General features: G+C 37.6%; 33 protein-coding genes and 1 tRNA gene (2 of these 34 only partly in view). 22 read left to right on the top strand and 12 right to left on the bottom strand.

Annotation, left to right across the window (positions count from 1 at the left end; all coding sequences use genetic code 11):
- A protein-coding gene (locus tag K1I41_RS01235) for a T9SS type B sorting domain-containing protein (RefSeq protein WP_220640875.1) crosses the window boundary here: on the top strand, positions 1-2,520 show its 3' portion. Its footprint begins 753 nt before the window's first position; 2,520 of the gene's 3,273 nt are visible here — the last part of the coding sequence; its start codon lies off the left edge, out of view; it ends in the stop codon at positions 2,518-2,520.
- Positions 2,521-2,597: 77 nt separating this feature from the next.
- Here K1I41_RS01235 and K1I41_RS01230 read toward each other — a convergent pair whose 3' ends face one another.
- The gene (locus K1I41_RS01230; RefSeq protein WP_220640874.1) at positions 2,598-2,936 is read right to left on the bottom strand and encodes a helix-turn-helix domain-containing protein; all 339 of its coding nucleotides are present in this window, start codon (positions 2,934-2,936) and stop codon (positions 2,598-2,600) included.
- Positions 2,937-3,245: 309 nt separating this feature from the next.
- Between K1I41_RS01230 and K1I41_RS01225 the strand changes: the two genes are divergently transcribed.
- Positions 3,246-3,611, top strand: a complete 366-nt coding sequence (locus K1I41_RS01225) for a hypothetical protein (RefSeq protein ID WP_220640873.1) — start codon at positions 3,246-3,248, stop codon at positions 3,609-3,611.
- A 34-nt stretch (positions 3,612-3,645) separates the two neighbouring features.
- Here K1I41_RS01225 and K1I41_RS01220 read toward each other — a convergent pair whose 3' ends face one another.
- Positions 3,646-4,788, bottom strand: a complete 1,143-nt coding sequence (locus K1I41_RS01220) for an acyl-CoA dehydrogenase (RefSeq protein WP_220640872.1) — start codon at positions 4,786-4,788, stop codon at positions 3,646-3,648.
- A gap of 41 nt (positions 4,789-4,829) precedes the next feature.
- On the opposite strand from K1I41_RS01220, the gene K1I41_RS01215 reads away from it, so the two are divergent.
- A complete protein-coding gene (locus tag K1I41_RS01215) occupies positions 4,830-5,972 on the top strand; it encodes an anhydro-N-acetylmuramic acid kinase (protein ID WP_309508874.1) in 1,143 nt (380 codons plus the stop codon).
- Here K1I41_RS01215 and K1I41_RS01210 read toward each other — a convergent pair.
- Positions 5,950-6,630: a response regulator gene (locus K1I41_RS01210; protein WP_220640871.1), complete on the bottom strand. Its 681-nt coding sequence runs from the start codon at positions 6,628-6,630 to the stop codon at positions 5,950-5,952. The two genes, K1I41_RS01215 and K1I41_RS01210, sit on opposite strands and share 23 nt — an antisense overlap.
- A gap of 104 nt (positions 6,631-6,734) precedes the next feature.
- Between K1I41_RS01210 and K1I41_RS01205 the strand changes: the two genes are divergently transcribed.
- The 6 genes from K1I41_RS01205 to K1I41_RS01180 all read left to right on the top strand — a co-directional run bounded on the left by K1I41_RS01205 (position 6,735) and on the right by K1I41_RS01180 (position 12,694).
- Complete coding sequence (locus K1I41_RS01205) at positions 6,735-7,460, top strand: LytR/AlgR family response regulator transcription factor (protein ID WP_255566949.1); 726 nt, start codon at positions 6,735-6,737, stop codon at positions 7,458-7,460.
- Between the two features lie 191 nt (positions 7,461-7,651).
- A complete protein-coding gene (locus K1I41_RS01200; protein ID WP_220640870.1) occupies positions 7,652-7,831 on the top strand; it encodes a hypothetical protein in 180 nt (59 codons plus the stop codon).
- Between the two features lie 96 nt (positions 7,832-7,927).
- Positions 7,928-9,934: a tetratricopeptide repeat-containing sensor histidine kinase gene (locus K1I41_RS01195; protein WP_220640869.1), complete on the top strand. Its 2,007-nt coding sequence runs from the start codon at positions 7,928-7,930 to the stop codon at positions 9,932-9,934.
- 90 nt (positions 9,935-10,024) lie between these two features.
- Positions 10,025-11,251, top strand: a complete 1,227-nt coding sequence (locus K1I41_RS01190; protein WP_220640868.1) for a Glu/Leu/Phe/Val dehydrogenase dimerization domain-containing protein — start codon at positions 10,025-10,027, stop codon at positions 11,249-11,251.
- Positions 11,252-11,311: 60 nt separating this feature from the next.
- Positions 11,312-12,526, top strand: a complete 1,215-nt coding sequence (locus K1I41_RS01185) for a bifunctional folylpolyglutamate synthase/dihydrofolate synthase (protein WP_220640867.1) — start codon at positions 11,312-11,314, stop codon at positions 12,524-12,526.
- Between the two features lie 93 nt (positions 12,527-12,619).
- A tRNA-Val gene (locus K1I41_RS01180) sits at positions 12,620-12,694 on the top strand.
- A 56-nt stretch (positions 12,695-12,750) separates the two neighbouring features.
- Here K1I41_RS01180 and K1I41_RS01175 read toward each other — a convergent pair.
- Together K1I41_RS01175 and gldJ are read right to left on the bottom strand one after the other, a co-directional pair.
- Positions 12,751-14,034, bottom strand: coding sequence for a UDP-N-acetylmuramoyl-tripeptide--D-alanyl-D-alanine ligase (locus K1I41_RS01175; RefSeq protein WP_220640866.1), 1,284 nt, complete (start codon positions 14,032-14,034; stop codon positions 12,751-12,753).
- Positions 14,035-14,098: 64 nt separating this feature from the next.
- A complete protein-coding gene (gene gldJ / locus K1I41_RS01170) occupies positions 14,099-15,772 on the bottom strand; it encodes a gliding motility lipoprotein GldJ (RefSeq protein WP_220640865.1) in 1,674 nt (557 codons plus the stop codon).
- A 211-nt stretch (positions 15,773-15,983) separates the two neighbouring features.
- On the opposite strand from gldJ, the gene porU reads away from it, so the two are divergent.
- The 10 genes from porU (at position 15,984) to K1I41_RS01120 (ending at position 31,835) form a co-directional block, all read left to right on the top strand.
- Positions 15,984-19,817 (top strand): type IX secretion system sortase PorU, encoded by a 3,834-nt coding sequence (gene porU, locus K1I41_RS01165; RefSeq protein WP_220640864.1) that lies wholly within the window; start codon positions 15,984-15,986, stop codon positions 19,815-19,817.
- A gap of 42 nt (positions 19,818-19,859) precedes the next feature.
- Positions 19,860-21,080 carry a type IX secretion system outer membrane channel protein PorV gene (gene porV, locus K1I41_RS01160; protein ID WP_220640863.1) on the top strand — a complete coding sequence of 407 codons (1,221 nt, stop codon included), beginning with the start codon at positions 19,860-19,862 and terminating at the stop codon, positions 21,078-21,080.
- 3 nt (positions 21,081-21,083) lie between these two features.
- Complete coding sequence (cdd, locus tag K1I41_RS01155) at positions 21,084-21,566, top strand: cytidine deaminase (RefSeq protein WP_220640862.1); 483 nt, start codon at positions 21,084-21,086, stop codon at positions 21,564-21,566.
- A gap of 199 nt (positions 21,567-21,765) precedes the next feature.
- Complete coding sequence (gene pdhA, locus K1I41_RS01150; protein WP_220640861.1) at positions 21,766-22,764, top strand: pyruvate dehydrogenase (acetyl-transferring) E1 component subunit alpha; 999 nt, start codon at positions 21,766-21,768, stop codon at positions 22,762-22,764.
- 6 nt (positions 22,765-22,770) lie between these two features.
- Positions 22,771-24,462: a pyruvate dehydrogenase complex dihydrolipoamide acetyltransferase gene (locus K1I41_RS01145; RefSeq protein WP_220640860.1), complete on the top strand. Its 1,692-nt coding sequence runs from the start codon at positions 22,771-22,773 to the stop codon at positions 24,460-24,462.
- 107 nt (positions 24,463-24,569) lie between these two features.
- A complete protein-coding gene (locus K1I41_RS01140; RefSeq protein WP_220640859.1) occupies positions 24,570-25,520 on the top strand; it encodes a M28 family peptidase in 951 nt (316 codons plus the stop codon).
- Complete coding sequence (locus K1I41_RS01135) at positions 25,520-26,197, top strand: SDR family NAD(P)-dependent oxidoreductase (protein WP_220640858.1); 678 nt, start codon at positions 25,520-25,522, stop codon at positions 26,195-26,197. The genes K1I41_RS01140 and K1I41_RS01135 overlap by 1 nt, the downstream gene beginning before the upstream one ends.
- A gap of 14 nt (positions 26,198-26,211) precedes the next feature.
- Positions 26,212-26,808, top strand: coding sequence for a SprT-like domain-containing protein (locus K1I41_RS01130; RefSeq protein WP_220640857.1), 597 nt, complete (start codon positions 26,212-26,214; stop codon positions 26,806-26,808).
- Between the two features lie 73 nt (positions 26,809-26,881).
- The gene (locus K1I41_RS01125) at positions 26,882-27,943 is read left to right on the top strand and encodes a mannose-1-phosphate guanylyltransferase (protein ID WP_220640856.1); all 1,062 of its coding nucleotides are present in this window, start codon (positions 26,882-26,884) and stop codon (positions 27,941-27,943) included.
- Between the two features lie 121 nt (positions 27,944-28,064).
- A complete protein-coding gene (locus K1I41_RS01120; RefSeq protein ID WP_220640855.1) occupies positions 28,065-31,835 on the top strand; it encodes a T9SS type B sorting domain-containing protein in 3,771 nt (1,256 codons plus the stop codon).
- A 16-nt stretch (positions 31,836-31,851) separates the two neighbouring features.
- On the opposite strand, the gene K1I41_RS01115 is transcribed toward K1I41_RS01120, so the two are convergent.
- The 3 genes from K1I41_RS01115 to K1I41_RS01105 form a co-directional block, all read right to left on the bottom strand.
- Complete coding sequence (locus K1I41_RS01115) at positions 31,852-32,622, bottom strand: ABC transporter ATP-binding protein (protein ID WP_220640854.1); 771 nt, start codon at positions 32,620-32,622, stop codon at positions 31,852-31,854.
- A complete protein-coding gene (locus K1I41_RS01110; RefSeq protein WP_220640853.1) occupies positions 32,622-33,362 on the bottom strand; it encodes an MlaE family ABC transporter permease in 741 nt (246 codons plus the stop codon). Before K1I41_RS01110 ends, K1I41_RS01115 begins: the two co-directional genes overlap by 1 nt.
- A gap of 80 nt (positions 33,363-33,442) precedes the next feature.
- Positions 33,443-34,291, bottom strand: coding sequence for a glycosyltransferase family 2 protein (locus K1I41_RS01105; RefSeq protein WP_220640852.1), 849 nt, complete (start codon positions 34,289-34,291; stop codon positions 33,443-33,445).
- A 73-nt stretch (positions 34,292-34,364) separates the two neighbouring features.
- Between K1I41_RS01105 and K1I41_RS01100 the strand changes: the two genes are divergently transcribed.
- Positions 34,365-35,654 (top strand): hypothetical protein, encoded by a 1,290-nt coding sequence (locus K1I41_RS01100; RefSeq protein ID WP_220640851.1) that lies wholly within the window; start codon positions 34,365-34,367, stop codon positions 35,652-35,654.
- On the top strand, positions 35,644-36,285 hold the full coding sequence (locus tag K1I41_RS01095; RefSeq protein ID WP_220640850.1) for a T9SS type B sorting domain-containing protein: 642 nt from the start codon (positions 35,644-35,646) through the stop codon (positions 36,283-36,285). Before K1I41_RS01100 ends, K1I41_RS01095 begins: the two co-directional genes overlap by 11 nt.
- On the opposite strand, the gene K1I41_RS01090 is transcribed toward K1I41_RS01095, so the two are convergent.
- Positions 36,269-36,802, bottom strand: a complete 534-nt coding sequence (locus tag K1I41_RS01090) for a class I SAM-dependent methyltransferase (RefSeq protein WP_220640849.1) — start codon at positions 36,800-36,802, stop codon at positions 36,269-36,271. The two genes, K1I41_RS01095 and K1I41_RS01090, sit on opposite strands and share 17 nt — an antisense overlap.
- A 100-nt stretch (positions 36,803-36,902) precedes the next feature.
- On the opposite strand from K1I41_RS01090, the gene K1I41_RS01085 reads away from it, so the two are divergent.
- Entirely contained in the window at positions 36,903-38,372 is a 1,470-nt protein-coding gene (locus K1I41_RS01085) for an oligosaccharide flippase family protein (RefSeq protein WP_220640848.1), read from the top strand.
- Positions 38,373-38,381: 9 nt separating this feature from the next.
- Here K1I41_RS01085 and K1I41_RS01080 read toward each other — a convergent pair whose 3' ends face one another.
- From K1I41_RS01080 to gcvP, 3 genes are all read right to left on the bottom strand, one after another.
- Positions 38,382-39,440, bottom strand: coding sequence for a 3-oxoacyl-ACP synthase III family protein (locus K1I41_RS01080; protein ID WP_220640847.1), 1,059 nt, complete (start codon positions 39,438-39,440; stop codon positions 38,382-38,384).
- Positions 39,441-39,557: 117 nt separating this feature from the next.
- Positions 39,558-39,935, bottom strand: coding sequence for a group III truncated hemoglobin (locus K1I41_RS01075; RefSeq protein ID WP_220640846.1), 378 nt, complete (start codon positions 39,933-39,935; stop codon positions 39,558-39,560).
- A gap of 45 nt (positions 39,936-39,980) precedes the next feature.
- Positions 39,981-41,814, bottom strand: the 3' portion of a protein-coding gene (gene gcvP, locus K1I41_RS01070) for an aminomethyl-transferring glycine dehydrogenase (protein WP_220640845.1). Its footprint extends 1,016 nt past the window's final position; the window shows 1,834 of its 2,850 coding nt (coding positions 1,017-2,850); its start codon lies beyond the right edge, outside the window; it ends in the stop codon at positions 39,981-39,983.

Genomic DNA, 41,814 nt, shown 5'->3' with positions numbered 1-41,814 from the left:
GGTGCTCCAAACTCCCTAGAGTTAGTTAGAGAGTTTGATTTGTACGATGGAGAACCTTATACCTATGATATTTCTATAACCAATAGTTGTGGTAATGAGTTTGGTAATGCTGGCGTAGTTGTAAACCTGCTCCCAACACTTTCTGATAATGTTGAAGATGTAGAGTGCGGAAATAAAATACTTACTTTAAGCGCTAGCCAGTTTAGTCCTCCATATTTTTTAGAGTTTACAGCTGTGCCCGATGGTTTTAACCCTGATGTTTTTAATACAATCCATCCAGGTCCTTTCAATACCAGTTCTGCAGTCTACGGATCCGAGGAAAATTCTATGCCCGAAGGTAGTTATACTGTAGTTTTAACAGATAATTGCGGACGGACAGCATCAGCAGAGTTTGATATTGTAAACGAAATACCAACACCAGTTTTTTCAGCTCGTAACAACGGTTGCTTTTCAGATTCAGGTAGAATTTCAGTTTCTGTTGGCGATAGACAAATTGCTATTGCAGAAATATTACAAGCCCCTGATGCATATGTTAACACCCTTTCTGTTCCCTTACCCCAAGATGTGTCTTCTTCCATTAATAGTAGCGGCCGGTTACTATTACTAAATATGCCCTTGGGTACCTATTTAATTCGTATTACTGATGATTGTGGTGATATATACGAAGATTTTGTTACTGTACCACCGTTTACAGAGCAAGAATTTACCATAACACCGTCCTCTGATTGTACCATAGGTGTAGGGGCTATTGCAATAACAAGTGGTAACGCTAACCTGAATGATATCGTATTGGTAACGGCACCTGCAGGTTATGAGGGTACCTTGCCTGAGAATTTATCAGCAAGTATAGATAATGTGTCGGGAGATTTCTTTTTGGATAATTTACCAGAAGGGAATTATATTTTTGTAGCTACTGATGTTTGTGGTATACAAGCTCAGGTTACTACAACTGTAGTAGGTTATCAGCCTTCTGAAAATCCGTTTACATTTGTACCCAATTGCGGTTCTTTTGATATAATAATGACGGATAATGCTGTTTCATCCAGCACACCTTCATATTGGTTACAGCGATTAATAAATGCTGAAACGAATGAGTGGGGGCATCCCGATACGGGGGCTGTATATCCAGATGGAACTGTACCTGATGAAGGTAATTCCATAACACTGCAAAACAATACTACCATCTTTAATTTGACTTTTACGGGAGATTTTAGAATCCTGAAATCATTTGAAACTTTTGGTAATGGTACAGAGCAAAAAAATTGCTTTGAAGAGTTGGGGTTTTTTAACTACTTCAATCAACCCCGAATTAATGGTGTTTACAATATTTCGTGCTCTGATAACCCAGATGATATAGTTATAGATGCCGATGGAATACCACCACTTAATTACAGAATAGAAGATCCAGATACGAATGCTGTTATTCTCGATAATGGTACAGATAATACATTTTCGGGTTTGGCAGCAGGTACTTACCGATTTGTGGTAGAGGATGATTGTGGCAACGTATCGCGCTTAAATCAGAATATAAATGTACTTCCAGATTTAGTAGTGGCCACACAACCTGATAATCTTTTTCATTGTATTGATATGGGCGATGAGCCAACTCTCTCTCACGAATTTGATTTATCGGTACTTAACAGTACTATACTGGGCGACCAAAGTGAAGCCCTTTATGAGCTGACGTACCACGCTTCTTTGAATGACGCTAATGCTGGAGAAAATCCATTGCCAGATTTGTATACGGCTACAGGAAATACAACTACTATTTATGCAAAATTAATACAACGCTTTATTCCTATTTGTGATGATATTATTTCGTTTGAATTAGTAATAAATCAAAATCCTGTATTAGATGTGCAAGAACAATACTATTTATGCGACGATGGTACAGTTACATTATCTGCAGGTAACGGTTATGATAGTTACTTATGGTCTACCGAAGAAACTTCTCCATCCATTACCGTTAATGAAACAGGTACGTATACCGTTACAGTTGCTGATGGCGAATGCGAAACTACAACCGAAATATTGGTAAACTTATCATCTGTAGCTACTATAATTGATACTACTACTGTAGACTGGACGTATAATAATAACGCCATTATGGTAACAGTATCTGGTGCGGGCGATTACGAGTTCTCAATTAATGGAATTTTATACCAAGCAGAAAATACATTTACAGGTTTAGAAACAGGAGTGTATACCTTATATATTCGCGATCGTAATGGCTGTGGTGTTATAGAGGAAGAAGTAGTGTTACTAAACTACCCTAAATTTTTTACTCCTAACGGTGATGGTGTAAACGAAACCTGGAGAATACCTTTTTCATCTTACGAGCCTGACTTATTTGTTTATATATATGACAGATACGGGAAGTTAATTACAGGTTTTGATGCTTTAAATCAAGGCTGGGACGGTACTTACAATGGTAACAAACTACCCTCTACAGACTATTGGTTTGTAGTTACACGCCAAGATGGGCGTACGCATAAAGGACATTTTGCTATGGTACGATGATAAGCTACAATAAAAAAATCCTCATATATAAACTATATGAGGATAAATAATTCTACAAATTTCTATATAAAAAATTACTAACTCTTTACAATTACTCTAAGGAAAGATATCTCCTCTTTCAAATGTTGTATTTCCGATCGTAAACTCTCTACAAGTATATCATAAACCTCTTTATTGTTATTAAGCTTGTCAGTATTCTCAGTCGCTACAACAGTATCGGTCTCATTAAATATATGCGATATATTAGTGTTTAGTATGCGTACTATTTTTAGCAACTTTACTACATTAAGTCTGCGGTCGTCTTTCTCAAGTCGTCCATAATTACTTTGGGTAACATCAAGCTGCACTGCCATAGCTTCTTGCGTTATCCCTTTCTCTTCTCTAAGTCTCTTGATTTTTTGTCCAATTACATTCATAATAGCATTAGTTTTAGTTGAATTTTAGTTGAAAAATAACGAATCGTTAGGATTATTATTGAATAAATAATGTTACATTTGAATTAAGAAATTACATAATAGATATTACTGTAATTAATTTATCAATTTGTTTTTTAATTACTTACAAGAAGTAATAGTATAAAAATAGTAAACTACATATAATAGCGGGGGCGCGAATTATTATTTTCGATGTAGTGCTTGTTTTACTCGATGAAAAACAAGTAAATAATAACTAACGTAATTATCTTTTGATAATTATTTTTTGAATTTATTTAAAAAATTAACTTTATGAAAATCTGGATTTATGACAATCAATTTGGATATTTTGATTTGTTAAAAAGTAACGCCCCCCTGAATTTCGACTTGCAGCACCTTACTGCTAGTAATCGTATTACCAATTCCGATGCGGATTGTTTGGTTTTTTTTCTCAACGATGAGTTAGAGCTTATGGATTACATAAAGCTGCAACGCCCATACATGAAAACAATACTTTGTTCTCCATTAGAGAGTGGTGCAATACTACAACGGGATGGCGATTTTATACATATAGATGTTAATTTAGATAAAAACCATCTGGTAGATTCCATACTCCGTTTGGTTGAACTGAATACCCAATACACAGAACAAGAAAGCATAAAAAAAGCCAGCTATTAAAGCTGACCTTTTTTATTTGTAATTGTTGTTATAATTATTGTGAGATAATTGACCTTGAAATTACTATTTTCTGAATTTCAGACGTTCCCTCATATATCTGCGTTATTTTAGCATCACGCATTAATCGTTCTACATGGTACTCTTTAACGTACCCGTTACCGCCATGTATTTGTACAGCCTCTACTGCAATATCCATAGCAGCCTGCGATGCATATAGTTTTGCCATAGCACCACTAATATCGTAGTTATTTCCGTTATCCTTATCCCATGCTGCTTTAAGGCAAAGGTGTCTTGCAGCCTCAATATTAACCGCCATATCGGCAAGTTTAAACGCAATAGCTTGGTGGTTACAAATTTCTGTACCAAAAGCTTTACGCTCTTTAGAGTATTTAAGAGCTAACTCGTACGCTCCAGATGCTATACCTAAAGCTTGCGACGCAATACCTATACGACCTCCAGATAGTGTTTTCATGGCAAATTTAAAACCAAAGCCATCTTCGCCAATGCGGTTTTCTTTTGGTACTTTAACATCTGTAAACATTAGCGAGTGCGTGTCCGATCCTCTAATACCTAACTTTTGCTCTTTAGCACCAATCTCAAAACCAGGCATGCCCTTTTCAATAATAAGGGCGTTAATACCTTTATGTCTTTTCTCAATATCCGTTTGTGCTATTACCAAATAAACATCGGCAGTACTACCGTTGGTAATCCAGTTTTTAGTACCGTTAAGCAAATAATGGTCGCCTTTATCTATAGCTGTAGTTTTTTGCGATGTTGCATCACTACCCGCTTCTGGCTCTGACAGGCAGAATGCGCCTATAATTTCGCCCGTAGCAAGGCGTGTAAGGTATTTTTGTTTTTGTTCTTCTGTACCAAAAGTTTGTAATCCCCAACAAACAAGAGAATTGTTTACAGACATTACTACTGAAGCAGATGCATCTATTTTAGAAATCTCTTCCATAGCCAACACGTACGATACCGTATCAAGCCCGCTACCCCCATATTTAGGGTCAATCATCATACCCATAAAACCAAGCTCGCCCATCTTTTTAATCTGTTCTGTAGGGAAAGTTTGGGTTTCATCTCTTTCTATAACACCCGGAAGTAATTCTGTCTGTGCAAAATCTCTAGCCGCTTGTTGTATCATCAAGTGCTCTTCAGTAAGTTTAAAATCCATAAGTATCTAACAGTTTGTTTTCTTGTTTTTAAAGTGCTCAAATGTACTTAATAATTGCCAATTTTTCAACTAGAATGAGTAATTTTAGCCAGATGGAGAAGCAAAGCTATAACGTTATCGGAGTAATGTCTGGAACATCCCTTGACGGGGTCGACTTGGCTCATATTTCGTTAGTTAAGTACAACGAGCAATGGAGTTACACCATACACCGAGCAACTACCGTTGCGTATACTCCAGAATGGGTAGAACGGCTCAAGTCGGGTATCAATTTTAAGCTTGCTGCGTTGCGTAAACTTAACGAAGATTATACTGTGCTACTGGCAGGTATTATAAACACATTTATTAATAAGTACAATATAACGGTTATAGATGCTGTTTGCTCGCATGGGCACACTATATTACACCAACCACAAAATGGGTTTACATTGCAAATAGGCAATTTGCCTACTATAGCTGATATGGTTAAACAGACTTTTGTTTGCAATTTTAGGGTGCAGGATGTGGTTATGGGTGGGCAAGGCGCACCATTGGTACCTATAGGCGATAGGCTTTTATTTACTGAATATGATTTTTGTTTGAACCTCGGTGGCTTTTCTAACATATCGTTTGAGGAAAATGGCAAGCGTATTGCTTATGATATTTGCCCTGTAAATACCGTATTAAATTACTATGCCAATAGTTTGGGATATGCTTATGACGATGGTGGTGCTATAGCTGCAACTGGGCAAGTACTACCAGAATTACTGAGTGCATTAAATGCTATTGATTATTATGCAATGCCTTATCCAAAATCGTTAGGGTTTGAGTTTGTTAAAGCAATTGTATTACCCGTTATGGAGCAACATAATAGCAGTATAAAAAATAAGCTATGTACATTTATAACCCATTGTGCTATGCAAATTGCTAGGGCAATTGTAAGCAAAAATTCAAAGGGTAGCTTGTTAATAACAGGGGGAGGGGCGTACAACACTTTTTTAATTGCAAAAATAAAAGCACTTTTACCTAATACAAAAGTTACTGTACCCGATGATGATACGGTACAGTACAAAGAGGCGTTGTTATTTGGTTTATTAGGTGTGCTAAAACTACGTAATGAGGTAAATGTTTTGTGCAGTTATACAGGAGCTAAAACCAACCATAGCTCTGGTGTGGTGTTATACCCTAAAGCATCCCCATCTTTTTAATAGTTTCTATAAGTTCGTAATCATCACCACCTTGTTCTTCCAGCAGCATGTTCTTCATACGTGCTTTTCTTTTTTCTATAGCGCTAAGCGATAACGGTACGTAGTTAGGAATATTTTTGGTTAATATTCCCTCAGAAAGGCGCATGAGTATTTGTTTATCGTAGCTATCTAAGTTAAAGTTGTCAAAAACCTTATCCTTCATGGCTTTCCTAATCTTATTACTCAAATAGGTTTCGCCATCCTCAAAAACAATTTTAAAGGCATTTAAAAACTCATCGATATCAATATCGCTTTTGCATAAAATGCCTCTAGGGTTTATTTCCTTTATAAGCCTGTCTACCAATGCAGCTTCGCTATGCATTGTAAGTATAATTATAATACAATCAGGAATTATGGCTTTTATGAGTACACCAAGGTCAAACCCTGAAAATATGTTTTTTTCGGGGTAAGGAGGTAAACTCAAATCGAGGTAAGCAATGTTAAACGGGTTCTCATCCGTTACCGATTGGGTAATAATGTTATAAGCATCTTTACAATTTAATGCTTTAGTAAAATTTAAGTTGCGCCCTTCAAAGTTTTCTTCAGATAATACGTTTACATATCCGTTAACCGTCATAGGGTGATCATCAACGATTAAAATGTTCAAATTCTGTGACATAGAGTTTGTATATCTACAAAATTAACAAATTTTACGGGAAAACCGTAAAATTGTCAACCCCTTTATAGGTAAATTTCTCAAAATTTTCCCTAATTTTTTTTTCAGTGCAATATTCGTACTTAATAATAGATGACAATGAAGCCCACGTTAAAGAGATACTTTCTTTAATGGAAGGCTTTCCTGAGTACTATTGTGCTGGTGTTGCAACTACTAAAGAGGAAGCTGTAAATAAAATACTAGAGCTAGAACCACAAATGGTTTTTACAGAAATAGCTTCCAAGAAAAAAAGTAGCCAGCTCTCACTATCTATAATAACTGAATTGCATCAGTTTTTAGATAGGTTGCCTTACTTTGTGGTAGTAACGAGTACGCCCAAACATGCTTTTGATGCTATGAAAGCAGGAGTATCCGATTATTTGCTTAAACCGCTTATATCTTTTGAGTTACGCAAAACATTGCTGAAATTCCAAAAAACAAATCCTGTAATAGCCAATAATACTATATGCATACGCTCTTACGGCGATTATCAGTTTATATCGTTGCATGATATTGTTTACTTAAAAGCAGATAATAATACTACTGACTTTTATTTGCAAAATGGCAGAAAACTTACTGCTTATAAAACATTAAAGCACTACGAGGCAAATCTGCCCCTGTTCTTTTTCCGTATACATAACAGCTACATAGTTAATAGTAACTATATCTCTCGTATAAACACAGGCAAATCGTTATGCTACCTTAGCCATAGCGATATTTCGATATCATTTTCTAAAACTTTTAAAGAAAATGTGGATGCCATTATTCGTAAAATAGCCCCCGAATATTTGTAATACAATAATCCACCCTTTAAACCAGTCGAGTTACTAGCAGATGAGTATGTTCTACTAAACGTGCTGTAAATCATTATGCTATAAGTATTTCTGCTCGTACATTTGTACCAGAAATAATTGCTAAAACGATTGTTTTTATAGTATAGAAAACGAATAGTTAATCACACACACATCTTTAAAATTTTATTATTATGAAAAAAAATCTTCTAATTTTAGGTCTGGTAGCATTTTTAGGTTTAACAACTGTTTCTTGCTCTACGGACGACAGCGACATGGAAACTCAAGCGGATGGTATTCCTTTTAACGGGGGAACTCAAAACCCTAATGATAACGGAGATAAAGACCTTCCGAAGCCACCTATGAAGCCATAATTGTATAATTAGCATAAAATTAAGTATTTTTGAGGGCAATGGTATAAAACCATTGCCCTCAAAAATTTGTATACACTTCAAAAAATAGTCGCAATTTTGGTTATACTACTGTATGCCACATCTTGCAGTTCTCCTGAGGATAAAGTATTATCTCAGACTAAAGCAGGAAAATACCTAGACGAATCCAATAATACTGGGCTAGAAGTTGGCGAACGTCGTAAATATGTCGATTCGGCCTATATGGAGTTAAAATCCAATAAGCAAAACGATTCTGTTACCCGCTATCTGTACAGCCGTACAATAGCAGCATACTATAATCTGGATTTATACGATAAATCATTAGTGGTTAGTAATGATGCTCTCGAAATGGCAACAGAGGTTGAGGATACGTTAGATATAGCTAAAACGCTGTATAGAATTGGAGATATTTATTACGCAAAATCCAATAACGATACTGCTTTTTATTATTATGATAAAGCCGAAAAACTTTATCTGGATTTAGATGAACCTGGAGGCTTGGGAGAGATTATTCTTTACAAAGCGTACATATACTACAATATTGGGGAGTATGTGCTTTCCGAAGTGCAAGCGTTTAAAGCATTGGAGTTACTCCAAAAAGATAACAGAACAGTACACATTTACAATTGTTATAACTTAATAGCATCGGCACTGGACGGGCAGAACAATACCAAAGAGGCACTTGCTTATTACAACGATGCTTTTCAGTACCTAGACAATTTTAGAAACGAAGGGTATAGCGAAGCTAATATCGAAATTTACAAGGCTTCATGCTACAATAATATAGGAGGTGTTTACATTAAGCAGGGTGATTACCAAAAAGCCATTGATATTTACAATGAAGCTTTACAAATTAACGATTTAAAAAACAGAGCAACCTACCTGTATGCAAAACTCCTGAACAATTTAGCCTACGCCAAGTTTAAGGCAGGAGATGATAAAGACTTGCCCGACCTCTTTTATGAATCGTTAAACATACGCGATAGTATTAACAATACATCGGGTATTGTGGCAAGCAGTATTCATTTAGGAGAGTATTTTGCTTCTGAACAAGATACTGTACAAGCCCTAAAATACCTTAAGAATGCCTATAGTAATGCAAAAAAGATAAAAAGTCATTTTGATATTTTAAATAGCCTAAAGTTACTTGCCGAACTTGATAAGGACAGGAGTATTTACTATTCCAACCGTTATATTACAGTAAACGATAGTTTACAGGATATGGCGCGTGCCAACCGAGAGAAGTATGCACGTATTGAGTACGAAACAAATAAACTCCAAAGTGAAAAAGAAGCACTCGTAAAAAGAAATAGCCTTATAATTGGCGCATCTGCCATAGCGTTATTATTTATAGCGGCTGTTTTTATAATTTACTACTTAAATTCACGCAATAAAGAACTACTCCTAATTCAAGAACAACAAAAAGCAAATGAGGAGATATACCAGTTAATGAATGAGCAACAAACTAAAATAGACCTTGCTCGTAAAGAAGAAAAAGACAGAATAGCCATGGAGTTGCACGACGGTATTTTAAATAATATTTATGCCGTTCGGCTCAACCTAGAATTCATCAATAAAAAAGCAGACGAAGAAGCCATACTAAAACGAAAAGGATTTATAAAAGACTTGCAAAAAGTAGAAACTGAAATACGGGCTGTATCACATGATTTGAGCAAGAACGCAATGCTGCAACAAGAAAAAAGTTTCGAAAATATATTGCAGTACATGATTGCTAGTCAGAAAAATGACTTTAACACGGTGTTCGAGAGTGATATAGATAGTACTGTTAACTGGGATGTGCTCTCCAATATTCTTAAAGTTAATATATACCGAATTGTTCAGGAAGCCCTGCAAAATATAAACAAGTACTCACAGGCTAACTTTGCCAAAGTAACCATAGAGAAAGAATCGGATAGTATAAGCGTTACCATATTGGATGACGGTATTGGGTTTGATACACAAACTTCAAAAGGAGGTATAGGACTCAAAAACCTTAACAAGCGTGCACTCGCATTAAGCGGTAATATCGAAATAACATCACAGGTAGGAAACGGCTCAATAATTAAAGTTACATTCCCAATCTAACACAAAACAAAATCAGAACACCTTATAGCCCCGCAGTTTTTTTGCGGGGTTTATTTCATATATTTGTGTCGATTAATAAAACCACAACAAATGAAAGACTTATTAAGTAAATTCGAGAATAAAGAACCCGAAATAGTATTTAACTGGAAAGATAGTGAAACAGAAGCCGAAGGCTGGACTGTAATAAACTCGTTGCGTGGTGGTGCAGCAGGAGGAGGAACCAGAATGCGAAAAGGGCTTGATATGAACGAAGTACTTTCGTTAGCCAAAACAATGGAGGTAAAGTTTAGCGTTTCGGGACCAGGAATAGGTGGTGCTAAATCGGGAATAAACTTTGACCCCGCCGATCCTCGTAAAAAAGGAGTACTACAAAGATGGTACAAGGCTGTTTCGCCATTGTTAAAAAGTTACTACGGTACAGGGGGCGACCTTAATGTAGATGAAATTCATGAGGTTATCCCGATGACGGAAGAATGTGGTGTATGGCATCCGCAAGAAGGTGTTTTTAACGGACATTTTAAGCCCACTGAGGCAGACAAAATAAACCGAATAGGACAATTGCGCCAAGGTGTAATAAAAGTTATAGAAAACCCTGATTTCTCTCCAAACGTAGATAAAAAATATACCGTTGCCGATATGATTACTGGGTACGGTGTAGCAGAAGCAGTACGCCATTTTTACAGCATATACGGAGGCGATGTAAAAGGCAAAAAAGCTATAGTACAAGGTTTTGGTAATGTAGGCTCGGCAGCAGCATTTTACCTAGCCGAAATGGGTGCAAAAGTAGTAGGTATTATAGATCGTGATGGTGGTGTAATGAACAAGGATGGTTTTACCTTTGAAGCGATAAGAGACTTATTCCTGAATAAAGATGGCAATAAGTTAGTAGCTAACGATATGATTCCGTTTGAGCAGATCAACAAAGAAATTTGGAGTATGGGTGCTGAGATATTTGCCCCTTGTGCGGCGTCTAGGCTTGTAACCAAAAATCAAGTTGATAGTATGATTGATAACGGACTCGAAGTTATCTCATGCGGTGCTAATGTACCTTTTGCAGACAAAGAAATCTTCTTTGGTCCTATTATGGAAGCTACCGATAGCAAAGTAAGTTTAATACCCGATTTTATTTCTAACTGTGGTATGGCAAGAGTTTTTGCCTACTTTATGGAGAAAAAAGTGAGTATGACGGACGAGGCAGTATTTAAAGATACATCCGAAACTATACAACGTGCCATACAAAATGTACACGCACAAAGTAGTGCCAAAACAAACATAAGCCATACCGCTTTTGAGATTGCCCTTAAGCAATTGGTATAAGCATTGTATAAATAAAAATAGTAATTTTAATGGCAGATATTCTGCCATTTTTTTGTTTACATGAACTATAAAGAAACTTTATCTTGGATGTTTAGCAGATTGCCCATGTACCAGCAACAGGGTGCTTCTGCCTATAAAAAAGACCTCAGTAACATAATTTCACTCTCAAAATACTTAGGTAACCCAGAGCAGAAAATAAAAACAATACATGTAGCAGGTACTAACGGCAAGGGTTCGGTATCGCACATGCTGGCAGCCATATTCCAACAAGCAGGCTACAAAACAGGGCTGTATACTTCGCCGCATTTAAAAGATTTTAGAGAGCGCATTAAAATAGATGGTAATAATATTTCCGAAGATTATGTTTGCAACTTTATTAATAGCAACAAACCTTTTTTCGAGGCAAACAACCTTAGCTTTTTTGAAATGACTGTTGGGCTAGCGTTTGATTATTTTGCTTTTGAAAAAGTTGATATAGCCATTATAGAAACTGGAATGGGAGGGAGGCTGGATGCTACCAATATTACAACACCATTAGTTGCCGTTATAACAAATATTGGCTTGGATCATACCCAGTTTTTAGGGACTACAACGGCAGCTATAGCAGGCGAAAAAGCGGGCATTATAAAAAGAGATATTCCTGTAGTTGTTGGCGAATATACTACCCAAACAAAACCTGTTTTTAATGCTGTAGCAAGCAAGCAAAATGCTCCAATTTACTTTGCGCAAGATGTAGAGCACAACACGTATCCATCCGATTTACTGGGTAACTATCAGCAGCAAAATCAAAAAACAGTATTACAAGTATTAAAAGTGGTACAACCACATTTTATTATTACAACAGAAGCCATTAAAAAAGGCTTGTTACATGTAGCGACTACTACACACTTTATGGGCAGATGGCAACAATTGCAACACAACCCTACTGTGGTTTGCGATACGGCACATAATCCGCATGGATTGCAAGTTGTACTACAACAGTTAGCAAAACAAAAGTATGATGTGTTGCGAATTGTTTTTGGAGTAGTTAAGGATAAAGATTTATCGGATATTTTACCTTTGTTGCCCAAAACAGCACAGTATTATTTTTGCAAGCCAAACCTTTTAAGAGGTTTAGATCCTTTAGTATTACAAAGCCAAGCAAGCAAGTTTGGTTTGGTAGGAAAAGTATATAATTCGGTGCCAGAAGCTTACCAAGCAGCCCTAAAAGATTCATCTGAAAACGATTTTATATATGTAGGCGGTAGTACTTTTGTGGTAGCAGAAATTTTATAATTTTTTAAAATTATGTTTGCAAAAACCAAAAACTAAACTATATTTGCACTCGCAATAACAAACAAGGTAATACTTAATGGTTGTTGCAAATACGGGCGATTAGCTCAGTTGGTTCAGAGCATCTCGTTTACACCGAGAGGGTCGGGGGTTCGAATCCCTCATCGCCCACAAAAAAAGCAAGCTATTATAGCTTGCTTTTTTTATTTAATATATTCCGTTTGGATTTACAAACTATCCAAAATACGTTCTAGTGCCATACCGCGTGATCCTTTTATCAGCAGCGTATTATTTTGGGTGTCTACATTTTTAAAGTAATAACTAAAATTCTCGAAACTTTCAAAAAAGTAAATATGCTCTGCCTCAATTTTATTCTCAAAAAATGACTTCCCTATAAAATAGAAGGTTATATAGTTAGTGTTTAAGGCTACGTCAATTATTTTTTTATGTTCTACTTCGCTTTCTCTACCAAGCTCGAACATATCGCCTAATATGGCTATTTTATTTTTGCCATCCAACTGTTCAAGGTTAGTTATGGCAGCCCGCATGCTACTCGGGTTTGCATTGTAGGCATCGAGTATTATTCTGGTATTATCTTTTTGGATAATTTGCGAACGGTTGTTATTAGGAACATAGTTTTCGAGGGCATTTTTAATGTTTGCCTCATTTATTTTAAAATAAGTTCCAATGGCAATAGCTGCACTTATGTTCGTTGCATTATAAATGCCAATTAAATTGGTTTTTATTTTTGTCCCTTTATAAGTAACCTCTACCATTGGGTTTGCTGTTACATACTCAATATTAACATCGCAATTGTAATTGTTTACAGCAAATGTAAAGCGCGATATTGTAGCTGTCTTTTCTTTCTGTATGACATCATCCAGATTTACAAAAACAGTTTTTACAGTATCTTTTAAGTAAGTATAAAGCTCACTTTTACCTTTTATAACCCCTTCATACCCTCCAAAACCTTCTAGGTGTGCTTTCCCAAAATTGGTAATATAGCCAAAATTAGGCTCGGCTATACTACATAAAAATTCTATTTCTTTCTGGTGGTTAGCACCCATCTCTACAATGCCTATTTCTGTTTGTTCTGTAAAGGATAATAGTGTTAGTGGTACACCAATATGGTTGTTGAGGTTACCCACTGTTGCGGTGGTAGTATATTGCGTGGAGAGTACAGCATTAATAAGCTCTTTGGTAGTGGTTTTTCCGTTACTACCTGTTAATGCAATAATGGGTAAGCCAAGTGTTTTCCTGTGAAAGTTAGCGAGTTTTTGTAATGTGGTAAGTGTATTATCTACAAGAAGTATTCTTTCGTCAGTCTGGTATTCAGGTTCATCAACTACAGCATATTTAGCTCCTTTAGCTAATGCTTCTGTTGCAAATGTATTGGCGTTAAAGTTAGCTCCTTTAAGTGCTATAAATAAGGTGTCTTTCTCAATTTTTCGGGTATCGGTAGCTACCGATGCACATTGCTTAAAATAGCTGTAAAGTTCTGCTATGTCCATATACATAAAAAAATAAAGCCCTAATATAGGGCTTTATTAATTATTTTGAATGTAGAAACTATGATTAATTTCTAGCTGTTTTTTTGTTTGATTTTGGTCCTACTTTAGACATTGCACATCTAAACCCAATGTAGTCTGTAGCCATATCTTGTGGGAAGTATCTTCTTTGCGAAGGATCTAACCAGTAGGCTCTATCTCTCCAAGAACCACCTTTAAATATTCTTACATTGTCGTTAACTAATGTAGTTCTGGTTGATGACTCATCCCACTGACGCTCCATGTTACCAATACTATCTGCACCTACGTAGTGTTTTGGAGAATCGTACATTTTTCTGTTGTCATCAAGTCCATCTTCTTCATTGGCATCATAGCTAAAGTAACGAGAAGATTGTACATCACCATCTCTGTAGTTTCTGTTATCACTTCTGGTGTAGTTTTGTCTTAGGAAAACATCGTCAGCAGTAATTTTTTCTTGAGCAATTTGTCCTGGTAAGTTTCTGTATTGTATACGTCCGTTACTTAGTGTGTCGTACTCTATAGTTTCGGCAGTTACAATTTCTGCTCTACCGTCTTCACCAATTTTGTTTTTCATGTAAACATTACCTCTGTAGTAGTTAAAGTCGTTACCCTCATCATCTACTATTGGTCGGTATACATCGGCAACCCACTCTGCTACGTTACCTGCCATATCGTATAAACCAAAGTCGTTTGGTGGGTACGATTTAACGGGTGCGGTAATATCGGCGTTATCGTCAGACCATCCTGCAATTCCTCCGTAGTCACCTTTACCTTGCTTAAAATTAGCAAGCTGGTCACCTTTACTTTGTCTTTTACCATTACGCGTATACTGCCCTTTCCAAGGGTATTTTTTATTACCTCTGTATAGGTTGTATTCACGGTTACCTACAAGTGCAATAGCTGCGTATTCCCATTCTGCTTCAGTTGGTAGTCTGTACTCAGGTAATATTAAACCCGATGTTCTTTGTGCATATACGTTTGTAGCTTCATCGTCTCCTGCAAGTTTATTTCTAACTCCTTTGTAAACAATTTCTTCGTTACCACCGTAGCTTTTGCTAGGGCTCTCTAGGTATGCCTCTGTACTAAATGTACTTTCTGCAGTAACATCTAATATTTTAGCATCTCTTTTTAAATAGCCTTCTCTTTCAAGAACAGACTCATTTACACGGTCGGTTCTCCACTTGCTAAACTCTACCGCCTGAATCCAGTTTACACCCACTACAGGGTAATCGCCGTAAGCAGGGTGTCTTAGGTAGTTGTTAGTCATTGTTTCATTATAACCAAGCGCAGCTCTCCATACCAATGTATCAGGTAGTGCACCTACATAAATGTTTTTATAGTTTTCTTCACTCGGAGGATACACTCTTTTTAACCAATCTAAGTACTCCATGTACATAACATTGGTAACTTCGGTTTCATCCATGTAAAACGACTGTACGTGTTGTTGTGTTGGGCTATTGTTCCAATCGTGCATAACATCGTCAGATACCCTACCCATTGTAAACGTTCCTCCTTCTACCTCAACCAATCCAGGAGCAGTCTCCTGCTGCTTGTATTTAGAGTTGTGTTGGAATCCGCCTTTCTTGTCATTGATTTTCCAACCTGTAGCCGTAGATGTGTTACTGCTACCGCCAGATCCTTTTTTACTACAACCAGTAAAACCAACTGTTATGGCTAATACCATAAACAATTTTAAAGCAGTGTTTTTGTTAATTCTCATCTTTGTGTAGGTAATAATTTTTCGAGCCGCAATATAATAATTAACCATTAAACCGCAACACGATTTTAAAATTTTTAATAAAATTCCAAATTTATGTTAAATGTGTCTTTCTAAAACGCGCTTTTTAAACTAATATTGCATCTTGCGCCTGTTAAAAATAAATTTAATACTTTTTGTAATATATTTTTACTATCAGCGTTCTGTCAAAGTGATGAAATACCGATTACTGTTACACATATTATTATATAGCTTATTTTCAATCCCTTCGTTTGGGCAGCAGAGTGCTGTTTTTACACTAGAATGGAAAGATAACGTGCCGTCGTTTGTGGGCGATGTTGCTATAACATTACCCGAGTTCCAACCGCAATATATGTATTATGATGCAGATAACAAAAAACTATACTTTTCTACCAACATTCCTGTTGCAGCATCAGTAAGCCCAAGTTCACTACGATTATCCAATATTGTTTATGAGAATATTACAGCCGCACAACTAGGCGATATAAGCCCATCGCAACTCGATGCTACTGTTAAAGCGACGCTAACCCCGCAAAAATCTCGAAACCAATGGTACGCCAAACTAAAATTGTGCCCGATTATTAAACAGGGCGGTAGGTACAAACGTGTTAAATCGTTTACATACTCCTATAGTTATGGCGCTCAGTCCCGAAATGTACAGACGCCTAATAACTTTACATCCATATCCAACTCGGTATTATCATCAGGAGCTTGGTACCGTTTTTATGTAAAGAAATCAGGAATTTATAAAGTTACGAGAGGTTTTTTACGACAGTTGGGTTTTGATACAAATACGGATCCCAGAAATATTAAAATATACGGCAATGGCGGGCGCATGCTGCCCTTACTAAATGAAGTGGAGTACCCTGCCGACCTTGCCGAAAATGCCATACAGTTTATAGGTGAAGAAGATGGACAGTTTGATAGTAACGATTACATATTATTTTATGCTGAGGGGGTAGACAATTGGAATACGGATAGTAAAACCCATAATAACTTGTTTGCCGATAGGTCGTACTACTACGTAACATCGTCAGGAGGAGCGGGGAAACGTATTACCACCATGCCAGAACCTGTGGCTGCACCAGACGTTACTACATCTACTTTTGATGAATATGTATACCACGAAGAAGACCTTATTAGTATTGCGCGATTGGGCAGAAAATGGCACGGCGAACAATTTAATATTGAAAACGACCAAGAGTTTGATTTTGAGATACCCGATATAGTACCAACCGAAGCAACAATAATGGTTAGTGCCGCTGCCAATTCCATAAACCCAACAAGTATGTCGGTTACCGTTAACGGGCAGGATTTGGGCAGTTTAAATTTTCAGCCAAAAGGGCAGTACGATTTTGGTTACGATGGCTACCTTAGTGCCACGTTTACACCCAATAACGAAGATATTACGGTAGCGTTAGACTACAACAATAGCGGCGTACCTACATCCAACGCGTGGTTGGACTACATTATAATAAAAGCAAAAAGAAGTTTACGGGGTACTAACGACCAGTTCCGATTTACATACGATGATGCCGCAAACAACATAGGTGTCATACAGTACGATTTTACCAATGCATCGAGTATAGATGCTGTTTGGGATATTACCGATATTTACAATACAACACAGGTAGCCGTAAACAATGCCTCGCAGTTTTCGTTTAAAGCTACTATGGGCGAAGCCCGAAAATACATAGCCGTAGTATCGTCAGATTATTATACCCCCACACGAGAGTCAAACGCTCGGGTGGCCAATCAAAATCTAAAAGGCACCATATTTAATAATGAGCAGGGGCAATTTGAAGATATAGATTATTTAATTGTAACCCCTGAGTTTTTACAGTCGCAAGCAGAATCGTTAGCGAATATTCACAGAGCGCAATCCGATTTAAATGTAAAAGTGATTACGCTAGATAAAATTTATCAAGAATTCTCGTCAGGAAAACAAGATATAGGCGCAATCCGAAACTTTGTAAAATACATTTACAACAACGCCTCGTCCGAAGAAAACAGAATTAAATATGTAAATCTGTTTGGCGATGCCTCTTTTGATTTTAAAGACAGAATACCAAACAATACCAATATAGTACCCATCTATCACGATTTTGATCCGTCAAATGTGGGGCGTAGTAACTACAGTATCGTAACCACATACGTTTCGGACGATTTTTTTGTAATGATGGATGAAGGCGAAGGAGCAGGTACTGGTGCTGCTGATGTAGCTGCTGGGCGTATGCTGGTAAGCACTACCCGCCAAGCAGAAGAGATGGTAAATAAAATTGCCGAGTATTTAAGTGAAGAGTCGTACGGTAGATGGCGTAACGAATACCTCATTATTTCGGACGATGCTGATGAAAGTAGTGATGCCAGTTTTGTACCCGAGCAAGAAGGGTTAGTAGCTGAGATACTCGAAAACCGTCCTTTCATAAACATGCGAAAAGTATACATCGATTCGTACGTGCAACAAGCCTCATCAGGTGGAGAACGTTACCCTGATGCCAAAGAGCAAATTATACGCTCCATAAACTTTGGTACACTCGTAGTAAATTATTTAGGGCATGGTAGCGAAAATGGTATAGCAAGCGAGCGCCTTTTAGAGGCTGCCGATGCACAAGCATTTACAAACAGGTTTAAATACCCATTGTTTATAACCGCTACTTGCGACCTTACTAAATTTGATAACCCTTACCGAACTACAGCAGGAGAAGAAATATATTGGAATCCAAAAGGTGGTGCCATTGCCATGATGACCACTACACGTGCTATTTTTATAACTGCAGCCATAAGTTTTAATACCCAATTAGCATCCCGATTATATGCTTTTAACGGAGGCGAATATCCATCTATGGCAGAAGCATTACGCTTGGCAAAATCAAACCAAGAAACCTATAGGTTAATAGCCTTTGTTGGCGACCCTGCATTAAAACTAGCGGTACCAGGACCAAACGTTGAACTTACTGCCATAAACAATGTACCCGTTGCCGATGTTACCCAGCCCCTACGCTCGTTGGAATATGTAGAGCTTTCAGGTAACGTTACTACCGAAGGCGGTACACCCATAACCAGTTACAATGGTGAGCTGGAAGTAACCGTTTTTGATAAAGACATCCAGCGCGAAACATTAAATAATGATAATATCTTAACCACAACAACCGAGTTTAATACGTTAGGAGAAACTATCTTTAGGGGTAGCGCTACGGTTACCAATGGGCAATTTACATTTGGCTTTGTAGTACCCAGAGATATTCGTATTCCTGTAGGAGCAGGACGTGTAAGTTTTTACACCAAACGGAATAACTTACTGCAAGACCAAACAGGCTACAGTAATGATGTGCAAATTGGTGGGATTAACCCAAACGCAGCCGAAGATAGCACAGCACCAACCGTTAGGTTGTATATGAACGATGAGTCGTTCGTATCAGGAGGCATAACAAACGATTCGCCGATAATGCTCGCTTTCCTAGCCGACGAACACGGTATTAATACAGCAAGTGGTATTGGGCACGATATTATAGGAATATTGGATGGTGATGAAACCAATCCGTTTTTAATGAACGATTATTACGAGGCAAATGCTGACGACCATACCCGTGGACAAGTTCGTTTTCCGTTCGCAGACCTTGAAGAAGGTTTACATACCCTAACCTTTAAAGCTTGGGATGTATATAACAACTTAGTTACTGCCGATATACAATTTGTAGTAGCAGGCAGCGATGCATTGGAGTTGGAACGGGTGTTAAATTACCCCAACCCATTTACAAGTTACACCGAGTTTTGGTTTAACCATAACCGACCGTTTGAACCGCTTGATGTGCAAGTGCAAGTATTTACCGTAACGGGTAAAGTGGTAAAAACAATTAACCGTACCATAATTACAGATGGTTTCCTTTCGAGAGAGATAACATGGGACGGTCGAGATGATTTTGGCGACAAAATTGGCAAGGGTGTTTACATCTATAAACTAACCGTCAGGTCTTCTGCAACCAACAAAACAGCACATAAGTATGAAAAGCTTGTATTGCTATAAAAAACACTATATTTGTTACCTTTAAAATTTGGAAAAATAGAAATGAAAAAGATTATTTTATTTGCTGTGTGCCTATTAGGAGTACAAATGGCAAAAGCACAAAATGAAAGGGCTATTACTACAGGAGTACCTTTTTTATTAATAGCTGCCGACGCAAGAGCTGCAGGTATGGGCGACCAGGGTGTAGCAACCTCTACAGATGCGTATTCTCAGCAATGGAATCCTGCAAAATATGCTTTTGCGCTTGATGGGCAGGGAGTAGGATTTAACTATACGCCTTACCTTACCGAGATAGCAGGCGATATATCGTTGGCACAGCTAAATTATTACAACAGATACAGCGAAAGAAGTGCCTTTGGAGGTAGTTTTCGTTATTTTGGACTAGGAGATATTGAGTTAAGACAAAGCCCCGACGATCCTGGTGTGATACGTTCTCCCAACGAGTTAGCGGTAGACCTTTCGTATTCACTTAAATTAAGCGAGCGTTTCTCTATGGCAGTTGCAGGGCGCTTTATAAGCTCTAACCTACGAATTCCAGAAGCCTCTGGAGGAGGCGATGCTACCGCAGCAAATACATTTGCATTTGATGTGGCAGGTTTCTACCAGTCCGAAGAAGTAGCGTACAACGATTTTAACGGGCGTTGGAGAGCAGGTTTCAATTTCCAAAATATGGGACCAAAAATTAACTACGATAACGACGAAGACCCAAATAGTGCCAACTCTAACTTTTTACCAGCCAACATGCGATTAGGTGGAGGTTTCGATTTTATTTTCGATGAGTTTAACAAAGTTGCAGTAAACGTTGAAATTACTAAACTATTAGTACCAACACCTCCTGCACTAGTAGCAGCAGTTGATGCTGATGGCGATGGCGAAATTAGCGATGACGAGCAAGATAGTGCTGATGCACAGTACGACCGAGATTTATTGGATTATAATAAAACAAGTTGGGTATCGGGTATTTTCGAGTCGTTTGGCGATGCGCCTGATGGTATTAGAGAAGAACTAAAAGAAGTTACCTACTCGTTAGGTGCAGAGTATACCTACCAAGATTCATTTGCTTTCCGTTTGGGTTACTTTAATGAGGACGACTCAAAAGGAGCACGTAAATTCTTTTCACTTGGGGCAGGATTTAAGTACACCATTGTAAAAGTAGATGTATCATACCTGTTCTCGGCATCACGTGTGCGTAACCCACTAGAAAACACACTCCGTTTTTCGCTTACCTTTAACTTTGGCGATAAAACGTACGACGAATATTAATACATGGATAGCATAAAAATAGCCTCAACCTTTACCGTTTACAATTCGGAAAACGAACTTCCTAACGATGTAAAGGCACTAATGCAACAGGCAGTTGCGGTAAGGCAAAAATCATATGCGCCTTACTCAAAATTTCACGTAGGTGCCGCGTTATTGCTAGATAATAAAGAGGTTGTATTAGGCTCCAATCAAGAAAATGCAGCATACCCCTCTGGGCTTTGTGCCGAGCGTGTAGCCGTTTTTTATGCAGGAGCTAAATATCCTGATGCAAAAATTTTAAAAATAGCCATCTCGGCAGCATCAGAAGAAACAGTAGTAAAAGAACCCATCCCGCCCTGTGGTGCATGCAGGCAATCTGTAGCCGAGTACGAGATGAAGCAAAACAGTCCCATAGAAATTTACTTTATGGGCGAAACAGGAAAAATATACAAATCAGATTCGCTCAAAAACCTACTTCCTATGGTTTTTGAAAGCAAATATTTATAACAACAAAAAAAGGATTTCGTTAGGAATCCTTTTTTTAATTTCTTTTTTGTGGTAACCACTATAAAAAGGCAAAATACTTTGGTATATTTTTTCAGTTATAAATCCTAAATGTTATTTTTGCTTTTCGCAAATTTGTGTGAGGAAACTTTTTGCGTAAAAATCACATTTTTAAAATCACATTAGTAACAATTATTCAGGGATGAAAGAAATTACAAAAGAAGTTTATCTGAAGTGGTACGAAGATATGCAGTTTTGGAGGAAGTTTGAAGACAAGCTTGCTGCTTTGTATATTCAGCAGAAAGTTAGAGGTTTCCTTCACTTATATAACGGTCAGGAAGCAGTACTTGCAGGTGCATTACATGCCATGGACTTATCAAAAGATAAAATAATAACAGCTTACCGTAACCACGTACAGCCTATAGGTATGGGTGTAGATCCGCGTAAGGTTATGGCAGAGCTTTTAGGTAAAGCAACAGGAACATCACAAGGTTTAGGAGGCTCCATGCACATATTCTCTAAAGAACACGGTTTTTATGGAGGTCACGGTATTGTAGGAGCACAAATACCCGTAGGTGCTGGTATTGCATTTGCCGATAAGTATTTTGAAACAGGCGGTGTTACCCTAACCTATTTTGGAGATGGTGCTGCAAGGCAAGGTTCGTTACACGAAGCCTTTAACATGGCAATGCTATGGAAATTACCTGTAGTATTTATTGTAGAGAATAACGGTTATGCCATGGGTACATCAGTAGAGCGTACAGCTAACCATACCGATATATGGAAATTAGGGCTGGGCTACGAAATGCCATGTGGTCCTGTTGATGGAATGAACCCTGTAAAAGTAGCTGAGGCAATGCACGAAGCTATTGAAAGAGCCCGAAAAGGCGAAGGTCCTACATTCCTTGAAATGAAAACGTACCGTTATAGAGGGCACTCTATGAGTGATGCACAACATTACCGTACCAAAGAAGAGGTAAAAGAGTACCAGAAAATAGACCCCATTACCCAAGTGTTAGATATAATTAAAGAAAACGATTATGCTACCGAGGAAGAAATTGAGGCAATAGATAAAAGAGTTAAGGATAAGGTAAGCGAATGTGAACAGTTTGCCGAAGAATCTCCCTACCCAGATGCCAACGTAATGTACGATGTTGTTTACGAGCAAGAAGATTATCCATTTTTACCCCATAAACTATAAACTATTATGGCAAAAATTATAAACATGCCCCGTCTTAGTGACACGATGGAGGAAGGTACTGTAGCTACGTGGCTTAAAAATGTTGGCGATAAAATTGAAGAAGGCGATATACTTGCCGAAATAGAAACGGATAAAGCCACGATGGAGTTTGAAGCCTTTGATGCAGGAACACTATTGTACGTTGGTGTAAAGGAAGGCGATACTGCCCCTGTAGATTCGGTACTTGCCATTATAGGAGAAGAAGGAGAAGACTACCAAGCATTGCTTGATGGTAAAGCAACTTCTTCTGATGATGAAGAGGAAAAGAAAGACGAGAATACCGAAACCGAAGATAAAAAAGAAACGAAAGAAGAGGAACAAGAGAAAGAAGAGAAAACTACTGAAGCTAAAAAAGAAGCTCCTGCAAAATTACCTGAGGGTGTTAAGGTAATAACAATGCCCCGCCTTAGCGATACAATGGAAGAAGGTACAGTAGCAACATGGTTAAAAAGCGTAGGCGATAAAATTGAAGAAGGCGATATACTTGCTGAGATTGAAACGGACAAAGCTACTATGGAGTTTGAAGCCTTTGATGCAGGTACACTTTTAAAAATTGGTATTCAGGAAGGCGAATCGGCTCCTGTAGATAGCGTTTTAGCCATTATTGGTCCAGAAGGAACAGACGTTTCTGGTGTAGCCGAAAATTATGGTAAAGATGGCGGTGATGCTCCCAGTAGTGACACATCGGAATCAAAAGAAGAAAAAAAATCAGACGATACTTCAGAAGTTAAAGAAACTACTGATAAAGAAGTAGCTACAACTAATGATGGCGATAGAATATTTGCTTCGCCATTAGCACGCAAAATAGCTGAAGAAAAAGGAATTAACCTTAACGATGTAAAAGGTACGGGCGAAAACGGTCGTATCGTTAAAAAAGACATCGAAAACTATACACCAAAAGCAGCGCAATCTGCTGAAAAAGCACAGCAGCCTGCGGCACAGCAAGCTACAGCTCCTGCTTATGTTCCTACGGGAGAAGAAAGTACTGAGGAGGTTAAAAACTCGCAAATGCGTAAAGCAATAGCGCGTAGTTTAGGGAATTCTAAATTTACCGCTCCAGAATATAGCTTAACTGTAGAGCTCGATATGGATGCAGCTATCGCATCAAGAGGTGTAATAAATGCATTGCCAGAAACCAAAGTATCGTTTAACGATATGGTTATAAAGGCAAGTGCCATGGCATTGCGCAAGCACCCACAAATAAATACCCAGTGGAAAGATGATGTAACCCTATACCACCACCATATTAGTATTGGTGTTGCTGTAGCTGTGGATGAAGGATTGGTAGTACCCGTACTTAAGTTTGCCGATAACATGAGCCTTTCGCAAATAGGGGCAGGCGTTAAAGAGTTGGCAGGTAAAGCAAGAAACAAAAAGCTACAACCTAAAGAGATGGAAGGGAGTACCTTTACGGTATCTAACCTTGGTATGTTTGGTATTACAGAGTTTACCTCTATTATCAATCAGCCTAACTCAGCCATACTATCAGTAGGTACAATCGTACAAAAACCAGTAGTTAAAGATGGACAAATTGTAGTAGGTAACACCATGACGGTTACTTTAACGTGCGACCACCGTACTATAGATGGTGCTACTGGAGCGCAGTTTTTACAAACATTAAAACAATACATAGAGAATCCTGTAACAATGTTAGCATAATTGACTGTTACAGCACTCAAACTATATGCCCGCTCTGTTTTTCAGGGCGGGCATTTTGTATGCCAATGGTTTAATTTTTCTTATTTTAGCTACACAAAATTTATAGTATGAAAATAAAACTCTTTTTATTGTGTATTGCGCTAAGCTTCGTGAGCATATCGCATGCTCAATCACAGGAGCAGAAAGGCTATGTTGTAAACGAAGAACAAGTTGCTGCAACGTTACGATTTCTATCGTCAGATGCGCTAGAAGGGCGTGATAGTGGTACCGAAGGCATAGCAAAAGCAGCTACATTTTTAGAACAACTCTTTAAAGAAAACGGTGTACAACCCTATTTTGCCACTTACAGAGATACACTATCCAATTATAATAAGCCTGCTTACAATATTGTAGGCTATCTTGAGGGCAACGACCCTGAACTAAAAGAGGAATATGTAATTATAGGCGCACATTACGACCATATTGGTATGGCTACCAATATGACTAATGGTGATAAGGTATATAACGGCGCCGACGATAATGCATCGGGTACTACAGCCGTTACCGAGTTAGTCCGTTATTTTGCTACAACAAAAACCAACAAGCGCAGTATACTATTTTGTTTTTTCTCGGCGGAGGAAAAAGGATTGCTTGGGAGCTATCATTTGGCTGCAAAGCTCAAAAAACAAAGCTTTAGCCCGTATGTAATGCTAAATTTCGAGATGGTAGGTGTACCTTTAGGAATGGACATTACGGCATATGTAACAGGCTATAGTCGATCGAACGTTACAGAGAAGATGAATGAATACGCTGGTGAAAAGTTATTTAGTTATACCGATTTTGCAGTACGTTACCAGTTATTTAAGGCATCGGATAATTATCCTTTTTATTTGGAGATGAATATCCCTGCGCATACCGTATCTACCACGAATATGAATACGTTTAAATACTACCATCATTTGGATGATGAGTTTGAAAATATGGATACCAAGCACATGGCATCGTTTATGCAAACCATGCTGCCTGTAATTACACAAATGGTAAATGCATCAACACGCGAAATAGTTTTAAAAAAATAATGAAAAACATCATAATAACAGGCACCAGTAGGGGTATAGGCTACCAAATGGCGTTGCAATTTGCCAATGCAGGGTATCAGGTGCTAGCGCTATCGCGTAAAGTGCCCGAAACCCTAAAGCAGCATAAAAACATTACTTGTATTAGTGCCGATATTTCGGTAACTGATAATTTACAACAAGTAACACAGTTTATAACCACCACTTGGAAACAGGTAGATATAATAATCCATAATGCGGGGGCATTACTGTTAAAACCCTTTGCCGAAATTACCACTAGTGAGTTTGAATATATTTATAAAGTAAATGTATTTGGTGTGGCAGCCCTAAACCAAGCTGTATTGCCTTATATGCTTAAGGGTAGCCATGTAGTAACTATAAGCAGTATGGGCGGAATACAAGGCTCCATGAAGTTTGCAGGGCTATCGGCATACAGTTCTAGTAAAGGTGCTGTAATAACATTATCTGAGCTTTTAGCAGAAGAGTATAAGGAGCAGGGTATTGCTTTTAATGTACTGGCTTTGGGTGCTGTAAATACCGAGATGTTGCAGGAAGCCTTTCCAGGTTACGAAGCGCCCTTATCGGCAAAAGAAATGAGTGATTATATTTGTGATTTTGCCCTTACAGGAAATAAATTTTACAACGGAAAAGTATTGCAAGTGTCATCTAGCACACCGTAGCAAATTAGTTTATAGTGAAGCATATAATTGCACCCTACATACCCGAACATGCTGTTGATGCCGTTTTTGAACTTATAAAAACCTATGGCGTAAACCTAAAAATAGTAAACGAGCGTGTTACTAGGCATGGCGATTATAGGCGAGATGGTAATGGTATGCACCAAATAACGGTAAACGCTAACCTAAATAAATATCGTTTTTTAATTACACTGGTACACGAAATTGCACATTTGGTGGCGTTCCAAAAATACGGACGTGCTATAAAACCACACGGGCAAGAATGGAAGCACACATTTCAGCATCTAATGGTTCCGTTTATCCGTCCCGAAATCTTTCCAAACCAATTATTACCACTATTAGCACGGCATTTTAAAAACCCGAGAGCAAGTAGTGATACCGATGCAACATTGTCTATTGCGTTAAAGCAATTCGATGAAAAGTCGGAAAAGAATTATATCTTTGAGATTCCCTATGGTAGTAATTTCCGTATTCACAACGGTAAAATTTTTAAAAAGGGTGCGCAGCGTGTAAAACGCTTTGAGTGTTTGGAAATAAGTACAGGAAAAATATATTTGTTTAACCCCAATGCAGAGGTAGAGTTACTGCCTTAACCGTATTAAAAAGAAAAATATCTGTTGGTGGCGGCATGGATACTATCTTTATTAATATTTAAACAACAAAACAATGAATAGTAATTACTATGCAGTGATAATGGCAGGTGGTGTAGGGTCTAGGTTTTGGCCTGTTAGTACCGAGCAATTCCCAAAGCAGTTTCATGATATGTTAGGAACGGGCGAAACACTCATCCAAAAAACCTTTAGCAGGCTAACCAAGCTTATTCCATCCGAAAATATATTTATCCTTACTAACGAAAAGTACAACAATCAAGTACTAAAACAACTACCAGCAGTAAAGCAAGAGCAGGTAGTGTTGGAGCCTGCTATGCGCAATACGGCACCGTGTATACTATACGCATCATTAAAAATAAAAAAGAAGAACCCCAATGCTGTTATGGTGGTAGCACCAAGTGACCATTGGATAGAAAACGAGGATGCTTTTATAGCCAACTTAAGCCAATCGTTTGCGTATGCTGAGCAAGAAAATGTACTCATGACGTTGGGCATACAACCAACGTTCCCCAACACAGGTTATGGTTATATAGAGTATAATAAAGAAGATACAAGTGCCATAAAAAAAGTTTCGCATTTTAGAGAAAAGCCTGATTACGAAACGGCTAAATCGTTTTTAGATAGCGGTAACTTTTTATGGAATGCGGGTATTTTTATTTGGAGTATAGCTGCTATAACAGCAGCTTTTGAGAAATTCCAGCCTGCAATGTATCAGCTTTTTTGTAATGGGTACGAAACCTATAATTCTGAAGCAGAAAAAGCATTTATTGAGGAGAACTATGTAAAGTCCGATAACATATCCATAGATTATGCAGTAATGGAAAATGCAAGCAATGTATATGTAGTACCCGCTACCTTTACTTGGAACGATTTGGGTACATGGGGCTCTTTGTACGAAAAACTGGATAAAGATAGCAACAACAACGCTATAGTTAATGCTGAGGTTTTTGTAGAAGATACCAACAATACTATTATCCATACCGATGGTGGTAAAACAGTAGTGGTAAATGGGCTTGATAACTTTATAGTAGTAGATAGAGGCGATGTACTTTTAATTTATCCTAAAGATAAAGAGCAGGAAATTAAAAAATTCATCAATATAGTCCCTCAAAAATAATAACAGAAAACTCATTTTTTGGGTAGGGTATACCCGTTTTTAAATGTTTTACTAAATCAGTATTGTAATATGTAACCGACTAGCAATGTTGATTATACGTGTCGGGTTTAAAAACACATTCATGATTAACTACCCACCTGCCAAAAAAACAATAGCAGTTTTTACACTCCTATTGTGTACGCTATTCTCTTACGCACAATTACCCGATTTTACACTAACCGTAACGCCAACACCACAAACATGCTTGGGCAACGGTGCATTGTCGTTTACCGTTTCGGGAACCGACCCTGATGCCTCATTAGATTATTCTGTATACTTACTGCCCAATACGGCTACACCAATAACAGTTACAACTGATGCTATTGTAAACGGACTTTCTGCGGGCAATTATCTTGTAACTGCTACGCAATCGTTAGGAGCATTATCCAATACCAGTTCAGCAAACGCTACTATTACCAATGAGGTAACAACGCTAACGTACAATCTTATTCCAACAAAAGTACAATGTGGTAACGATGGTGCTATTACTGTTAATGTACTAACAGGTAATGCAGCATCGTACGAAATACTATCAGGACCAGTAACAGTACCCGAGCAAGCCTCTAATGTTTTTAATAATTTACCCGAAGGGCTTTACTCTGTTAGGGTTTTTGATAATTGTGGCGAGGCTGTAGTAGTAACAATACAAGTTGTTCAGGATACTACCGCTATGCTAATAACTAGCCCTGTGTTTTTTGGTGGCGAGTTACCCAATTGTAATACCATAACAGTAGGTAATAACTATGTAGCACTATCTGGTAACAGCATTTTTTTTCCGCTAACATTCCAATATAGTGTTTATCCTCCAGGAGGTGGCGCGCCTACTATAATTACCGAAAATGTACCTACGGGCAGCTTAACCAACCCCAACCTTGTAACCACTACAATTCCTTTTTATAACGACCAAGAATATTATTACGATATTTTGGTTACTGATGTTTGTGGTAATACCTTTACACAAGATAATAACATAGTAAATCAAGGGCTATCATTTGAAAACCTTATTGATAATGAAGGTTGCGATGATAATTCGCTTACGATACAGCCCCGAAACTTTGTGGGACCTATAACAATAAATTTTGATAGTGCACCAGTAGGGTTTAACCCAACAGATTATAATGCCAACCATCCTAATTTTGATGGGGAAGCAGAGTATGATACAGACGACCTTGTTCCGTATGGTAGTTACACCGTAACCATAGCAGATGCATGCGGCAGAAGTTATACTGAGGAATTTGAAATTACTGCGCCAGAGGTGCAACCGCAGGTAACAATACAAACCGATTGCGGATCGGATGATGGTAATGTTATTATTGAAATTAATGCCAGAATTATAACAGATATAGTAATAACCGCAGCACCTGCTGCTTATGGTACTGTACCTGATAATGTAACGGATTTGGTAGACGATGAAGGTATTTTTACTATAGTAGATATACCTTTGGGCGATTATACTTTTGTTATAACCGACTCCTGCGGTGTTGAATACACGGAGGAGGTAGAAGTTGAAGTTGTAGGGAGTAATAATCTTGCTATAAGCTTATTTCAACGCCCAGGTTGCGAAGAAGGTTTTGGCTCAATACGCTTAAACGCATCGGGCGATTTTGAGATAGTAACCTTAACCAATGGTCCTGCAGCATTCAGTACAACCTACCCTATAGATGTATCAGAAAACATAGCCTCTAATGGTGGCTTTTATATGAACTCGTTACCCGAAGGGAGTTACAGCGTTTCAACTATTGATAATTGTGGCGTAGTGCGCGAAAGACAATTTAGCGTTACAGGTTACGAAATTACTATTAACAATGTAACAGTACTACAATATTGCGGTTCGTTTCAGGTAGATGTAGACCATTTTAGTAATGGTAACTACATACAATCATTTTGGCTACAACGCTATGATGAGGTTACCGATACATGGGGCGACCCTGAAACAGGTACTGCTTATGAATCGGGATTACCAAATAGTGATAACTCCGACAGTATTAACATAAATGCCTCTTCAGACGATTTGCCGTTCTACGCTGCAACAGGCGATTTCCGTGTAATAAAAACATTCTTTACGTATGCTAACGGTACCGCATTCAATTCGTTATGTTTTGATGTAATAGATACCTTTACCTTTACAGGAGCACCTGTTATTACCAACGTATACAGTTTTCCTTGTGCTGATGACTTGACTGAGGTAGCCCTAGAAGTAGAGGGTGTAGCACCTTTTGCATACAGTATAACCTCCAAAAACGGAGAACCATTTTTAATAGATAATGGTACATCTAATATATTTTCGGGCATTGAGCCTGCGGATTATAATTTTAGAGTAACCGATGATTGTGGTAACATCCTTAATGCACAATTTAGCATTAATGCTGTAGACCCATTGGTTGTTTCGCCTTCTGGATTTTGCGATGGCGAAGAAAGTACCCTTTCTGTACAACCCTTATCATTCCTAACCTACGAATGGTATGAAGAATCGGATCCTGATACCATATTAAGCAATACCAATATACTTACTTTCCCCGCCTTTAATGCTGTAACAGATGCAGGAACTTACTTTGTAAATATAATGGCAGCTAACGACAGTTCGTGCATGAATCAGTTGCTGGAATACGAAGTAGCACCTACTGCACTGCCCAATGCAGGAGAGGATGTAGATGATATTACATTGTGTAACGCAGGAGCTACAATTAACTTAGCAGATTACTTAACCAACCCACACGATGTTGGCGGTACTTGGGAGGATATCAATGCTACAGGAGCGTTAACAGATAATATGTTTGACACCGATGGTATATTATCAGGAAAATATACCTTTAAGTATACCGTAAACGGTTTATGCGATGCATCTGACGAGGCATTAATAACTGTAACACTAAACGACATACCCGATGTACCTGTTGTAGAGGTTGTACCACCCCTTTGCGAGGGCGGAACAATACAACTTTCCGTTACACCAGTTGCAGGAGCAAGCTACCAATGGGTAGGGCCCAACGGTTTTACTGCCACAACTAATAACTCCGTTATAGCTGATGCTACACTTGCTGCCTCAGGAGAATATAGTGTTACAGCTACTGCAAATGGTTGTACATCTAACCCTGCCACTGTAGCTGTTACAGTAAACAGTATACCAGACTTTGAAATACAGGGTGAAACAGCGTTATGCGAAGGGCAGAGTACAGTAATAAGCGTTAATCCGCAGAACTTTACAGTAGGCGATGTAACTTTTGAGTGGTATTTTGAAGGAGAATTACTTACTGAAGTAACGAGTGATGTTATTGAAATTTTTGATATAGGAAATTATGAAGTACTCGTAAACAACACTACTTGCGAAACTTTACAACCCGTAACTATTACGCAAAATACAGTAGGTTTTGATGTGGTGCTTGAGGATGGTTGTAACGATTTTGAATACGTTATTAGCATAGCTAACATAAACGAAATGGCAGGTTCAGAATTCCAATGGTCTGGACCAGATGGTTATAATTACATAGGCGAACAGGCTGTAATTACCAACCTAGCTACTGGAGAGTATACGGTTACTATAACCAATCCTGATGGTTGTAGTGCAGAAGCTGCAATAATTGTAGATAATACGGCGTGCATTATTCCGAGAGGAATCTCGCCAAATAACGATGGTTACAACCAAAACTTCGATTTATCGAATTTAGATGTACGTGATTTACAGATATTCAACCGATACGGATTGCAGGTATACGAAAAAGTAAATTACAGTAACGAGTGGTATGGGCAAAGCGATAAAGGCGAACTGCCCACAGGCACGTACTTTTATGTAGTAACACTATCGGCAGGTAAAAAAGTTACAGGCTGGGTATATTTACAAAGAGAAGCAAGGTAAAAGGAATAATAGCTGTTTAGTCTTCCGCGTCTTCAAGTAAACTTTCACGTACTTTTTTGAAAAGATCTGAAGAATATACAAACGTAACTACAGATCTTTTTCGTGTTTCGAGTATCTCCTCGTTAGTACCTTCCCATTCTTTAACCCCATGTTGCAGGTACACAATTTTTTCGCCTATCTGCAACACAGAGTTCATATCGTGGGTGTTAATTACCGTAGTTATATCGTATTCTCGTGTAATTTCTTGTATTAACTCATCAATAACTATAGCCGTTTCAGGGTCAAGCCCCGAGTTGGGCTCATCACAAAACAAATACTTAGGGTTGTTTACTATTGCACGTGCAATGGCTACCCTTTTCTGCATACCACCAGAAAGTTCTGCTGGAAATTTTTTATTCGCGTCTTCAAGGTTTACCCTTTCCAATACTTCGTTTACACGTTTTCTAATTTCTGATTTTCTATTTTTGGTAAACATCTTTAACGGAAAAGCTACATTATCTTCCACCGTCATCGAGTCAAACAAGGCACTCCCCTGAAATACCATACCTATTTCGGTACGCAGCGTTCTTTTTTCGTCGTCAGAAAGTTTGGAATAAATTCTACCATCAAAAGATATGGTTCCTTTATCTTGTTTGTGTATACCTAACAGGGTTTTAATCATAACGGTTTTACCCGATCCACTTCGCCCAATAATAAGGTTTGTTTTTCCTGTTTCAAATACAGTTGATATCCCCTTTAGTACCTTCGTGTCGCCAAACGACTTCTCTATGTTTTTTATTTCTATCATTAGCTTAAAAGTAATTGGGTAATAATATAGTTTACAAGAATGATAACTACACTCGTCCACACAAACGATGTGGTACTAGCCTTACCAACTTCTAGCGCGCCACCCTTCATGTAAAAACCATGAAAAGAAGGTATGGTTGCGAGTAGCATACCAAAAATAAATGTCTTTAAAAAGGCATAAAAAACATGAAACGATATAAAATCGGTTTGAATACCCGTTATAAATTCGTCAAAACCGATAAAACCACCGTAAACTCCTGCCATAAGACCACCGAATATACCCAAGAACATTGATATTGCAATAACAAATGGGTATAATGAAAAAGCGACTATTTTAGGGAATACAAGATAGTTAATGGCATTTACTCCCATAACTTCTAATGCATCTATTTGCTCGGTTACACGCATGGTACCGATACTGGATGTGATGTACGAACCTGCACGTCCTGCCATAATTATAGAAATAAAGGTAGGGGCAAACTCAAGTATTACCGACTGTCGGGTAGCAAATGCAATAAGCTGTTTGGGTATAAGCGGATTGGTTAAGTTAAGTGCCGTTTGTATGGCTACAACCCCTCCGATAAAGAAAGATATAAAAGCAACAATACCTAAAGAGCCGATTATTAAATCGTCTATTTCTTTAAATATCAGCGGTTTCATAACCTTCCATTTGGTAGGCTTATTAAATACTTCCTTTAACATTAGGAAATACAATCCTATTTGGTGTAAGGCTCTTATCATTTAATATAAAAATATCGGCTAAAGTACCGAATTGTAAACACTTTTTGATAATTGTTAATAGTTTTTTAATACTATTACTACTAAAATAGTTTAGCTTTCATTTTTTTCCAGCGGTAGTTCCTTATAAATTTAGCTTGCTCATTAGTTACTAATAGGGGTTTGTTTTGTTTTTTTGCCTTTAAATAACCCCCAATATAGTCTGCAAAAAGTAAGGGTTTCTTTTTGCGTATTGCTAGCTTAGCACTTGCTATAGCAGTAATAATAAAGCCATATCCTAAAGTATAAAAGGCTTCGCCTTGCTTGTGGCGTGCTTGTTTGGTATAGCTTGCTCCTGTAGGTTTTAGGTGTTTTACTTTTAGGCTGCTTATGGTTAGTACCTGCCACCCATAGTATTTTGCCAACAATTCGTCTGCAGTATCCCAGCCCATGGCAGGCTTTAGTTTTCCTATTTGCAAAAAGCATTCTTTTCGGTAGGCTTTAAACGCCCCCCTTATGTGGTCTTTATCAGTAAGATTTTCCAATACCCACTCGCCATTTTGTTCTGTGTAGGCAAAACCTCCTACCATACCTACTTTTTCGTTTTGCGCAAACGTTTCTAGTATTTTTTCAAAGTAATTGGGTGGTACTATAAGGTCGGCATCTAGTTTTACAATCACATCGTACGCTTCATCCACAGTATTGTAACCTGCCATAAACGCTTGTATTACTTTACTGCCAGGCATGTGTGCTGCATTGGATGTTGTATTCACTAACGTTAGCCATGAATATTTCTGGCAAAACGATTCGGCAATCTCAGCAGTAGCATCCGTAGAATTATCGTTTACTACAACCGCTTTATCGGGTGGTATGGTTTGCGTTGCCAACGATTGGAGCATACCACCAATATAGGCAGCTTCGTTATAAGCAGGTATGATAACGTAATATTTCATATTAGTGCCGAAGTGGATGCAAATATGGTTATTTTTTGGTAATTTGCAGCCGTAAAAAACATATATATTTATAATGAAAATAACCCTATTTTTTATATTAATATCTGTAAATATTTTTGCTCAAGTTGCAAACCCTCATCAAGCTTCTCCACTAGGAGCAGAACGTGTTTCAAATTTTACGGTATCTGATGCAGGTAACGATAGGTTAGAAATTGCAAACGGTACATTAATTGGAGGAAGGTTTATACCTACCTTTTGGTCATACAGAGATACCGATAATACTTTTTCTATGGTTTTTACCTCATCAATAGCTTCTAATTTTGATACAGGTAATTCACCTTTAATGCTTTTTACCACTACAATAGCTACCCAGCCTGATTTTAATGCCCCAACAACTGGTAATTTTGTTTGGGGACCTTCTGGAACATACCTTCCTATCTCTAACAGACCATTATTTGAATGGAGAAATTCTTCGACTAAACTGATGACTATAGCAGCAAATGGAAATGTAGGTATTGCTACAAACACACCTACTGCACGATTACATAATAACGGTAGTGTACGTTTTGAGAATCTTGGAAATGCTATGACGCCTGTATTTATGTTGGGTACAGACGCTGTCGGCAATGTATTTGAGTATCCTGTACCAACAGGGGGTACAGGAGGTACAAATGATATTGATTGGTTGAAACCAGATAATGTTATATCAACCAATATTGATGATGTAATTTATACAAACGGAAGCGTAGGAGTTAATGTTCAAACTCCTTCTTCAAATTTGCATATAGATGGAACTGTAAGGTTTCAGAACTTGCCTAATAGTACAAGCCCTGTATTTATGCTTGGTACGGATGCCAACGGTAATGTTTCTGAATATGAAGTCCCTACAGGCGGTGATGGCAGTACTAATGATGCTGATTGGTTAAAGCTAGATAATTCAGTTTCTTTTTCGATAAATGATGCTATTTACACTAACGGTAAAGTAGGGGTAAACACTAATAATTTCCCATCAGTTGTTGGAGATGAGGATGTTAGTTTTTATAATCTTTTTGTTACGGGAGGGATACTTACAGAGGAAGTAAGGGTTGCACTGGTTAGCGATTGGGCAGATTATGTTTTTAACGAAGATTATAAATTACCTACATTGCAAGAAGTTGAAAATCATATTAAACAAAAAGGACATTTAATTAATATTCCCTCAGAAGAAAAGGTAAAAGAGAGTGGTATCGAATTAGGTGAGATGAATAAACTGTTGCTTGAAAAAGTGGAAGAGTTGACCTTATATCTGATTCAATTAAACAAAAAGATAGAACAGCAGCAAAAGCAAATTGACAAACTTAAAAGAAAAAGAAATGAAGAGTAGTTTATTATTCTTGTTTTTTATGTATATAGGTTTTTTAAACGCAAAGAATCCATCAATAAGTTTTTTAGAGAAGCCCGAAAGTGATAGTACCTTTGTGTTTACGTCTATTTTGCTAGGCCAATTTACAACAAATTGTGATCTTGAGATAATACTGAATAATCAAGAAAGTAACCTTATTTATTTATACTGGGCTGCAAATGCTATAAGAGTAGGTGATAATTACAGAATTGCTAGTAATTCTGGTTCAAATATCGTTATGAAGGCAGGTAAGGTAATTGTTCTTAAGCCAAGCACTAATATACTGAAGGGAAATCATTGTTTAGCAAGGATAGAGCCATGCATACCTTCATGTAAAGATAATTTTATTATAGATAAAGTATTCACTCCAAATGGTGATGGTATTAATGATTATTGGAATGTACACCATATTGAAAATATAAGCAATATAGAAATATTTATTTTTGATCGTTATGGAAAGCTAATAACAACTGTAAAGCCTAAATCTAGAGGTTGGGACGGTACTTTTAATGGTTATAGGTTACCAGCTACAGATTATTGGTATTTATTTAGATATGACGATTGCTATGGGAATAGGTTAGAATTAAAGTCTCATTTTAGTCTTGTGCGTTAATTTTTTCAGCATAAATAATATAATACCTAGGAATAAACATTCGCAATATAGGGCGTATTCCTATTTTGTCAGATGGATTCGTCCATTTTTGACGATCTTTAATAACCCAGCCAGTTTTTTCGAGTAGCCAGTCCAATTGCCAATCTTCAAATTCATGATAATGTCTGTCCCACATATCAGTTTTACTTCTATAAGCAGGGCTAAACCAGAGTTGTAAAGGCACCGAAATAACGAGTTTGTTGCATTTGATGTTTTTAAGAATAGTATATGGATTTAATAGGTGTTCAAATATTTCAAATGCTGTAATCACGCTGTAATTTTTTTCTTGTAACATATCGTATTTCTCGTCTAAATCTTCACCGTTTGTATTCACAACATCAAAGCCCTCATCTCTCATTATTAACGAAAATGGATTTTCAATGCCCAAGTCAAGTATTTTCTCGGATACATCAATGTGTTTTTTTAAAAATGCTAGCGTATGGTTATATCTTTTATGTGGAAATGTTTTTTCGTACATTTTAATTGTTTTTTCTTTTCCAAAAATAAAGAAAAACTATATCCTTATTTTAGCAAATGCAAACTATATTTGCTTTTACTGAAACTGTTGTTCCTTTATATTGAAAAATCAGATTTTACATAAGCAGGCTTTATTTTATACTATTATAAATTACTTAGGTACAGCTATCGGTATTATCTCGGCATTGTTTATTTATCCACTGGACTTTGCTTTTTCAGGAACAATTAAGTTTATCGATACTGTTGCCCAGCTTCTTTACCCCATTATGGTATTGGGTGTTTCTCAGGCGCTTATAAAGTTTTATCCTGTGTTGGATGAGGGAAGAAAGAAACAACTTTTTAATTACAGTATATTATCAATAAGCGTTATTGGGCTTCTTGTTTTGTTAATGCTACTGGTATTTGGTGTTTTTTCAGATTATAAGTATATCAATTATATTTATTTTGCATTCCCTATAGCCATAGCCATAGCATTTATTGATTTATTTCGAAAACAAGCACAAAATATCCAAAAACTTGCCGTACCCACACTTTTTGAAAAAATCATTCCTAAAATAACTCTTCCTCTTGTATTTTTATTGTTACTAAATTTTTTGATTTTAGAGAATCAAGCAATAATACTATACGTGCTGTGCTATATAGGTGTGTTTATTTTAGTAGGTGTGTATATTTTTAAGCACTTTAAACCTAATTTTAATTTTGACTTTGAACCCTTGTTCAAAAAAATTTCAAGAAAAGAATATTTCAACTATAGTTTGTATGCCTTTGCAGCTAGCTTGGGGTCGTTATTAGCTTTTAGGATAGATAGCTTGTTTATATTTAATTTGATATCTGAAGAGGCTAACGGTATTTTTGCCAACGGTGTTACGTTGGCAGCTACGTTACAAATACCCGCAGTTGGCTTAATTGCAATGTATGCCCCCGTTATCTCAAATTATATTACTTCTAATAATTTCAGTGAACTTAGTTTGAAATATAAAGAAGTTGCTAGGTTACTGTTTTTTATAGGAGCGTTGTTATATAGTTGCATACTTATGGGGCTTAATGATCTCTTTAAATTATTGCCAACTTACGATGCTCTAAAAGAAACTATCCCTATAATAAATATTTTAGGGCTTAGTGTAGTTATTAATATGGCTACGGGTTTTAATACAGAAATAATTGCTTATTCAAAGTATTACAAATTTAACATAGTAATGATTTTGACTTTGGTTGTTTTAAACGTATCGCTTAACCTGTGGTTTATTTATTATACTAATTTGGGTATAGCAGGGGTTGCTTATGCATCGTTATTATCTATGACGTTGTTTAATGCCGCCAAGCTGTATTTTATTTATAAGAAGTTTGGAATACTGCCTTTTGATACTAATTTTTTAAAACTAGCCTTACTATTTCTACTTTCGGGAGTGGTACTATATTTTTTACCGAGTACAGATTCTAACATTACAGACCTCATTTACAAAGTAGTACTATCAATAGCAATTAATGTAATTGCCGTGTACAAGTTAAAGCTAGTACATCAGGTAAATATTTGGGTAGATAAAGTGCTGAGGTTTACAAAACTCAAATAAAATATAGCATTATATTCTGTAGGCTATAGCATTAATATTCATACCTGCACCTACTGATGCAAAAAGAACCACATCGCCACTATTAAGTTCCTGATTTTCTACCTCTCCCTTTATCAATAAATCGTACAACGTTGGTATGGTTGCCACACTACTGTTCCCTAATTTTTGTATGGACATGGGCATAATACCTTCCGTTGGCACTTTATTGTACAGTTTGTAAAAACGCTTAACAATGGCTTCGTCCATTTTTTCGTTTGCTTGGTGTATAATTATTTTTTTAAGTGCATCAATACCAATACCGCTTTTATCCAAACACTCTTTCATGGCTTGCGGTACGTGGCTTAGTGCGAATTCGTATATTTTTCGCCCATGCATTTTTATGTAGCGAATATCCGAATCGTGACTTTGATTATACGATTTTCCGAAGAATAAAAAGTAGGCTTCCTCATGTGTAAACGAAGCTGTTTCGTGCCCTAGTATACCTCCCGTTTCATCAATTGCTTCTAATACCGTGGCACCAGCCCCATCAGAGTAAATCATGCTATCACGGTCGTGTGGGTCAATCACCCGCGATAAAGTTTCAGAGCCTACCACTAGGCAGCGTTTTGCCATACCTGCCTTAATGTATGCCTGTGCTTGTATAACACCTTCTATCCAGCCAGGGCATCCAAAAAGGATATCGTAGGCTACGCATTTGGGGTTTTTAATGCCCAAACGGTATTTTACGCGTGCTGCAAGGCTAGGTACCATATCCGATTGGATAGTACCTGCTTTAACATCGCCAAAGTTATGTGCTAATATTATATAGTCGATTGATTCTTTATCAACGTCAGCATCAGCAATTGCTTTTTCGGCTGCAAAGAAAGCAATATCAGAGTTTAAAAGGTTCGATTTGGCGTATCTGCGCTCCTCTATACCTGTTATTTGTTTAAACTTACTTGTTATAACTTCATTAGTATGCTGTAAGGGCTCGCCCTCTTCTTCTAGGAATACATGCGATGCAAAATCCTGATTCGTAACGGTATGCTTAGGAATATAGCTTCCGCATCCCGTAATCTTTATGTTCATATTGCCCTGTGTTTTATAGCTAATATAGTCAAATATACACTAATCTTAATAGTATAGCCTTATGCATGCATAATAATTGGTGTATTCTTGTTTAAAGCGATATTTATTACGAAATAATTAATGTTTTTGTGGATACATCTTTATTTTCATAACTGATGCTACAGATAATGCTATTGTTTTTATACGCTCGGTGTTTTTGCCTTGAAAAAGTTTATCTACAGTAGTCGTAAAATGATTGAGCCATACCTCAAAATGTTCGTTTGTTAACCGCTCTTTATCATTCAAATCCAGATGTATCTGGAGTACGTTTTTACGATAGGTACCTTTACGCAGCAACGTTTGTTCCCAAAAATCAGTTAGGTGTGGTAAATGAGCTTCTAAATCTATTTTTGCAACATCAGTAAATACGTAACTAATGGCGGGGTCGTTAAGCATTGCCTCGTAAAACGAGCGCATAAAAAGCTCAATATCTCCTCTGGTTTCGATGTCTTTCATGTTATGAACTTTAATAAAAAAGCTGCCCAAAGGCAGCTTAAATTTTTAACTCTCCATATACGCCTCAATTGGCGCGCAAGAACAAATTAGGTTTCTGTCGCCATAAGCATCATCAACCCGTCGTACTGCTGGCCAAAATTTATTGTCGGCTATATAATCTAATGGGAATGCCGCTTTTTCTCTAGTATAAGGCAATAACCATTCGTCGCTGGTTAGCATATCTAGGGTATGTGGTGCATTTTTAAGTACATTGTTTTTATCGTCGGCGTTAACAGCTTCAATTTCTTCACGAATGGCAATCATCGCTTCACAAAAACGGTCTAGTTCTTCTAGGTTTTCGCTCTCTGTTGGCTCTATCATCATTGTACCAGCTACTGGGAACGATACTGTAGGGGCATGGAAACCATAATCCATTAATCGTTTTGCAATATCAGTAACCTCTATGCCTTTTTGCTTAAATGGTCGGCACTCAATAATCATTTCGTGTGCTGCCCTTCCCATTTCGCCTGTATAAAGCGTTTGGTAATGCCCTTTAAGTTTTTCCTTAATATAGTTGGCGTTTAGTATTGCATACTTAGTAGAGTTGGTAAGCCCCTCCTCGCCGAGCATGGTAATATAACCGTACGAGATTAAGCATACTAATGCCGACCCCCATGGCGCACCCGATATGGCTGTAATAGCATTACCACCGCCAGTAGGTACTATTGGGTTGGTTGGTAAAAAGGGCGCTAAGTGCTCCGCAACACAAATAGGACCAACACCAGGACCACCACCACCGTGTGGTATGGCAAATGTTTTGTGTAGGTTAAGGTGGCAAACATCGGCACCAATAGTAGCAGGGTTGGTAATACCAACCTGTGCATTCATGTTAGCACCATCCATGTATACTTGCCCACCGTTATCGTGTATTATTTTTGTAATCTCTTTTATAGACGCCTCGTACACCCCGTGCGTAGATGGGTAGGTAACCATTAGGCACGATAGTCTGTCTTTATATTGCTCTGCTTTTGCACGTAAATCGTCTACATCAATATTACCATTTTCGGACGTTTTGGTAACTACAACCTTCATCCCTGCCATAGTAGCCGATGCTGGGTTTGTACCATGTGCCGATGCGGGTATTAAGGCAATATCTCTGTTTGTATCGCCATTGGCATGATGGTATGCCCTAATAACCATTAACCCTGCATACTCACCTTGTGCACCCGAGTTGGGCTGTAGGGTAGTGCCTGCAAAACCTGTAATTACATTAAGTTGTTCTTCTAGCTTTTTAAGCATTATTTGGTAACCCTCTGCTTGCTCAATAGGGGCAAATGGGTGAATGCTATTCCAGTACGGTAAACTTAATGGTAACATTTCTGCCGCAGCGTTTAACTTCATGGTACAGGAGCCTAAAGAAATCATAGAATGATTTAAGGCTAAATCACGACGCTCTAGTTTTTTGATGTAGCGCATTAAAGCGGTTTCTGAGTGGTATTTGTTGAATACCTCATGGCTTAAGAAATCGGTAGTACGCTGTATTTGGCTAGGAATTGATGTTGCGTTAGATAATTCTGTTATAGGGTCGATATCGCGCTCTATTGCTTCGGCAAAAATTCCAACAATATCGTTTATGTCTTTTAGTGAAGTAGCTTCGTTAAATGAAATCGAAACCGTTTCTCTGTCGATGTAATAAAAGTTAATGGATTTTGCTTCGGCTGCTGCCTGTACTTTGGCTACATCGGTTTTAACAACAATTGTATCAAAAAACGATGTATTGGCTTGGAATACGCCTAGCTCGTTAAGAGCTTCGGCTGTGGTTACTGCCGAGCGGTGTATTTTATCGGCAATATAATTAAGCCCTTTAGGACCATGGTATACAGCATACATACCTGCCATA

It is taken from the genome of Flavobacterium litorale, assembly GCF_019613795.1.
GTDB lineage: Bacteria > Bacteroidota > Bacteroidia > Flavobacteriales > Flavobacteriaceae > Flavobacterium > Flavobacterium litorale.
The sequence above is the reverse complement of the archived record's forward strand: the minus strand, read 5'-3'. Positions and strand labels throughout refer to the sequence as shown.

What these genes read in the sequence shown, in the direction of transcription:
- K1I41_RS01075 (WP_220640846.1), bottom strand. Translation starts at nt 39,935, where the DNA reads ATGAAAGACATCGAAACCAGAGGAGATATTGAGCTTTTTATGCGCTCG.
- K1I41_RS01090 (WP_220640849.1), bottom strand. Translation starts at nt 36,802, where the DNA reads ATGTACGAAAAAACATTTCCACATAAAAGATATAACCATACGCTAGCA.
- K1I41_RS01230 (WP_220640874.1), bottom strand. Translation starts at nt 2,936, where the DNA reads ATGAATGTAATTGGACAAAAAATCAAGAGACTTAGAGAAGAGAAAGGG.
- K1I41_RS01190 (WP_220640868.1), top strand. Translation starts at nt 10,025, where the DNA reads ATGAAAGACTTATTAAGTAAATTCGAGAATAAAGAACCCGAAATAGTA.
- K1I41_RS01210 (WP_220640871.1), bottom strand. Translation starts at nt 6,630, where the DNA reads ATGTCACAGAATTTGAACATTTTAATCGTTGATGATCACCCTATGACG.
- porU (WP_220640864.1), top strand. Translation starts at nt 15,984, where the DNA reads ATGAAATACCGATTACTGTTACACATATTATTATATAGCTTATTTTCA.
- K1I41_RS01145 (WP_220640860.1), top strand. Translation starts at nt 22,771, where the DNA reads ATGGCAAAAATTATAAACATGCCCCGTCTTAGTGACACGATGGAGGAA.
- K1I41_RS01215 (WP_309508874.1), top strand. Translation starts at nt 4,830, where the DNA reads ATGTACTTAATAATTGCCAATTTTTCAACTAGAATGAGTAATTTTAGC.
- K1I41_RS01095 (WP_220640850.1), top strand. Translation starts at nt 35,644, where the DNA reads ATGAAGAGTAGTTTATTATTCTTGTTTTTTATGTATATAGGTTTTTTA.
- K1I41_RS01200 (WP_220640870.1), top strand. Translation starts at nt 7,652, where the DNA reads ATGAAAAAAAATCTTCTAATTTTAGGTCTGGTAGCATTTTTAGGTTTA.
- porV (WP_220640863.1), top strand. Translation starts at nt 19,860, where the DNA reads ATGAAAAAGATTATTTTATTTGCTGTGTGCCTATTAGGAGTACAAATG.
- K1I41_RS01105 (WP_220640852.1), bottom strand. Translation starts at nt 34,291, where the DNA reads ATGAAATATTACGTTATCATACCTGCTTATAACGAAGCTGCCTATATT.
- gldJ (WP_220640865.1), bottom strand. Translation starts at nt 15,772, where the DNA reads ATGAGAATTAACAAAAACACTGCTTTAAAATTGTTTATGGTATTAGCC.
- K1I41_RS01220 (WP_220640872.1), bottom strand. Translation starts at nt 4,788, where the DNA reads ATGGATTTTAAACTTACTGAAGAGCACTTGATGATACAACAAGCGGCT.
- cdd (WP_220640862.1), top strand. Translation starts at nt 21,084, where the DNA reads ATGGATAGCATAAAAATAGCCTCAACCTTTACCGTTTACAATTCGGAA.
- K1I41_RS01225 (WP_220640873.1), top strand. Translation starts at nt 3,246, where the DNA reads ATGAAAATCTGGATTTATGACAATCAATTTGGATATTTTGATTTGTTA.
- K1I41_RS01140 (WP_220640859.1), top strand. Translation starts at nt 24,570, where the DNA reads ATGAAAATAAAACTCTTTTTATTGTGTATTGCGCTAAGCTTCGTGAGC.
- K1I41_RS01115 (WP_220640854.1), bottom strand. Translation starts at nt 32,622, where the DNA reads ATGATAGAAATAAAAAACATAGAGAAGTCGTTTGGCGACACGAAGGTA.
- K1I41_RS01100 (WP_220640851.1), top strand. Translation starts at nt 34,365, where the DNA reads ATGAAAATAACCCTATTTTTTATATTAATATCTGTAAATATTTTTGCT.
- K1I41_RS01110 (WP_220640853.1), bottom strand. Translation starts at nt 33,362, where the DNA reads ATGATAAGAGCCTTACACCAAATAGGATTGTATTTCCTAATGTTAAAG.
- K1I41_RS01080 (WP_220640847.1), bottom strand. Translation starts at nt 39,440, where the DNA reads ATGAACATAAAGATTACGGGATGCGGAAGCTATATTCCTAAGCATACC.
- K1I41_RS01185 (WP_220640867.1), top strand. Translation starts at nt 11,312, where the DNA reads ATGAACTATAAAGAAACTTTATCTTGGATGTTTAGCAGATTGCCCATG.
- K1I41_RS01125 (WP_220640856.1), top strand. Translation starts at nt 26,882, where the DNA reads ATGAATAGTAATTACTATGCAGTGATAATGGCAGGTGGTGTAGGGTCT.
- K1I41_RS01135 (WP_220640858.1), top strand. Translation starts at nt 25,520, where the DNA reads ATGAAAAACATCATAATAACAGGCACCAGTAGGGGTATAGGCTACCAA.
- K1I41_RS01175 (WP_220640866.1), bottom strand. Translation starts at nt 14,034, where the DNA reads ATGGACATAGCAGAACTTTACAGCTATTTTAAGCAATGTGCATCGGTA.
- K1I41_RS01120 (WP_220640855.1), top strand. Translation starts at nt 28,065, where the DNA reads ATGATTAACTACCCACCTGCCAAAAAAACAATAGCAGTTTTTACACTC.
- pdhA (WP_220640861.1), top strand. Translation starts at nt 21,766, where the DNA reads ATGAAAGAAATTACAAAAGAAGTTTATCTGAAGTGGTACGAAGATATG.